The following is a 56136-nucleotide window of genomic DNA, read 5'->3' as shown; positions in this document are numbered from 1 at the left end:
GGTCACGAGCTGCATGATCTCGTCGGCGGATTGCGGCACGGCGCGGAAGTGCACCGCTAGCGACAGCGGCTTGTGCTCGACGAACACGCCGGGCCACGCCACCAACTCCCGGTCCAGCGCCTGCTCCAGCGGCTTGCGCCATTTCGGGGTGGGGATCGGGACGGAAGGCGCGTCCGGGGCGAGCCGGACCTCGGCGCCATGCTGGCCGGACGCCGCCAGCCGTGCCGGGGCGAAGCGATGGTCCATCCAGTCGATGGTGCGCCCGGAAATCAGCGCGACCGCCCCGCCGAGCGCGTGCTGAAGGTCGGTCAGGAGGCCGGGCAGGGTGTTGGGAATAGCCACCCCCTCGGGGTGGTCGGCATGTTCGATGAGCGTGCCGTCAATATCGAGAAACAGGGCCCAATCGCTCTGGGGAGTTGGCTGCATGCTGTGTCCCGATACCTTCCTCGCTGGCGCCTGTTGCGCCCTGTATGCCCTTATCGTACCGACAAAGGTATCAAAGTAGCCTTATGTCGCCCGATCTATCGTTCGCCGGTTAACGTGCCAGCCGCTGCGGCGTTCCCTTACCGCAGCGAAAAAAGTTGAAGGCGGCCCGGGCGCGCGCGCCGCACATCGCTCAGAATGGCCCAGCCTCGGCATCTCCGCCATGCAGCAGGACGCCGTCGCGCGTCGTCGCCTTGACCAGATAGAGCGCCTGATCCGCGCCGTCTATGAGTTGGGTGCGGATCTGCGCGATCTCGGCAGAGCGCGATATGTCGGCGACGCTGGCGATGCCGATGCTCGCGGTGACGATTCCAGTGGGGCTGCCGGCATGGGGAATGGCCACCGCGCGGATCGCGGCGCGCACATTGGTCGCGACCACAACCGCGCCGGCGGCATCGGTGTCGGGCAGCACGATGACGAATTCCTCGCCGCCATAGCGGGCGGCAAGGTCGCCGGGATGGCGCAGCGCCTCGCGCATGGCCTGCGCCACCGCGCGCAGCGCCTCGTCGCCCGCTAGATGCCCGTAATGGTCGTTGTATTGCTTGAAAAGGTCGATATCGACCATCAATACCGATAGGGGCACCCCCGCACGCCGGCTGCGCCCGATCTCCTGCGGCAGCAGTTCCTCCAGCGCATGCCGGTTCCACAACCCGGTCACCGCGTCAGTGCGCGCAGCTTCGGAGAGCCGACGATTGGCGTCGCGGAGCTGTTCGTTGGCGGTGGCCAGCCGGCATTCGAGCTGTTTGCGCTCGGTGATGTCGGTCAGCGCGACGCAAAGCGCGGCAATGTGGGCTCCGGCGGCGGAGCGCATCGCCCGTATCGCCACCAGATGGACCCTGTCGGCAAAGTGCAGCTCATGATTAGGAACCTGTCCGCCAGCGTCGAACACCGCGAAATCGTGCGCCATGCGCGCATCGATCTCCGGCCCGCACAGGTCCAAGGCACGTTTGCCGATCAGGTGATCGCCGGAGAAGCCGATCAGCTGGGCGAATTCGCGATTGGCGGCGAGGAACCGCCTTTCGCGGTCGACGAGACAGGCAGCGACCGGAAAATCCAGGCAGAGTTCGCGAAGTTTATCGAAGGTGATCTGCGACAGCATGTTGCCGGCCGTCCGGTAGGAGAAAGGAGCGTCTCGGTTATAGGTATTTTGCCCTACGCGATTTGACCTATGACAAGCGGCGACCGCAAGCCGGGCGCTGCGGCCTTGCCGCTGCGGGGCGCGGAGGTTACATAGCGCCCAACCCATTCTCCGCTTTGCGACCCGTCAAAGGACGCGCGGCCCGCGCAGGATTTCAAGCCATGGCTTCCTACCAATACGTCTACCACATGCACGGCATGTCCAAGGCCTATCCGGGCGGCAAGAAGGTGCTCGACAACGTGCACCTCTCCTTCTACCCGACGGCCAAGATCGGCATTCTCGGGCCCAACGGCTCGGGCAAGTCCACCCTGCTCAAGATCATGGCCGGCCTCGACAAGGACTTCTCCGGCGAGGCCTGGGTCGCGGAAGGCGCCCGCGTGGGTTATCTGCCGCAGGAGCCGCTGCTGGATCCCGCCCTGTCGGTGCGCGAGAACGTCATGCTCGGCGTCGCCAAGCAGAAGGCGATCCTCGACCGCTACAACGAACTGGCGATGAACTATTCGGACGAGACCGCGGACGAGATGACCTCGCTCCAGGACGAAATCGAAGGTCAGGGCCTGTGGGATCTCGACAGCAAGATCGACCAGGCGATGGACGCGCTCGGCTGCCCGGAGGAGGGCTCCGACGTCTCCAAGCTCTCGGGCGGTGAGCGGCGCCGCGTCGCACTGTGCCAGCTGCTGCTCTCGCAGCCCGAATTGCTGCTGCTCGACGAGCCGACCAACCATCTCGACGCCGAGACCACCAACTGGCTGGAAGGCCATCTGCGCAACTATCCGGGCGCGATCCTGATCGTCACCCATGATCGCTACTTCCTCGACAATGTGACCGGCTGGATCCTCGAACTCGATCGCGGCCGCGGCATTCCCTATGAAGGCAACTATTCGTCCTGGCTGACGCAGAAGACCAAGCGCATGCAGCAGGAGAATCGCGAGGACGAGGCCCGCCAGCGCGCGCTCGCCTCCGAGCAGGAGTGGATCGCGGCCTCGCCCAAGGCGCGCCAGGCCAAGAACAAGGCGCGTATCCAGCGCTATGACGAACTGGTCAAGAAGGCCTCCGAGAAGGCGCCGACGACCGCGCAGATCGTCATTCCGGTGTCCGAGCGCCTCGGCAACAACGTCATCGAGTTCAACGGCCTCACCAAGTCGTTCGGCGACAAGCTGCTGATCGAGGATCTGTCCTTCAAGCTGCCGCCCGGCGGCATCGTCGGCGTCATCGGCCCGAACGGCGCGGGCAAGACCACGCTGTTCCGCATGATCAACGGCCTGGAAACCCCGGATGCCGGCGAGATCAAGATCGGCGACAGCGTCCAGCTCGGCTATGTCGACCAGAACCGCGACGCGCTGGACGACAAGAAGACCGTGTGGGAGGAAATCTCCGGCGGCAACGAGATCCTCTATCTCGGCAAGCGCGAGATCAATTCGCGCGCCTATTGCGGCGCCTTCAACTTCAAGGGGGGCGACCAGCAGAAGAAGGTCGGCATGCTCTCCGGCGGTGAGCGCAACCGCGTGCACCTCGCCCGTATCCTGCAGCAGGGGGCGAATGTCCTGCTGCTCGACGAGCCGACCAACGATCTCGACGTCGAGACGCTGCGCGCGCTGGAAGAGGCGCTGGAAGACTTCGCCGGCTGCGCGGTCATCATCTCGCATGACCGCTTCTTCCTCGACCGTATCGCCACCCACATGCTCGCCTTCGAGGGCGACGGTCATGTCGAGTGGTTCGAGGGCAACTTCCACGACTACGAGGAAGACAAGAAGCGCCGCCTCGGCGTCGACGAAATCATCCCGCACCGGATGAAGCACAAGAAGCTGACGCGCTGAGGACAAGCCGGCCGGAGCGATCCGTGCCGGCTTTTCTGCTCGGGCTGGCGGGATCGGATGATCAAGGCGCTGTCGATCGTCCGCCCGGGCGGAAGCCTGATCGCGGCAGGTCGCAAGACCCTGGAAGTGCGCCGCTGGTCGCCCGATCTGCACCCGTCCGAGGATCTGCTGATCGTCGAGAACGGCCGCTTTCTGCATCGCGACGGCGAAGAGGATGAGGACGGCGTACTGGTCGCCCTCGTCAGGGTCATGGGGGTGCGCCCGTTCACCCTCGACGACATGGCGGCCGCCTGCGCCGGCTCTTTCGAGGAAGGATGGCTGGCGTGGCAGCTCGGCCATGTGCGCCCCCTGCGCACCGACAGGAGGGTGCGTGCCGCGCGGCGCCTCTATGAGGTGGATTTTTATTCTGTCCCGGACCCGGACAAAGGATAAATCCTCTCCTGGCTGGCGCGCGCGGCGGCTTGGCAGCTGCCCCGGCCTCCGTCATCTTCCGCGCGCAACAGGCGAGGCGGTGAGATCATGCGCAGTGCGAATGAAGACTGGAATCCCAACCTCTATCTGAAGTTCGAGGACGAGCGGACCCGCCCACCGCGCGATCTTCTTGCTCGCATTCCGCTCAGCCACCCTCGGCGGGTGGTGGATATCGGCTGCGGGCCCGGCAATTCCACCGAGCTTCTGGCCGAGCGCTGGCCCGATGCCGACCTCATCGGCATGGACAGTTCGCCCAACATGATCGCCAAGGCGCAGGCCCGCCTGCCGGCCGCCCGCTTCGAGCAGGGCGACATCGCCAGCTGGCAGGCGCCGGAGGGCACCGAAGTGCTGTTCGCCAATGCGGTGTTCCAGTGGCTGCCGGATCATCCGGCGATACTGGAGCGCCTGCTCACCGGACTTTCCGAAGGCGGCGCTCTCGCGGTGCAGATGCCCGACAATGTGCAGGAGCCCTCGCACCGGCTGATGAACGAGGCCGCCGCTGCCGGCCCCTGGGCCGCCAAGATCGGGCACATCAAGCGCGAGGAACTGCCGAGCGTGGGTGACTACTACAACCGGCTGAAGCCGCTCTGCCGCCACCTCGACATCTGGCACACGCATTATTACCACCCCCTCGACGGCGCGCCGGCCATCGTCGAGTGGTTCAAGTCGACCGGACTGCGCACCTTCCTCGATCCGCTCTCGGCCGAGGAGCGTGAGGGCTTTCTCGCCGATTACGGTGCGCGCATCGCGCAGGCCTATCCCGCGCGCGTCGACGGCAAGGTGCTGCTGCGCTTCCCGCGCCTGTTCATCGTCGCGGTGCGCTGAGGCCCGGTGCGGCGAAGGGCGGACGGCGGGGCGGACCGTCCGCGACGTGCCGGCCGGCCGCTCAGATGCCGGACTTCAGGGTGAAGGTCACGACCGCGTCCGGCGGACGCGACGGCGAGGTGAAGTCCTCCCAGAACCGGCCCTTGAGATTGCCCGAGGCGTCGCTGACCATCACGAAGTTGTTCTTGCCATTGGTGGTGAAGCTGAAGCCGCTGCCGGCGTCGCGGTGCACGTTCACTTCGACGCATAAGGTCTTGTAGCAATAGACGATGCGATCGGCGTCGGTGAATTGAAGCCGGCTTACGTTCTTCGGGTCGCGCTTGTCCTTCAACGCGCCCTGCCATACCCAGCGGCCCTGAAAGTGTTCCATGCCGGTTTCGACGGTGGGCTTGGATTGGGCGGCCGCGCTATGCAGGCCGGCAATCTGCACAGCGGCCATCATGCCCGCGCCGGCAAGCGCCGCGCACCACAAGCTCTTCTTTTTCATGGCCGTTCCCGCTGTGTCGCATGCCGTAGACCGGCACCATGGTAGGGTAAGAGAGTTCCCGCATTTTGGAAAGAGCGTGGCGAGTGCCCGATCAGACGGGGTCAATCGGGTCGGATCGCGCTCCAAGGTTCACAGCGGGGGCCGATACGGGTTATCTCAAGCCATGATGTTCCCCGCGCTTCGCCGCCCCCTTGTCGCCGCCGCCCTGCTGCTGGGCCTTCTCCTCGCCGCGCGCCCCGCGCTCGCCGATGCCGGCTTCGACCGCTGGCTCGCCGCGCAATGGCCGGCGGCGCAGGCAATGGGGATTTCCCGCGCCACCTTCGAGCGCGAGACGAAAGGGCTGGAGCCCGACTATTCGCTGCCCGACCTCGCCATTCCCGGCAAGCCGAGGAAGCCGGACGGGCAGGCCGAGTTCGTGCAGACCCCGGCGGCTTATGTTTCCGACAAGGCCATCGGCCAGCTCGCCGCGCGCGGGCGCAAACTCGCGAGCCAGTACCGTGCCGAGCTTTCCGCCATCGAGAAGCGCTTCGGCGTGCCGGGGTCGGTTCTGCTGGCGATCTGGGCGCGCGAGACTGCTTATGGCGGCGCCAAGCTGAGCCACGACGCGCTCACCGTATTGGCGACGCAGGCCTATGTCGGCCGCCGCAAGGACGAATTCCAGGGCGAGTTCCTCGCCGCCCTCAAGATCCTCGATGAGGGCCACGTCGCCCGCGCGCAGATGAAGAGCTCGTGGGCCGGGGCGATGGGCCACACCCAGTTTTTGCCGACCGGCTACCTGAAATACGGCGTCGACCTCGACGGCGACGGCACCGCGAACATCTGGTCGTCCGTGCCGGAAGCGCTGGCCGCGACGGCTAGCCTGCTCAAGGAGAAGGGCTGGCGGGCGGGCAAGCGCTGGGCCTATGAGATCACGGTACCGTCCGGCTTTGACTGCACGTTGGCCGAGCCCGGCTACACGTTGTCCATCGGCGACTGGCTCCAGCGCGGTGTGAAGGTGGCCGATGGCCGGCGCATTCCCGCGTCCGCCCTGAAGGACGAGGCGTCGATCATCATGCCCGCCGGTCCCTATGGGCCGGTATTCCTCACCCCGGCCAATTATTTCGCGCTGAAGAGCTACAATTTCGCGGACCTCTACGTGCTCTATGTCGGCCATCTCGCCGACCGCATCGAGGACGACAAGCCGTTCGCGCAGGGGTGGAAGGACATCTCGCTGGTGAAGACCCGCGACCTCGAATTCATGCAGAAGGAGCTGGCGCGCCGGGGTCTCTATGCCGACAAGATCGACGGCAAGGCGGGCATGCTTACCCGCTCCGCGCTCGGCGCCTACCAGAAGGCCAACGGCCTGACGCTGGATTGCTGGCCGGACGCGCAGGTGCTGGAGCACATGAAGCGCGGGGGGTGAAAGGTGGATCGTTGTTCGAGAAAATGAATGCAATCATGAATTGAATTAAATCTTTTCATGCAATCATTAGTTGTAATTTGGATTATATGTCCTCACTCTGTGGCCCGTTAGCTGGCAACAGGGGGGCCGGTTGGTTCCGGTCATTGGGGCATGGCCTATCTCTTCACAATTTACCGTAGCGGCAACGATTTCTCCTGCCGCGTCGATGGCGGGCCGCCCTTCTTTGTCGGGCGTCGCGTGCCCTATGAAGGGCGGATCGGCCTCTACAACATTTTCGCTGGTAGTCGGCTTCTGAAGATCGATTATGACCCCGCGGCCTTCGCCGGCCAGTTCGGGTTCTGGGCGGAGTTCATCCTGCCGACGGCGATGTGCGAGGGGCGCAATTTCCTTACCCTGAACACCTATGACCGCGCGGCCTTCACCTTCGGCTTCGGTCAGTTTGCCGCTCATGTGCCGAACGGCGATTTCGTCCAGTATTTCCGGACCATGCTGACCTTGCCGCAGGCGCCGCTCTATTTTCCGCATCTCGCCGTCATCGGGGGGCGCATCACCGGTACGGACGGCGCAGGGCCATTGGAAAGCGACGCCTCCACAGCCGCGCTAATGGCTTACCTGAACCCCAACCTGGCGGAAGTGCAGGATGCCGAGGTCGTCGCCGCCGCGAAGTTCATCCACTGGACGGCCACTACCCCGGCGGCGCAATCGGTGCAGGTGGATCAGATGATCGACACGTATCGCGGCTTCATGCGCCGCGCCGATCATCGTGTCGGCATTGACGGGCGGACGGCGGCGGAGTGCTGCGTCATCGCCGACATCCTCCATCAGGGGCGGGGCGGCAGCATGACCTGGCCGCTGATCCAGTCGGCGCTGAATAGCACCAATCCGCTCGAAGCATTGATCAAGATTGGCGCTCCGACATGGGAGGAGCGCCGGAGGGTTTTGCGCCGTGCCTTGCAGCGCAATCCGAATTTCGCCAACCGACGCTGGAGCCGCGCGGCAGGCGATTTCGTCTGACCGCTTCTCAACCCTAGCGCGGCATGCGGCTGATGACGCGCGGGTCCTTGCCGGCGCCGAGATCCCGGCCGGAGAGCCAGAACACCTCGCCCTCGCTGTCCTCGGTGTCGAGCCAGAGGAACGGCAAATGCGGGTATTCGGCTTCGAGGATTTCCTTGCCCGTGCCGATCTCGCAGATGATGCCGCCGCGCGCGGTCAGGTGCGCGGGAGCCTCCGTGAGGATGCGGCGCACGATGTCGAGCCCGTCCGGCCCACCGTCGAAGGCGAGCGTCGGCTCAAAGCGATATTCCTGCGGCAGCGCCGCCATCGCCTCTGCGTCGACATAAGGCGGGTTGGTGATGATCAGGTCGTAGAGCCGCCCCTGCAGCGGGGCGAACAGGTCGCCCTCGATCAGGCTCACCCGGTCCTCCATCGCGTGCTCGGCCACGTTCTCGCGGGCGAGCGAGAGCGCCTTGGGCGAGATGTCGACGGCATCGACCTGCGCATGGGGGAAGATCATCGCGGCGAGGATGGCAAGGCAGCCGGAGCCGGTGCACAGGTCGAGCGCGCGGCCGACCGAGTCCACGTCCTCCACCAGCGCGAAGCCTTCGCCGCCGAACAGTTCGCCGGCCAGCAATTCGCCGATGAAGGAGCGCGGCACGATGGCGCGCTCGTCGCTCTTGAACGGCACGCCGCGAATATAGGTACGGCCCAGCAGATAGGCGGCGGGCTTGCGCGTGGTGCAGCGCGCCTCGATCAGCGCGGCGATCTGCTCGCGCTCCTCGCGGGTCAGCCGCGCGTCGAGCCAGGGCGAGAGATCGTCGACCGGAAGGCGCAGCGCCTCCAGCACCATGAAGGCGGCTTCGTCGAGCGCGGTGGTGGTGCCGTGGCCGAAGGCGAGGTCCGCCGCGTTGAAACGGCTCACCGCGTGGCGCACATAGTCGCGCACCGTCACCAGATCGTCGGTCACCGCCATTGGCCTCTCCCTTGTCGATCGGGCAGCAGCAGCATGACGGCGCGCCGAATGCAAGCTCACGTGTTCAGGAAAGCGGGCGCGGGTGGGGCACGCCGCGCGCCGGAGCAATTCCCATCGTTCGGATGTTCCCTCCGAACGGGAAGGGCTCTAAGGAAGAGGAGCGAACGATTGCCGCTGGCGGCGGCGCCCCGCGCCCCGCCTCATGAGGAGCGAACCATGGCCGAACGCCCCCGCGCCGAAAAGCTGTCCGACGAAATCACGCTGGTCGTCGACCGGTCGGTGGCAGTGGTGCTGTTCGAGTTCCTCTCGCGCACCGTCGACGACGGCGACGGCGAGGCGCTGCTGGACTTCATCGACGACGAAGCGGAAATCCCCGCGCTCTGGGCGCTGCTCGCCGGGCTGGAAAGCGTGCTGACCGAGCCGATGGCCGAGGATTACGAGAAGCGCGTGATCGCCGCGCGCGAGGCGGTGATGAAGCGCTTCGGCGGCGCGTTCTCCGACCGCGGCGAGGAGTGAGCGCGGGGCGCTCTCAGGGGGTGACGGCGGAAGCGGGCGTCGGCACCGCCGCAGGGGCGAGCTTGGCGGCCGGTGTCACGTCCGCCGAGCGCTGCTGCGCCTCGATATTGGCGGTCAGCGCCTGGCCGAGATCGCGCGCGAAGCAGTTGTAGCCCCAGTCGTTCATATGGAAGCTGTCCTTCCACAGGAAGGTCTCGTAGGGCAGGCCGGCGGTCTCGTGCCAGTCGCGCATCAGTGCGTAGCGGTGGAACACGCCGACGCCTTCCTCCGCGCCCACCTTGTCCATCAGCCGCAGCATGGCGGCGGTGTCGGCATCGGCGTTGACGCGCGGGGCATATTGCGGATCGATGATCAGCATGTCGGCGCCGATCGCGCGGGTGCGCTGCACCGCCTCGCGCAGAAGCTGCTCGGCGGCGGTAATGCCGTTGGCGCGGAACAGGGCGTTCACACCCGCCTGCCACAGCACGAGGTTCGGCTGGTAGGCGGCGACGTCGCGCTCGAAGCGCGCCAGCATCTCCGGCGCGTCCTGGCCGTTGATGCCGCGATTGACCACGGTGATGTCCGCGTCCGGGAACCGTTCCTTCAGCACCGCCTGCAGCCGGCTGGGATAGCTGAACTCGCCCCGCGTCGAGCCCGCGCCGGCGGTCGAGGAGGAGCCGATGGCGACGATGGTCACCGGCTCGCCCGCCCGCAGCCGGGCGGCGAGGCGGGCGAGCGGGGCGGTGAGCTTGCTCGCCACCTTGGCGCTGGGACACGCGGCCGGCATCAGGCTGGCCGCGGTGGCGGGCACGGCCAGCGAGGCGAAGGCGGCAAGGGATGCGGCAAGAGAGGCGGCGAGGAGAAGCGTCTTGTGCATGTCAGCGTGAACCCAGGGTGCGGGCGTCGACGCCATCGGTGATCATGCCGACCAGAAGCCGGCCGATGCAGCGATGGACGTCCTCGAACAGCGAGGGAGGGGGCGGAGTGGTTTCGAAGTCGAAGATGCCTTCCTGTTCCCAGAAACGCATGATGTCGTAGCGGTCGAAGAACGGCACTTCGTTGTTGCGGGCAATCCAGCGCAGCGTGTTGTTGTAGGGCGCCACGTCGAAGGCGAAGGAGGTGCGCGGGCTGTATTGCGGGCCAACCAGGATAACGTCGGCCCCCGCGCCATGGGCGAGGTTGACGCCCTGCTCCACGGCATCGGCGAAGGCCCGGCTGTCGGCGCCGAGAATGGTGTCGTAGGTCCCGGTCTGCCAGATCACCAGCGACGGCTTGGCCTTTTCCAGCATCTCGGGCAGGCGCTCGACCACGGTCTCGGCGGTGGCGCGTGGCACGTTCATGGTGCTCAGCGCGACCTTGCCGTCCGGGTAGCGGCTGCGCAGGATTTCCTCGATGAAGCTGGTGAAGGTGCGCGGTAGCCCGTCCTTTTCCGCCGGCGGTGTGGCGGCCGGCGTGGACTTCTTCGAGAGCGTCGCGCTGTTGAGCACGATGATCCGGGTCGGCGTGTTGTCGGACAGCGAGCGCGCCAGCAGCGGCAGCGGGAAGCCGGCGCGGGTCAGCGGGGAGGGGGCGGCGCAGACGGGCTCACCCTCGGCCCAGACGGTATCCGCGCCCGCCAGACCGAAGCTTGCCGCAACCAAAAGTGCCAAAATCGTGCGCTTCACGATGAACCGCGCCGCTCAACCAAATTTACGCGCGGCAATCTCGCGCTCGACGCGACCATACCACGAGAGAAGGACGGAGAGACCTATCATTAGGACGATGCCGGCCACGCTGAGAAACAGTTGCATCGCCAGCGTGCCAACGATCTCGTTCAACACGAAATGTGCGGCAAAAGAAAGGAAGACTCCGAAGCAGAACACCTCAAGTGAATTCTGCCCGCACAAGATCATCGGTCGCAGCAGCTTCGAGCGCAGGGCCGGCAGGTCTACTGGTATCAATCTTACCACAACGATCGCCAGCGCGAAGAAGTGCAGCAGACGCAGCGGCGACAGGTCGGTTTTGCTGATCGGGTAGATGATGTCGGCGATCGGTTGTGGCACGATACCGTCGAGCGGCGGCCACCACCAGCTGACCACCACCAGAAGCGACACCGCGAGGTAGAGCGCCGCCAGTATCAGCACCACGCGCGACTGCACGATGAAGCCGAGCCGGTCGCTGCCGCCCAGCCCGCACCAGCCGCCGAACACGAACAGGAACTGCCAGGCGAACGGGTTGAAGAACCATTTCCGGTCGTCGGGATAGCCCGTCAGGTTGTAGCCGGTGGTGATGATGACGAGGTAGAACGCGAAGGAGACCGCCAGCGTCAGGTCCGGCCACTTCTTCAGTGCCCAGAGCACAGGCGGGAAGCTGGCGAGCAGCACGATATAGAGCGGCAGCACGTCCATATTGGCCGGGCGGAACTTGAGCAGCAGCGCTTGAACCAGCGCCACATCCGGCTCGGAGAGGAACTGCAGCGCGCCCATCTCCTCGGCATAGAGCGGGTTGGAGAACGACCCGATCACGTAGGAGATTTCCGCGAGATAGATCACGAACAGGAAGATGAAGGCGACATAGAGCTGCCACGCCCGGCGCAGGATGCGGGCGGAGGTCACCATCACGCCATTGCTGTCGATCTGCCGGCCATACACCATCGCGGCGGTGTAGCCGGAGATAAACACGAAGATTTCGGTGGCATCGGAAAAGCCGAAGTTCCGGTTGGTGATCCAGTTCACCACATTGTTGGGGATGTGGTTCAGGAAGATGAACCACAGCGCCAGCCCCCGGAACAGGTCGAGCCGAAGGTCACGTCCGCTCGGTACCGAGCCACCACCTGAAGGATGCGCCGGCCGGGGCGGGGAACTGGCCGCGCCGGCCGGAACGTCATGCACGATCGCTTTCGCGGCGGTGGCCTGCCTCACGCAACCTCGCTCATTTCTTCCTCAGCCCAAAGCCAAGCATCAACGTGGTTATGCCGTTGAAAATGAGGTTGATCCCGAGGAAAAGTCCCAGAATCCACATCGAATTGACCGGCCACTGCGCCGTGATGTCGAAGCCGAGGATGATGGCGATCACGGCGGAGAACAGGATCCAGCCCCAGCCCGGCGCGGGGCGCAGCTTGAAGGCGGCGATCAGGCGGAAGATGCCGCCGACGATCAGGGCGATGCCGAGCAGCAGCGTCAGCACGGTTGCGGCGAGGTCGGGCTGGGCGAAGGCGAAGGCCCCGGCGGCGAGATAGAGGATGCCGTCGAGCAGCCAGAACAGAAAGCCGCCCCAGCCCTGCACCGAGAAGGCATGGAAGATCTGCGCGATGCCGCCGACCACCATCATCGCGGCGATGTAGTAGACGGAGACCAGCGTGCCGACGACCAGCCCGTAAGCGCTGCCGAGCGCCACCGCCCCGGCGATGACCATGATGATACCGAGGGCGACGAACCACCCCCATTTGGCGCGCAGCTCATGAAGATGGCCCGCAAGCGGATTGGCCGGTGGGATGGAACTGGGAGTGGACATCGGCGTCGACCTCGATCTGACTGGTGCCACACCGGCGCAGCTTAACGCTCGGCCCTTTGGGAGGTTCCGGGATACGCCGGTGGCAATGAGGTATCTTAGAGCGTTTTCGAGCGAAATGGATTCCGGTTCGCGTTAAGAAAACGCGCTCAAGCAATGAACTTGCGCCGTGGCTGCGTGCGTGCAGCCGCCCCTATGGGGGCTCTTAATCGTTTGGAGGGTGGACATGGCGGGAATGGACGATCTTTTCGGCGTCGCGGCGGTCCCTGCCAGCCGTTTCAAGGCACGGCTGGCCCGTACGCTGCTCGCCGACGGTGACGGCTTCGTCACTCGCGATGTTCCCGCGCTCGCCGTGACGCTGGAGGGCGTGCGGGGAGATCGACATGCCGGACATGCCCGCCCGGCCGATTCGCGGGTGCCGTGGTATCCGCGCGGCGCGCCGATCCGCAATTGCCGGCAGGTCTCTCTCGTGGCGTCCGACGAACTCGCCCGCATCGCCGAACGGCTCGGCCTTGAGGAGGTCCGGCCGGAATGGCTTGGTGCCAATCTGGTGGTGGAGGGGATCGCGGATTTCACCCGCCTGCCGCCCGGCACCCGGCTGCATTTCCCCGGCGGTGCGGCTCTGGCGGTGGAGGGCGAGAACGCGCCGTGTCGCCATGCCGGGGCGGCGGTGGCCGACGGCGCTCCGGATGCCGGCGGGCGCGCGGGTCTGGACCTCGCCTTCGTGCAGGCGGCGAAGGGGTTGCGGGGGCTGGTGGCGTGGGTCGAGCGGGAGGGAACGTTGACCGCCGGCGACGAGATCTCCGTGCGCGTGCCCGAACAACGGCTCTGGCGCGGGGCGCGCTGACGCAGCGCCCGACAGAAACGACAACGCCGACCGGAGGCGATCCGGTCGGCGCTGGAAGTCTCGAAGATGACCGGCCCGCGGGCCGGACGTTCCGTGCGTCAGCGAACCGCGACACCGGCCGCGGCGGGGGCGCTGACCTGCTGCACCGGCGCCGCTTCGGCCGCGGAAGCCTCGGCGGTCTTGGCCGGCGCGTTGCCCGGCAGCACCACGACCTTGGTGCCGACCTTCACCTTGTCGTACAGCGCCTCGACATCCTCGTTCAGCATGCGGATGCAGCCCGACGACATGAACTGACCGATGGTGGAGGGCTGGTTGGTGCCGTGGATGCGATAGATGGTGCCGCCCAGATACATGGTGCGCGCGCCGAGCGGGTTGCCCGGGCCGCCGGCCATGAAGCGCGGCAGGTAGGGCTGGCGCTCGATCATCTCCGCCGGCGGGCGCCAGTCGGCCCATTCCGCCTTGCGGCTGATCTTCTCGGTGCCGGCCCAGGTGAAGCCTTCGCGGCCGACGCCGATGCCGTAGCGCTCGGCTTTGCCGCCGGGCAGCACGTAATAGAGATAGGTGTTGGGCGTATCGATGATGATGGTGCCGGGCGGCTGCGTGGTCACGTAGTCCACCACCTGACGCTGCAGGTTGGCAGGCAGCGCCTTGCGCGGGCCGGTTTCCGGCTGATCTTCCGGCGGCAGCATGGCGACGCTGGAGCCGTTCGTGCCGTAATTGTTGTCGAGGTTCTGCGGCTGCGTGCCGACTGCAGCGGGCGGGGCGCCGACAGCGGCCTGCGACTGGGCGGCCGAACCGTAAGACTGCGAGCCATAGGGCGACGCCATGCCCGCCGGCGGCTGGCCGGAATAAGCGCCCGGGGGATAGCCCGCGGGCTGGGTCGCCGGATTGGCGTAGGGAGCGTTGGCCACGGCGCCGGGCGGCTGCTGAGTGCCGGCAGCCGCGCCAGCCGGCGGAGCCATGATCATCGGCTGCGCGCCGGCGGGGGCACCGGGCTTGCTGGTCGAAGCATAAGGATCATAGGCAGCCGGCACCTGAGCCTCATCCGCCGGCGCGGCATAGGTCGGCTCGGCGGCCGTCTCGGCCGGGTAGTACTGCGCGTTGGCGGCACCGGCCGACGTCAGGACGACGAGTGCAGCAGCGGGAACGAAACCAAGGCGAAGAACCATCATATTGCCCGTATGCGAATGTGCGGAATTGATTGACGCAGGAGATGACGCAGGAACAAGGCGGGTTCAAGACAAGACTGCGCCATAATTGGCGCCCGGACCTCGGATATGCGCGTGACGCTATGTCGTTGCATTCCTGCAACATAAACGAGTATGCCTAAGAAAAGGTTCCCTTATTCCGTTTTCGAACGGTGCCAGCCGACCACGGCGGTGGGGTAGCAGTCCGTCGAGGCGAAATAGGGCTTGATGTCGAGCAGCGGCGTGCCGTCGAGGCAGTCCAGCCCGCGCACGCTTAGGGTTCCCTCGCCGATGCCGAGCACTTCCACCGCGCTCAGGGCGATCGCGTTCGGACGCGCGGGGCTGCGCAGCGCGAAGGTCCCGCGACCCCGGCCATATTGTCGGGGCACCTGCACCACCAGGTTTCGTGGCGCGTGGTCCATCCAGTAAAGCAGCCACAGATGGGTGGTGCCTTCCAGCCCTTCCAGCGCGGGGCGGAACGGCGGGTCGAGCTCCACCGTGCACACCGCGTCGGAGTCCCGGCCGTTCTTCGGGCACTGCGCGCGCGTCGTCCACGGCGTGCGCAGGCGGCCGATGAAATACAGGCCGGCGTCAGGCTGCGCGGGCAGTTCTACCGTCACCTCGCCGGCGCGCACGCCGAAATCGCCGCTATCACTGCCGCCGGAACTCACGTCGCTCGCCTCTTGCCTCTGCAGCCTCTTGCCCTCTCCACGCCTCTTGCACTTTGGTCGCTTAAGACATAAAGATATCTTTATATCTCGTGGAGGTTTTCCTTGCCCGCCTCGCCGCTTCATTTTGCGCTGCTGCTCGACGGCCTGAAGGCGGCCGGCGAGGACACGCGCCTGCGCCTTCTGGCGCTGATGGGCGAAGGCGAGCTCACCGTCTCCGAGCTTACCGAAATCATGGGCCAGTCGCAGCCGCGAATCTCCCGCCATCTCAAGCTGCTGGCGGAGGCCGGGCTTGTCGAGCGGTTTCGCGAGGCGAGCTGGGTGTTCTACCGCCGCGCCACGGATACGGCCGGTGCCGCGCTGACCGCCGCCTTGCTCGACCTGATGGACCCGGACGACGAGGTGCTGCTGCGCGACCGCGAGCGGCTGGAGGCCGTGCGCGCCACCCGCGCCGCGCAGGCCCAAGCCTATTTCCGCGCCCATGCCCATGAATGGGACGCCATCCGCCGGCTTCACGCGCCGGACGACGAGGTGGAGGCGGCCATTGCGAGTGCGCTCTCCACCGCGCCAATCGGCAGCCTGCTCGACCTCGGCACCGGCACCGGGCGGATTCTCGAACTGTTCGCCGGCCAGATCGAGCGCGGCGTCGGCATCGACCTGTCCTCCGACATGCTGAGCGTCGCACGCGCCAATCTGGAACGCGCCGGGGTGCGTAACTGCTCGGTGCGGCAGGGCGACATCTATAACCTCGCCTTGCCGCGCGACGCTTTCGACGTGGTGGTGATCCATCAGGTGCTGCATTTCCTGGAGGACGCGCCCCGCGCGCTGAAGGAGGCGGCCCGCGTGCTCAAGCCCGGCGGGCGGGTGCTGGTGGTCGATTTCGACCCGCACGACCTCGAATTCCTGCGCGAGCAGCACGCCCATCGCCGCCTCGGCTTCGCGCCGGAGATCATGGAGAGCTGGCTGTCGCAGGCCGGGCTCACCCTCACATCCCATCGCCTGCTCGCCCCTTCCGGGGAAGGTCGGCTCACCGTTTCGCTCTGGCTCGCCCGCGACATGCGCGCGGAAGCCGTGGCCGATAATAATCGCAAGGAGGTCGCCTGATGTCGTCCGATGACCAGCGCCGCAGCCGCCGTTCCGGCGGGCGGCCGATTTCGGTGTCGTTCGAATTCTTTCCGCCCAAGACGCCGGAAATGGAAGCGACACTCTGGAACTCGATCCAGCGCCTTGCGCCGCTGGCGCCGAAATTCGTGTCGGTGACCTATGGCGCGGGTGGTTCGACGCGCGAGCGCACCCACGCCACGGTCGAGCGCATCGTGAAGGAGACGCGTCTGGCGCCCGCCGCCCATCTCACCTGCGTCTCCGCCTCGCAGGCGGAGGTGGACGAGGTGGTGCGTGGCTATTGGGATGCCGGCGTGCGCCATATCGTGGCGCTGCGCGGCGATCCGCCGGGCGGCGTCGGGCAGGCCTATGAGCCGCATCCCGAGGGCTACAAGACCTCGGCGGACCTCGTGGCGGGTATCCGCCGCAGCGCCAATTTCGAGGTCTCGGTCTCGGCCTATCCCGAGAAGCACCCGGAGAGCCCGTCCTTCGAACGCGATCTCGACATCCTGCAAGCCAAGGTCGAGGCCGGGGCGACGCGTGCCATCACCCAGTGCTTCTTCGACAACGACCTCTATTTCGCCTATCTCGACAAGGTGCGGGCGCGCGGCATCGACGTGCCGGTGGTGCCGGGCATCCTTCCCGTCTCGAATTTCAAGCAGGCGAAGAACTTCGCCGAGAAGACCGGCTGCTACATGCCTTCCTGGCTCGCCGGGCGCTTCGAAGGGCTCGACAACGATCCCGAGACCCGCAAGCTGATCTCGGCGGCGGTGGCGGCCGAGCAGGTGATCGATCTTCTGGACCGCGGCGTGAACGAGTTCCACTTCTACACGCTGAACCGCGCCGATCTGGTCTACGCCATCTGCCACCTCCTCGGCATCCGCGCTCCCCTGGAAGGTGGCGCCGGGCAAGGGAATGGCAGCGGCAGCGGTCAGGCGGCGGCGTGAGGTGGATGGTCGCCGGCCCCTCACCCCGTCGGGGAGAGGGGCAGATTCATCGGGTGGAAGGCGGTATGACGACCATGTGCGGCACCTTAACCTCTCCCCGAGGGGGAGAGGTCGCCGCGAAGCGGCGGGTGAGGGGGGGATAAACGGTCGGATCGAGCGTGCGCGTCGCCTGCGCCGGGATCAGACAGACGTCGAACGACTCCTCTGGTCACGTCTTCGCAACCGACAGCTTGAGGGTTGGAAGTTCCGAAGGCAGGTGCCGGTCGAGCGTTTTGTCGTCGACTTCCTCTGCGCCGATGCAAGACTGGTGATTGAACTGGACGGTGGCCAGCACACGGCCGACGTTGACGCCGAAAGAATGCGGATGATTGAAAGCTGCGGCTATTTCGTCATCCGTTTCTGGAATAACGACGTGCTTGTGAACCTTGACGGGGTGGTGCTGCGGATCATCGAAGCGGTGCGCGCCAATGCCCCTCACCCCAACCCTCTCCCCCACGGGGAGAGGGAGTAGGAACTGCCCCCATGACCGTCACGCCGACCGAGACCTTCGCCGCCCTCAAGGCCGCCGCCTCCCAGCGCATCCTGGTGCTGGACGGGGCCATGGGCACCATGATCCAGCAGCTCAAGCTGGACGAGGCCGGCTATCGCGGTGCGCGCTTCGCGGACTGGCCGCAGGATGTGAAGGGCAATAACGACCTCCTGAACCTCACGGCGCAGGACGCGGTGCGCGACATCCATCTCGCCTATTTCCTCGCGGGTGCGGATATCGTCGAGACCAATACCTTCTCGGGCACCACCATCGCCATGGCCGATTACGGCATGGAGAGCCTGGTCTACGAGATCAATTTCGAGGGCGCGAAGCTCGCCAAGGAGGCGGCCCGCCTCGCGGAGGCGAAGGACGGCCGCCGCCGCTTCGTCGCCGGCGCCATCGGCCCGACCAACCGCACCGCCTCCATCTCGCCGGACGTCAACGATCCCGGCTTCCGCGCCACCTCCTTCGATGAGCTCGCCACGGCCTATGGCGAGCAGGCGGCGGCGCTGCTGGATGGCGGCGCCGATCTCCTGCTGGTCGAGACCATCTTCGACACGCTGAACGCCAAGGCGGCGATTTTCGCTGTCGAGCGGCTGTTCGAGGAGCGCGGCATCCGCGTGCCGGTGATGATCTCCGGCACCATCACCGACCTGTCCGGCCGCACCCTGTCGGGCCAGACCCCGGCCGCGTTCTGGAATTCGCTCAGCCATGCCCGGCCGTTCTCCATCGGCCTGAACTGTGCGCTGGGCGCCAAGGAAATGCGCGCCCATATCGACGAGCTGTCGCGCCTCGCCGACACCTATGTCTGCGCCTATCCCAATGCCGGCCTGCCCAACGAGTTCGGCCTCTATGACGAGAGCCCGGAGGCGATGGCGAAGCTCGTGGGCGAATTCGCCGCCTCCGGCCTCGTCAATGTCGTCGGCGGCTGCTGCGGCACCACGCCGGACCATATTCGCGCCATTGCGCAGGCGGTCGCCCCGCATGCGCCGCGCGTGATCCCGGACATCGAGCCGCGCCTGCGCCTCTCCGGGCTGGAGCCGTTCGAGCTGACCCCGATCATCCCGTTCGTGAATGTCGGCGAGCGTACCAACGTCACCGGCTCCGCGCGCTTCCGCAAGCTGATCACCAATGGCGACTACACCGCCGCGCTGGCGGTCGCCCGCGACCAGGTGGAGAACGGCGCGCAGATCATCGACGTCAACATGGATGAGGGCCTGCTCGATTCCGAGAAGGCGATGGTCACCTTCCTCAACCTGCTCGCCGCCGAGCCGGACATCGCCCGCGTGCCGGTCATGGTCGACAGCTCCAAGTGGAGCGTGATCGAGGCCGGGCTGAAGTGCATTCAGGGCAAGGGCATCGTCAATTCCATCTCGATGAAGGAAGGCGTGGAGGCGTTCAAGCACCATGCCCGCCTCGTGCGCGCCTATGGCGCCGCCGTGGTTGTTATGGCGTTCGACGAGCAGGGCCAGGCCGACACCTATGAGCGCAAGGTCGAGATCTGCTCGCGCGCCTACCGCATCCTCGTCGACGAGGTGGGCTTTCCGCCCGAGGACATCATCTTCGATCCCAACGTGTTCGCGGTGGCGACCGGCATCGAGGAACATGCCGGCTATGGCGTCGCCTTCATCGAGGCGACCCGTTCGATCCGCCAGCAACTGCCGCACGCCCATATCTCGGGCGGCGTCTCGAACCTGTCCTTCTCGTTCCGCGGCAATGAGCCGGTGCGCGAGGCGATGCACGCCGTGTTCCTGTACCACGCTATCCACGCGGGCATGGACATGGGCATCGTCAATGCCGGCCAGCTCGCGCCCTATAGTGAGATCGAGCCAGAGCTGCGCGAGGCTTGCGAGGACGTGGTGCTCAACCGCCGCGAAGACGCCACCGAGCGGCTGCTGGCGCTGGCTGAGCGCTTCCGCGGCGGCGCGGGCAAGGAAAAGCGCGAGGCGGATCTGACCTGGCGCACTTGGGCCGTGGAGAAGCGGCTGGAGCATGCCCTCGTCAACGGCATCACCGAGTATGTCGACGCCGACACCGAGGAGGCGCGCCTTTCGGTCGCCCGCCCCCTGCATGTGATCGAAGGCCCGCTGATGGCCGGCATGAACGTGGTCGGCGACCTGTTCGGCGCCGGCAAGATGTTCCTGCCGCAGGTGGTGAAGTCGGCCCGCGTGATGAAGCAGGCCGTGGCCTATCTCATGCCCTTCATGGAGCAGGAGAAGCTGGACAACGGCACCACCGAGGATTCCTCGGCCGGCAAGGTGCTGATGGCCACGGTGAAGGGCGATGTCCACGACATCGGCAAGAACATCGTCGGCGTCGTGCTCCAGTGCAACAATTACGAGGTGATCGACCTCGGGGTGATGGTTCCCACCGCGAAGATCCTGGAGGTCGCCAAGGCCGAGAAGGTCGATGTGATCGGGCTGTCCGGCCTCATCACCCCCTCGCTCGATGAGATGGTGCATGTCGCTTCCGAGATGGAGCGCGAAGGCTTTTCCGTGCCGCTGCTGATCGGCGGGGCGACCACCTCCCGCGTCCACACGGCGGTGAAGATCGCCCCGCAATATGTGCGCGGGCAGGCGGTCTATGTCACCGACGCCTCGCGCGCGGTGGGCGTGGTCTCTTCGCTGCTCAACGACAACACCCGGCCGGATTACGTCGCCAATATCCGCGCCGAATATGAGAAGCTCGCCGACGCACACGCGAAATCCGACCGCAACAAGGTGCGGGTGAAGCTGGCGGATGCGCGCGCCAATGGTGTCGGCATCGATTTCTCCTCCTATGCCGCGCCGGTGCCAGGCTTCCTCGGCACCAAGGTGTTCGAGAGCTACGATCTCGCCGAGCTGGTTCCGTATATCGACTGGACGCCATTCTTCCAGTCCTGGGAGCTGGCCGGCCACTACCCGGCGATCCTCGACGATCCGAAGGTCGGCGTGGCGGCTCGCGCGCTCTACGACGACGCGCAGAAGATGCTGGCGCGCATCGTGGACGAGAAATGGCTGACGGCCCGCGCCGTAGTCGGCTTCTGGCCGGCGAATGCGGCCGGCGACGATATCGCGCTCTACACCGACGAGACGCGCGCCGAGAAGCTCGCCACGCTGCACACGCTGCGCCAGCAGATGGCCAAGCGCGAGGGCCGGGCGAACGTCGCGCTCAGCGATTTCATCGCCCCGGCGGAAAGCGGGGTGAAGGACTATATTGGCGGCTTCTGTGTCTCCACCGGCTTTGGCGAGCATGAGCGCTCGGAAGCCTTCAAGGCGGCGCATGACGACTATTCGTCGATCCTGCTGAAGGCGCTGGCCGACCGCCTCGCCGAGGCCTTTGCCGAGCGCATGCACGAGCGGGTGCGCCGTGAGTTCTGGGGCTATGCCTCGGATGAGGCGCTCGACAATGAGGCGCTGATCAAGGAGCAGTATCGCGGCATCCGCCCCGCGCCGGGCTATCCGGCCCAGCCCGACCATACCGAGAAGGCGACGCTGTTCAGGCTTCTGGACGCGACCGACACGATCGGCGTCGAGCTGACGGAGAGCTTCGCCATGTGGCCCGGCGCCGCCGTCTCGGGCCTCTATTTCGCGCATCCCGACGCCGCCTATTTCGGGGTGGGTCGCATCGAGCGCGATCAGGTCGAGGACTATGCGGCGCGCAAGGGAATGAGCGTGGAAGAGGCCGAGCGCTGGCTGGCGCCGGTGCTCAACTACGATCCGCTGAGCTACAAGTCGGTTGCGGCAGAGTAGGCGCGGATAGCTCGATGAGCGTGATCGCCCAGGACGCCAGACTCGCGGCCAAGCTCGTCGTGCTGGTCCTGCTGGTCTGGGCCGCGCTGGCCTATATCGTGCTGCCGCGCCTGTGGACGCATCACGAGCGCCAGCCCGGCGTCGCGCATCTGCCGATGGTGACGCAGACCAAACAGGGCATCCCGGGCGATCCGATCGATGTAGGCCTCGTCGGTACCCGCGAGGACGTGGTGCGGGCGATGTACGAAGCCGGCTGGCGCGCGGCCGATCCGGTGACGCTGAAATCCAGCGTCGAGATCGTCGGCTCGGTGGTGCTCGGTCGCCCGGACCCGGAAGCCCCGGTCAGTCCGCTGTTCTATGACGGCCGTGTCGAGGACCTCGCCTTCGAGAAGGAACTCGGGCGCAGCGCCGACCGTCGCGACCATGTGCGGTTCTGGAAGGTGCTGGACCGGGGCGCCGAAGGCGCGCCGGTCTGGCTGGGATCGGCGACCTATGACCGGGGCGTGGGGCTGAGCCACTATACCGGCGCGGTGACGCACCATATCGGCCCGAATGTCGACGCGGTGCGCGACCTCCTGATCGGTGATCTGAAGGCGGCCGGCATGGTGCGCACGGTCTATCAGGTGACCGGGCTCGGCCCGACTCTTTTCGGGCGCAATGGCGGGGGCGATCCCTATTACACCGACGGCGAACTCTGGTTCGCGGTGCTGATGCCGGACGGTCGGAAGAACCCCGATCCGGCCACCGTCATCGCACCGCCGCCGGCCGTCGGCGCCAAAGATGCGATCTGGAGCGGCGCCGCCAGCCTCGTCGGCGTCAACTGAGGCGGGCTCAGAACTTGTAGTTCACGCCCAGCTTCAGGGTCTGGACCTTCACGTCGACACGGGTGCCGGCATCGGAATCCCAGTTGATGTCACCGAGGTCGGCGTAGAGATATTCCGCCTTCAGCGTCCAATTGTCGGTCACGGCATATTCGCCGCCGCCGCCTACGGTCCAGCCCCACAGCGTTTCGCTGGTCGAAGCCGAGCCCGATGCGGCGGGCTGGTAGACGCCGTTGTAATAGGTGGACCAGTTCTCCGACATCTTCACATTGCCCCAGGCGAGGCCGCCGGTGGCATAGGGCAGGAAGCGGTCGAAGGCGTAGCCGATGCGTCCGCGCACTGTGCCGAAGGCCTCGATCTTGGAATCCAGCGTGCCGAAATCGGTATCGGTGAAGCCGCCCGCGGTGGTGCTGGCGGTGTAGTTGAGCCGGTCATCGAGCGCGCCGAACTGGAAATCGGCCTCGATGCCGAGCACCACATTGTTCACGAGCTGGTAGTTGTAGCCGATCTGGAAGCCGCCGAACCAGCCTTCGGGGTCGGAGCCGCCGGTCGAGCCGTACTGGTCCCAGCCGCCATAGTAATAGTCGAGATAGCTGCCCCAGTTGGCCGAACCCTCGCCCCAGCCATAGCCGGCATTGCCGCCGAGATAGAAGCCGGTCCAGGAGAAGGGCGGGATGACCGCCACTGCCGGCGCCTTCACGGGATAGGAAAGGTCGGCCGCGAAGGCCGGGATAGCGAGGGCGGCGCCCGCGGCGGCGCCGAGGAAAAGTGCCCTGATACGCATGGCTGCGTCCCTTCCGACGGTTGTGACGTCGATGACGAAGCGTAGGACGACAGGCTTAATGAAGCGTAACCCGCCGCCTCACCGCGTCGCGATGGCACGTTCGAGGAAATGGGCGGCGTTGAGCGTCGCCTTGTCGCGCGCGAAGCGGCCGACTACCTGCACGCCGATCGGCAGGCCGCTGGCGCCGGTGAGGCCGGTCACGTTCACGCAGGGCGTGCCCGCCAGCGTCCATAGCCGGTTGAACACCGGCGAGCCGGTGGTGGCGTGGCCCTCCGGCGCCTCGCCTGGGGCGGAGAAGGTTAGCACGGCGTCGAAGCCGTGCAGCGTGTCGGCGAGCGCGTTGCGGGCGCGGCGGGAGGTGCGCCGGGCGGCGTCGTATTGCTCGGGCGCGGTGCGTTGCGCTTCCTCAAGATAGGCGGCGAGGGTCGGGGAGAGCTGGTCGCGGTGGCGGTCCCACTCGTCGGCGAAGGTGAGCGCGGCCTCGTAGGCCTGCACGACGGCGGAGGCGGCGTCGCCGGCCTCGACCTCGGCGGGTAGCTCCAGCTCGACCACCTGCGCCCCGGCGTCAGCGGCGGCACGCGCGGCGGCCTCCAGCGCGGCGTGGGCGTCGTCGGAGGCGTGCGCGGCCCGGGCGGTCTTCACCACGGCGAAGCGCGGCGTGGCCGGATCGGCATCCAGCGCGAGGTCGCGGCCGGTGAGGGCGCTCATGGCGAACGCGATGTCCGCCACCCGCGCGGCGAACAGGCCGAGCGTATCCAGCGACCAGGCGAAGGGTTTCAGCCCGAGCACGGGCAGCAGCTTGAACGAGGGCTTGAAGCCGGTCACGCCGCAGAACGAGGCGGGCCGGATCACCGAGCCGCCGGTCTGGGTGCCGATGGCGAGCGGCAGCATGCCCGCCGCCACCGCCGCCGCCGAGCCCGCCGAGGAGCCGCCTGGCGTGTGCGAGGGCCGGCGCGGGTTGCGCGTCGGGGAGGGCTGCATGAAGGCGAATTCGGTGGTCACGGTCTTGCCGGCGAGCAGCCCACCCGCGCGCGCCATCATGCGCACGATGCTGGCATCGCCGAACGGCCGGTAGCCGGCAAACAGCGGCGAGCCGCGCTCAGTCGGGAGGTCCGCGGTGTCGAGGATGTCCTTGACGCCGACCGGTAGCCCGGCGAGCGGGGTGGCGTCGAGCCCCGGCCGGCTCGCCGCCGTGCGGAGGGCGGGGAGGTCGAGCGTGGCGAAGGCGCGGATTTCGGCCTCCTGCGCCTCGATCGCCGCGATGCAGCGCTCCACGACTTCGGAGGGGTTGAGGCGTCCGGCGCGGACGGCTTCGGCAAGGCTGGCGGCTTCGAGCATAGTGTTCATGTCGGAGGCTCTCGCATGGCGCCTGCGATCAGGCAAGCGGGAGGTTGGACCGGGGGGTGGCGTGCGGCGCGCCGCACGCTCTTGCGTGGCGCTGCGGCGCGTGGTCGATAAAGGTGCGTGATCGGAGCGGGCAGTTCGCCCAAGGGCGGGAAAGCGATGCGGGATGCGACCTTCCTTCTGATCATCAATGGCTCCATCGGTGTGTTCTTCGCCCTGGCGTTTTTCAGCCTGTCGTGGCGGTCGGGCATCCGCCTCGGCCAGTGGTGCGCCGGAGCCTTTCTCGCTGCTGCGGCGACGGTGACCACCGAGGCGCTGGCGCCTTCCGCGATGCCGCCACGGCTCGCCTCCATTATCTCGTTTTCCCTGCTGATGCTGGCGCTGACGCTGCTCGCGGCGGGTCTAGCCCGCCATTACCGGCCGCAGTCGGACGTCTGGCCGCTGTTTCTGTTCGGCGGCCTCGGCATCGCCTTCCATGCCGGTTTCACCTCCGATATGCCGCGCGCCGAAACGTTCTTCGGTCTCGCCTATCAGGGTCCATTCGTGATCATGCTGGCGATCGGCGCGGGAACCGTAATGGGGTCGGAGCGGCGGGGCGTCGCGGACCGGCTGCTGGCGGCCGTGCTCGTGCTGTGCGCCGTGCAGTTCCTTGCGAAGGGCGGCGCGGGCTTTATCGTCAACGATCATGCGCCGGACGTACGCAGCTATCTGCTGAGCACCTATGCGCGCTATTCCCAGACCTTCGCCGCCATCTTGTCACTGATGCTGGGGCTCGCCCTCGTCGGCGTGCTGATTGCCGAGGTCGTGGCCAACGCGACGCTGAGCCTGCAGCGCGACGCATTGTCCGGCCTCCTGAACCGCGCCGCCTTCATGCAGCGTGCAACGGCCTGCCTGCGGACGCTGCCGCCGGGAGCCACGGCGAGCCTGATGATGATCGACCTCGATCACTTCAAATCGATCAACGACCGCTTCGGCCATGCCGGGGGCGACGAGGCGATCCGCGCCTTCGGGTCCATCCTCATGGAAGCGGCGACCGGCGCCGAACTGGCGGGTCGGATCGGCGGCGAGGAGTTCTGCCTGTTGATGCCGGACACCGATGTCGGCGGGTTGCGCGAACGCATCCAGCACATCCAGTCCACCTTCCGCGCCCGCCGCTACCGCTTCATTCCGCACGAGACGCGGGTCACCGCGAGCTTCGGCGCGGCGTTTATCCGCCCGGGCGAGGGCCTCGATGAGGCGCTGCAGCGCGCCGACAAGGCGCTCTACGCCGCCAAGGCCATGGGACGCGACCGCTACGTGCTGGCCGACATGCCGGCGAAGCTTCCGGCATCGCGGGCATGAAGCGGCTGTGCAACCGGGCAACACATCGCGCAACATGATGGATCGCCTCAACTAATTTCGTTGGAGCCCTTGCGTCGCGCGCGATATGCGCGGATCGTCACAGTTAAGCGTGGGGCGCGGTGCATGAATATCCTGTCGATACAGTCCTGGGTCGCCTATGGCCATGTGGGCAACGCCTCGGCCATGTTCCCGATGCAGCGCCTCGGCCATGAGGTGTGGGGCATCCACACCGTCCAGTTCTCCAACCATACCGGCTATGGCGCCTGGCGCGGCAAGGTGTTCGAGGCCGAGCTGATCCGCGAGCTGGTGGGTGGGTTGGAGGACCGCAACGTGCTGCCGCGCTGTGACGGCGTGCTCTCCGGCTATATGGGCGCCGCGGAGATCGGCGACGCCATTCTTGATACGGTCGGCCGGGTGAAGGCGGCGAACCGCGAGGCGCATTATTGCTGTGATCCGGTGATCGGCGATGTCGGGCGCGGCGTCTTCGTGCGTCCCGGCATCCCCGAATTCATGCGCGACCGCGCGGTGCCGGCCGCCGACCTGATCACGCCCAACCAGTTCGAGCTGGACTATCTCTCCGGCCGACCCACCTCCACCATGGCCGAGGCGGTCGCGGCCTGCGATGCCGTGCACGCCACCGGCCCGCGCGTCATCCTCGTGACCAGCCTGCACACCGAGGACACGCCGGCCGATTCCATCGACCTGATGGCCTCGGGACCGGACGGGCGGTTCCGCGTGCGCACGCCCAAGCTCGACATCTCGGTGAACGGAGCCGGCGACGCCATCGCGGCCCTGTTTTTCGTGCACTGGAAGGCGACGCATTCCACGGCCGAGGCGCTCTCCAAGGCGGCGTCCTCGGCCTATGGCCTGCTGGCCCGCACCGCCGCCGCCGGCTCGCGGGAAATCCTCACCGTGGCCGCGCAGGACGAATTCGTCACGCCGTCCCGCCTCTTCACCCCCGAGAAGCTCTGAGCGCCATGGCCCGTCGCTACGTTGTCCTCGACGTCTTCACCGATCGCGCCCTCTCGGGCAATCCGCTGGCCGTCGTGCTGGACGCGGAGGGCCTCGACGGCAACCAGATGCAGGCTATCGCCCGCGAGTTCAATCTCTCCGAGACGGTGTTCGTGCTGAAGCCGGCGGACGAGGTGAACCGCGCGCGGCTGCGCATCTTCACCGTCAACCACGAGCTGCCCTTCGCCGGCCATCCCACGGTCGGCACGGCGGTGCTGCTGGCGATCCGCGACGGGGTGGAGACCTCGACGGATTTCGTGCTGGAGGAAAATGTCGGCGAGGTGCCCTGCCACATCAATGTGCGCGGGCCCCGCACCGGCAGCGCCACCTTCACCGTGCCGCGCCTGCCGGAAATTCAGGCGGGCGAACTTTCCATCGACGCCTGCGCGCAGGCGCTCGGTCTCGACCGCAGCGATATCGGTTTCGACGGGTACACGCCGGTGGTGGCCTCGGCCGGTGTGCCCTTCGTGTGCATCCCGCTCGCCTCGCGCTCGGCGCTGGCGCGTATCAGCCCGAGCGCGGGCCGGCTAATCGGCGCCTTCGGGGGCGAGGCGGAATCGGTCTATGTGTTCTGCCGTGACGAGGACGGCGAGGGCGACCTGCGCGCCCGCATGTTCGCCGCGAATATGGGCATCGACGAAGACCCGGCGACCGGCTCGGCCGCCGCCTCGCTCGCCGCCGTGCTGTTTGCGGGCGAGCGGCCGGGCGAGGGGTTCCACGTCTTCGATATCCTGCAGGGCGTCGAGATGGGGCGGCCGAGCCTGGTGCGGCTGGGCCTCGAAGTGTCGGGCGGCGCGCTGACGGCCGTCACTATCGGCGGCGGCGCGGTGATCGTCTCGGAAGGCACCATCTATGCCTGAGCGCGGTAGCCCGGCGTGAGCGCCTCCATGACCGGCGATGACATCCGGGTACTGGCGCTCAAGGGCATGGAGTTCCGCGTCGATCCTGAGCCGTGGTCGCTGGCCGATGCGCGGCGCGAGGAGATCGAGGTGCATTTCGAGCGGCTGAAGCAGGCGAATCCCGCCTTGTGGAGCGGCCCGATCCTGATGCTGAGCGAGCGTCGTCTCGACGGTGGCGTGCTCACTGGCCGCTATAAGCGCACCGATTTCGCCTCGCTGCTGTGGTGGCGTGATCACGGCTACCCTGAGATGTGCAATGCCTTCGGCATGGGCGCGCTGCGCGCCTGCGACGGGGCCTTCGTGCTCGGCCGCATGGCGCCATGGACCGCCAATGCCGGCCGCATCTACTTCGCCGCCGGCACGCCGGACCTCGGCGACATCGTCGAGGGCGGGCGCGTCGACATCGACGGCAGCGTGCTGCGCGAGATCGAGGAGGAAATCGGGCTGACGGCGGCCGATTTCCTGCCGCCACCCACCGGCGGGCGGGCGCTCCACGCGGTGTTCGCCGGCCCGCGCATCGCGCTGATGCGCGAAATCGTGGCGCGCCTGCCGGGCGAGGAACTGGTGGCGCGATTGCGCGAAAATCTCGCCGGGCAGCAGCGTGCCGAACTCGACGCCATCTTCCTTGCCCGCTCTCCCGCCGATCTCGATCCCGCCATGCCCGATTTCATCCGCGCCTATCTGCACGCGCGCTGGCAGGATGGCGCCGGCTTCGCAGATGTGGACAATGCCGCCAGCCCGGCGTGACTTTTCGGACCAAACAGTTCGGAAATGGCATGCTGCTCGCATGAGTGGTCGGATTCATTGACTTCGCGCGCCGTCGGGCCGCGGTCCTTTGCTCGGGAGAAGTGAAATGGTGGTCAAGTCGTCTGGTTCCGTGCCGCTTTTTTCGTCAGGGACGATCGATCGGCGGCAATTGCTGGCGCTTGGCGCCGGTGCTCTGGTGCTGTCGGCGGTCGGCGCTGGTGAGGCCGTTGCCGCCAAGGCGAAGCCGATCAAGGTCGCGGCGATCTACACCGTTCCCGTGGAACAGCAGTGGGTCTCTCGCATCCACAAGGCGCTCAAGACCGCCGAGGCGCGCGGCGACATCACTTACAAATTCTCCGAGAACGTCGCGAACACCGATTATGAGCGCGTGATGCGCCAGTACTCGCAGGAGGGCGCGGACCTGGTGGTCGGCGAAATCTTCGCGGTGGAGCGTCCCGCCCGCGCGGTGGCGAAGGACTACCCGAACGTCGCCTATCTCATGGGTTCGTCCTTCGGCCCGACCAAGCCAAACCTGTCGGTGTTCGATAACTTCATCCACGAGCCGTCCTTCCTGACCGGCATGGTCGCCGGCAAGATGACCAAGTCGAACGTCATCGGCCTGGTCGGTGGCTACGCCATCCCCGAGGTGAACCGCCTGATGCAGGCCTTCATGGAAGGCGCGCAGTCGGTGAACCCGCAGGTGAAGTTCATCGTGACCTTCATCAACTCCTGGTACGACCCGCCCAAGGCCAAGGAAGCCGCCTTCGCGCAGATCGACAAGGGCGCGGACGTGCTCTACGCCGAGCGTTTCGGCGTCTCCGATGCCGCCAAGGAGCGCGGCGTGAAGGCGATCGGCAACGTGATCGACACCTCCGCCCAATATCCCGGCACGGTGATCGCCTCGGCGCTGTGGCACATGGAGCCGACCATCGACCGCGCCATCAAGGCGGTGATGGATGGCAGCTTCACCGCCGAGGATTACGGCCCGTTCAGCTTCATGGCCCATGGCGGCGCGAGCCTTGCCCCGCTCGACCCGAAGGTGGTGCCGCCCGAGGTGATCGAGATGGTTCTCGTCAAGGAGAAGGAAATCAAGGACGGCATGTTCCGCGTGAACGTGAACGACGGCGAGCCCAAGTCGACGCTGTAAAGCAGGGCGCCATACGGCCTTCCGCCTCTGGCCCGTTATCCCGGCTGAAACCCGAAGGTCCTTGCCGGGATCGCTGGCGGAAATGAGAGCGGCCTTGTCTCGCGATCCCGGATCGCCGCGACGCGGCGTCCGGGATGACGTCTTCATGGACCGGCAAGAATGCACCCTGAAACGCGCCCGCTTGTTCTCTCGCTGTCCGGCATCACCAAGCGGTTCGGCCCGCTGACGGCGAACGACCATATCGATCTCGATGTCCATGCCGGCGAGATCGTCGCGCTGCTCGGCGAGAACGGCGCGGGCAAGACCACGCTGATGAGCATCCTGTTCGGCCATTACGTGGCCGATGAAGGCACGGTGCATATCGCCGATGCCAGCGGCCAGCTCGTGCCGTTGCCCGGCGGTTCGGCGGAAGCCGCGCTCACGGCCGGCATCGGCATGGTGCACCAGCATTTCGCGCTGGCCGAGAACCTCACCGGCTTCGAGAACATCCTGCTCGGCACGCTTCCGCTGTGGAGCCTTGCGCCCCGGCGCGGCGCGGCGCGGGCCAAGGTGGAGAAGCTGATGGCCGAATCCGGGCTCAAGGCCGACCTCGACGTGCCGGTGGCCCAGCTTTCGGTCGGCGAGCAGCAGCGCATCGAAATCCTCAAGGCGCTGTATCGCGATGTGCGGGTGCTGATCCTCGACGAGCCGACCGCCGTGCTCACGCCGCAGGAGGCCGATGGTCTGGCCGCGACCGTGCGCACGCTGGCGGCGAAGGGGCTGGCGGTGATCTTCATCAGCCACAAGCTGCACGAAGTGCTGGCCTTGTGCGAGCGCGTGGTGGTGCTGCGCGGCGGGGCGAAGGTGGCGGACCGGCCGACCGCCGGCTCCAGCCGGGCTTCGCTCGCCGAACTGATGGTCGGGCGCGCCATTCCTCCCCGCGAGCGCCCGCCCGCGACGCCGGGCGCCCCGATCCTGAGCCTGCGCGCCGTCGATGTCGGCGCACCCACTCAGCGCGACCGGCTGGAGCGGGCGAATCTCGACGTGCGCGCCGGCGAGATCGTCGGCATTGCCGGCGTTTCGGGCAACGGGCAGGGCGCGCTGGCGGCGCTGGTCGCCGGGCTCGCAGGCGCGCGCTCCGGCGAGGTGACCATCAACGGCGCGCCGGTGACGCGCGCCGATCCCGCCGCCCGGATCGCCGCCCGCGTCGGGCGCATTCCCGAGGACAGGCACCGGGATGGCACCATCGGGGCGCTGAGCGTCGCGGAGAACTACGTGCTGGAAACCATCGCCGCGCCGGAGAACCAGAGCGCCGGCATTCTGAAGCGCGCCGGCATCCGCGCCCGCGCGGCGCAGGCGATCACGGCCTATGACGTGCGCTGCCCCGGGCCGGACGCCGCGATCCGTGCGCTGTCCGGCGGCAACATGCAGAAAGTGGTGCTGGCCCGCGTGCTGGAGCGCGAGCCGCTCTTGGTTCTCGCCCACCAGCCGACGCGCGGCCTCGACATCGGCGCGACGACGGACGTTCACCGCAGGCTTCTGGCGGCGCGGGCGCGGGGCGCGGGGGTGCTGCTGATCTCGGAGGATCTCGACGAGCTGTTCGCGCTCTCCGACCGCATCGCCGTGGTTCATGCCGGGCATCTCTCGCCGGCCATGGAGGCGGAGGGGCTCGATGTGCGGACGGTCGGGCTGATGATGGCCGGCCATTCTGCGGAGGAGGCGGCGTGATGGGATTTCGCGGGCAGGGCGAGGGGATGGGCGCCCGCCGGCTCACGGAGAGGCGCCCATGATCCGCTTCATTCCGCGCGAGCGTACACCTGTGTGGCTTTCCGTGGCGGTGCCGGTTGGCGCCGGCCTCGTCGCGCTGCTGCTCACGTCCATCCCGCTCATGCTTGCCGGCGCCCCGGTCCTGGAGGCGCTGGCGCTGATGGCGAAGGGGGCCGCCGGCGACGGATTCGCGCTCGCGGAGACGCTCACCCGCGCCACACCGCTGATCTTCACCGGCCTCGCCGCCGCGGTGGCGTTCCGGGCCAAGCTGTGGAACATCGGCGCGGAGGGCCAGCTCTATGCCGGCGCTCTGGCCACCGTGGCGGTGGGCGCCGGGCTGATCGAGGCGCCGTCCTATGTGCTGGTGCCGCTGGTGCTGATCGCCGCCGCTCTGGCGGGGGCCGCGCTGCTGCTGGTTCCGGTGCTGTTCAAGACCCGGTTCGGCGCCGACGAGGTGGTGGTGACGCTGCTGATGAACTTCATCGTGCTGCTTTTCGTGCAGATGATGCTCGAAGGCCCAATGAAGGACGAGATGGCGATGGGCTGGCCGCAATCCGCCCCGGTGCTCGACGAGGCGACGCTGCCCAAGCTGGTGACCGGGCTACGGCTGCACTGGGGGCTGGTGCTGGCGGTGCTGGCCGCCATCGGCCTGCATGTCTTCATCAACCGCACGGTCTGGGGCTTCCGCATCCGCGCGGTGGGCGAGAACGCCCGTGCCGCGCGCTATGCCGGCCTGCCGGTCGGCAAGGCGATGGCGCTGGTCGGCCTCCTGTCCGGCGGGCTGGCCGGTCTCGCCGGGGCCAGCGAGGTCGCGGGGCTCAAGGGGTACCTCACCTCCGACCTCTCGCCCGGCTTCGGCTATGCCGGCATCGTGGTGGCGACGCTGGCAAACCTGTCGCCGCTCGGCGTGATCCCGTCCGCGATCTTCATTGCCGGCGTGTTCGTCGGCGCCGACAGCATGAGCCGGGCCATCGGCGTCTCGAACTATCTCGCCGATCTGGTCGTCGCCTTCTCGCTGCTCAGCGTGCTGGTCGGCGGCTTGCTGACGCGCTTCCGCATCCAGTTCCTGCGCCGGGAGACCGCCTGATGTGGGACGCGTTCGACATTCTGCTGCAGGCGAATTTCTGGGCTGCGACGATCCGCATCGCCACCCCGCTGATCTTCGGCGTGCTCGGCGCGCTTTTGTGCGAGCGCGCGGGCGTGCTTAATCTCGGCATCGAGGGCATTTTCGTCGCCGGCGCCATGTCAGGCTGGCTCGCCGTCTATCTCGGCCTGCCGCTATGGGGCGGGGTGCTGGTGGCGGCGCTGGTCGGGGCGTTGTTCGGGCTGATCCACGGCGTGCTCACCGTGCCGCTCGGCCTGTCCCAGCATGTGACCGGAATCGGGGTGACGCTGCTCGCGACCTCGGTCGCCTATTTCGGCTATCGCGTGGCGTTCCCCAATGTCGGCACCCCGCCGCGCATCGAGCCGTTTCCCCCGCTCGACGTTCCGGTGCTGGGCGACCTGCCGTTTATCGGCACGATCCTGAGCCAGCAGAGCGCCTTCACGGTGCTGGCCTTTGTCTGCGTCGGGCTGGTCGCCTTCGTGCTGGCGCGCACGCCGCTCGGCCTTGCCATCCGCGCGGTGGGCGACAACCCGGAGGCGGTGGAGGCGCAGGGGCTCTCGGTGGTGGGGCTGCGGATCGGCGCGGTGATGGCGGGTTCTGCATTGATGGCGCTGGGCGGGGCGTTCCTCACGCTCTCGGCGTTCAACGCGTTCTATTTCGGCATGATCAACGGGCGCGGCTGGGTGTGCATCGCGCTCACCGTCTTCGCCTCGTGGCGGCCGGGCAAGGCGCTCATCGGCGCGCTGCTGTTCGGGGCGCTGGATGCCTACCAGCTCCGGCTCCAGACCATCACCGGCGGGGCGGTGCCGAGCCAGATCTTCCTGATGCTGCCCTATATTTTCTCCATTGCCGCGCTTGTCTTGGTGGCCCGGCGCGCGGACTATCCGCGCGCGCTGATGAAGCCCTATTTCAAGGGTCAGAGGTGAGTAGGAAGCGGTTATGAGTCTCGACCTTCTCGTGAAGAATGCGCGCCTGCCGGACGGGCGCGAGGGCCTCGACATCGCCTGCGAGGGTGGGCGGATCGTGGCGGTGGAGCGCGGGATCGAGGCCGAGGCCGGCCGTACGCTGGATGCCGGCGGGCGGCTGGTGGCGCCGCCCTTCGTCGACGTGCATTTCCACATGGACGCCACGCTCTCGCTCGGCCTGCCGCGGCTCAACCAGTCAGGAACCCTGCTGGAGGGCATCGCGCTGTGGGGCGAGCTGAAGCCGCTGCTGACCCACGAGGCCGTGATCGAGCGTGCTTTGCGCTATTGCGACCTTGCGGTGAGCCAGGGGCTGCTCGCCATCCGCTCCCATGTCGACATCTGCGACGACCGGCTGCTGGCGGTCGAGGCGCTGCTCGACGTGCGGGAAAGGGTGAAGGACTATATCGACCTTCAGCTCGTCGCCTTCCCGCAGGACGGCTATTACCGCTCGCCCACCGCAGCCGACAAACTGCGCCGCGCGCTGGACATGGGCGTAGACGTCGTCGGCGGCATTCCCCATTTCGAGCGCACCATGGCCGACGGCGCCGCTTCGCTCAAGGCGCTGTGCGAGATCGCGGCCGAGCGGGGCCTGCGTGTCGACATCCATTGCGACGAGACCGATGACCCGCTCTCGCGACATATCGAGGCGCTGGCCTATGAAACACAGCGGCTGGGCCTTGGCGGCCGGGTGGCTGGCTCGCACCTCACCTCCATGCATTCCATGGATAATTACTACGTCTCGAAGCTGATTCCGCTGATCGCGGAGGCCGGCGTCCACGCCATCGCCAATCCGCTGATCAACATCATGCTGCAAGGCCGCCACGATACCTATCCCAAGCGCCGCGGCATGACGCGGGTGCCGGAGCTGCGGGCAGCCGGCGTCAATGTCGCCTTCGGGCATGACTGCGTGATGGACCCCTGGTACTCGCTCGGCTCCGGCGACATGCTGGAAGTCGCTCATATGGCGCTGCATGTCGGCCAGCTTTCCTCGCGCGAGGCCATGACCTGGTGCTTCGAGGCCGTGACGACCAATCCCGCGCGCATCATGGGGCTGGATGGCTACGGCGTCGCGCCGGGCTGTAATGCCGATTTCATCGTGCTTCAGGCGGACGATCCGATTGAGGCGATCCGCCTGAAGGCCGCGCGGCTATTCGTGGTGCGTCGCGGGCGTGTCATCGCCGAGGGCGCGCCCCGGGTGAGCGCGCTTGACCTTCCCGGCCGGCCGGCGCTGGTCGACCCCAGTGCCTATGCGCCGGGCGCGTCCTGAGCCTTGTCGAATTCGCGGCGAGAGACATATGGTGAGTCGATAGGATCGGTCTTGCATGAGCCGAAACTGTTGAATTCGCCGCCCTATTTCCATCTCGTAATGTTTTCAGCCGATGGCGACCGCCGCGTTCCCGCCCGAGAATCCTGACCTGCCGCCGGTCTGCACGGAAGGCTTTGATCTTTTGCGGCGGCCGGTGTGGATTCTCGACACCGGAAGGATGCGGAAATTCTACGCCAACGCCGCCGCGCTGAAGCTGTGGTGTGTGCCGGCGGACGGGCTGGACGAGTTCTTCTCACGCGATTTCAGCCCGCATTCTCCTGCGATCCGCGAGCGGCTCGCCGGTACGATTGGCCGGGTGGCGGGCGGCGAGGTGGTGGTCGAGCGCTGGAGCTTCTATCCCAAGGGCGGCGCCTTCACCGTCGACTGCACCATGAGCGGGGTGCGGCTGCCGAACGGTCATGTCGGTATGCTGGTCGAGGCGGCGGTTCCGGACGTCGCCCCGGAGGAGCTGCGTGGGATCGAGGCGCTGCGCCACACCGCGATGATGGTCACGCTCTATAGCGCCGACGGCACGGTGCTGTTCCGCAACCCGGCGGCTGCGCGCGCCTATCCCAACGCGGCCCACACCTTCCTCGCCAGCTGCGTCGATCCCGGTGAGGGCGAGCGATTTTGGCGCGCGGCGCTCCGCCACGACCCGGTGAAGACCGACGCCTTCATGGGACAGGCCACGACGGGCGAATTCCGGGCCGTCACCAGCGCGGGCGTGCGCTGGCACGGGCTCTACATGCGCACCACCACCGACCCGGTGACCGGCCGGCTCTGCCTGCTGGTCAATGAGCGCGACGTCACCGACCGCGTGCAGGCCAGCGCCCATGCCGAATACCTCGCCAGCCATGACGTCGTGACCGGGCTCGCCAATCGTATCGGCTTCAACCGGAGGCTCGACGAACTGATGGAGGAGCCGCTGTCGTCCGGCGGGCTGCTGATGATCGATCTCGATGGCTTCAAGCAAGTCAACGACACCCATGGCCATGGCGCCGGCGACGTTGTGCTGCACGCGGTGGGGGCGCGGCTCGCCGCGAATGCCCGCGCCGGCGATGTCTGCGCCCGGCTCGGTGGCGACGAGTTCGCCATGATCCTGCCGGGCCTCACCGATCCCGACGTGCTGCGCCGGCGCGCGGAGCAGATCTATCACCAGCTCGTACAGCCGATCGAGGTCCGCGCCACCGGCGCCTCGTTGCATGTCGCCGCGAGCTTCGGCGCGGCGGCGTGGCCCGACAATGGGGCGACGCCGGACGAACTGCAACGCAATGCCGACCTTGCGCTCTATGCCGCCAAGGCCGAGAGCGGCATGCGCATCCATCAGTTCGACGTCGACATGCGCCGGCTCGCCGACGAGCGGCACAAGTGCATCGAGGACCTGCGTGCCGGGCTTGAGCGCGACGAGTTCGAGGTCTATTTCCAGCCGCTTGTCGGCTTTTCCGAGCGGCGTCCGCTCGGCTTTGAGGCGCTGGTGCGCTGGCGCCATCCGGAGCGCGGACTGGTGCTGCCCGGCGAGTTCGTCGGCGCTGCCGAGAGCGTCGGGCTGATGGCGCCGATCGGGCGTTTCGTGTTGCAGGCGGCGGCGGGGCAGTTGCGGCGCTGGCTGGACATGGGGTTCGACGTCCGGCGCATGGCGATCAACCTGTCCAGCAACCAGCTCCGCATCGCCAATCTCGCCGAATCGGCGCGCGACGCGGTGGCGCAGGCCGGCGTGCCGGCGGCACTGGTGGAGTTCGAGGTGCCGGAGACCGTCACGCTCGGGCGCGGCGGCGAGGGGGCTGTCGGCGCGCTGTGGGACCTGCGGCGCCTCGGCTTCGCCATCGCGCTCGACGATTTCGGCACCGGCTATGCCTCGCTCACCCATCTGCGCCGGCTGCCGGTCGACACGATCAAGCTCGACCGCTCCTTCATCGTCGATATGAACGCCTCCGTGGCCGACCGCGCGATCGTTCGGGCGCTGATCGGGCTTGGCCACGATCTCGGCCTTCAGGTGCTGGCGGAGGGCATAGAGACCCACGAGCAGTTCGTGGCGGTGGCGGAGCTGGGCTGCGATGCCGGCCAGGGGTTCCTGTTCGGCCATCCCATGCCCGCCGAGGCGGCGACGAAGTGGCTGCGGGAGAACGCGCAGATCGACGGACGCAGCAAGATCGTCAATTTCCCGGGATAACCAGCACGGTGGGCTTGGTCGGCAGGGTTTCGCGCGAGAGCACCAGCGTCGTGCCGGACTGACGCTTCACCTCGTATTTGCTGTCGCCGAGGCGGCGCAGGAAATTGTTCAGCGTGTACTCGTTGAAATAGTGCATCGGGATCACGAGCGGCGATTCCAGCGCTTTCAGCACCTCGATCATGCCGTCGACATCGATGGTGTAGCTGCCGTCGACCGGCGCCAGCACCACGTCGATGCGCCCCAGCGCGGCGAGGTCGTCCTCGGTCAGCGTGTGGTGCAGGTGGCCGAGATGGGCGATGCACAGGTCAGCGGCGCGGAAGATGAAGATGGAATTGCCGTTGCGGATCGTGCCGCCTTCCCAGTCGCGGATATTGGTCGGCAGGTTGCCGATCCACAGATCGTCGACATCGAGATTGTAGCGCACCGGCTCGCCTGCCGTGTCGCTCCAGCCCTTGAGCACATGCTCGATGCCCGGATCGGGGGCGAGCGAGTAATGGGTGGAGTGTGCGCGGTTCATGGTGGCGACGCGGGGGACAAGGTTCGGGCGCACATAGTCGTTGTAGTCGGTGGCGAGCGTGACGCCGCCGGCGCTCTCGATCAGAAAGGTCGAGTGGCCGATATAGGTCAGGCTGACATGGTTCGGCGCGACAGAGGCGAGCTGGAGCGAGGCCGGAACGGCCAGCCTCTCCGGCGAGGGAAAGCCGGGAAAACCCGCGACCAGCTTCGGGCAGCGATCCGCCTGCGCAAGGGCTGGCAGCGGCGCGAGCAAAGGCGCCAGCAGCAACGCGGCGAGGGTCAACAGGAGACGCGGGGACGCTGGACGCATGCGGGTGCTCCGGGCCGGTGTCGCTCGAAGCATGATCGACGTTGCGGCACCGCCGCGCGAGTAACGATTGCGTTGGCGAACAGGCGCGCTAATCGCTGTGCGCGGCTCGCCTCGTCCGCCCGTCCCGGCCCGCGGGCGACCGTCACCGAATATACGGGTTGGTCCGCTTCTCGGTGCCGATGGTCGAGGCGCTGCCATGGCCGGGCAGGATCGTCACGTTATCGCCGAGGGGGAGCAGCTTGGACTTGATGCCGGCGATCAGCGTGTCGTGGTCGCCATAGGGAAAATCCGTGCGCCCGACAGAGCGCTGGAACAGCGTGTCGCCAACCACGGCGAAGCTGCCGGGCTTGTAGACCAGCACGATATGGCCGGGCGTGTGGCCGGGCACATGCAGCACCTCGAAGGGGAAGCCGCCAATATCCACGGTGTCGCCCTCGTTCAGCCAGCGGTTCGGGGTGACCGGGCGGCCGGGGATGCCGGTGCGCTCGCCATCGGCGACCAGATTGTCCAGCAGGAACTTGTCGGCCTCGTGCGGTCCCTCGACCGGAACCTTCAGCGTTTCGGCCAGTTCGGCGGCGCCGGCGGCGTGGTCGATGTGGCCATGGGTGAGCACGATCTTTTCCGCGTTCACCTCCAGCTCCTCAAGCGCGGCGAGAATGCGCGGCAGGTCGCCGCCGGGATCGATCACCGCGCCCTTCTTGGTGGTTTCGTCCCAGATGATCGAGCAGTTCTGCTGGAACGGAGTGACGGGCACGACGGCGATCTTGAGTTCGGACATTCACATTTCCTCGGCAACGGTGCCGGCGGAATGTGGTCGAACATATGCCGTCCCGCAAGGCGCCCCGCTTGTGGCGCCCCTGCGCCAATGCTATCCCGCGCCTCATGAGCACCAAGCCCATCGAAAACATCCGCAACTTCTCCATCGTCGCCCATATCGACCATGGGAAGTCGACCCTTGCCGACCGGCTGATCCAGATCACGGGCGGGCTGTCCGAACGCGAGATGTCCGAGCAGGTGCTCGACAACATGGATATCGAGCGCGAGCGCGGCATCACCATCAAGGCGCAGACGGTGCGCCTCGCCTACAAGGCGCATGATGGCAAGACCTACGTGCTCAATCTCATCGACACGCCCGGCCATGTCGACTTCGCCTATGAGGTGAACCGCTCGCTGGCCGCCGTGGAGGGCTCGCTGCTCGTGGTCGATGCCTCGCAGGGCGTCGAGGCGCAGACGCTGGCCAATGTGTATCAGGCGATCGACAATAATCACGAGATCGTCCCGGTCCTCAATAAGGTCGACCTGCCGGCCGCCGAGCCGGACAAGGTGAAGGCGCAGATCGAGGATGTGATCGGCCTCGACGCCTCCAATGCCGTGCTGATTTCGGCCAAGACCGGCCTCGGCATTCCCGATGTGCTGGAAGCCATCGTCACCCGGCTGCCGCCGCCCCAGGGCGACCGCGAGGCCCCGCTCAAGGCGCTGCTGGTCGACAGCTGGTACGACGTCTATCTGGGCGTCGTGGTGCTGGTGCGCATCGTCGACGGCGTGCTGAAGAAGGGCCAGCGCATCAAGATGATGCGGGCGGACGCGGTGTACGAGATCGACCGCGTCGGCGTGTTCACGCCCAAGCTCACCGTCATGGCGGAACTCGGGCCGGGCGAGATCGGCTTCCTGACCGGCTCGATCAAGGAAGTGGCCGATACGCGCGTTGGCGATACTATCACCGAGGAGAAGCGCCCCACCGCCGAACCGCTGCCGGGCTTCAAGCCGGCGCAGCCGGTGGTGTTCTGCGGCCTATTCCCGGTCGACGCCGCCGACTTCGAGGATCTGCGCTCCGCGATGGGCAAGCTGCGGCTCAACGATGCGAGCTTCTCCTTCGAGATGGAGACGTCGGCGGCGCTCGGCTTCGGCTTCCGCTGCGGCTTCCTCGGCCTTCTGCATCTGGAAATCATCCAGGAGCGGCTGGAGCGCGAGTTCAACCTCGACCTGATCGCCACCGCCCCCTCGGTGATCTACGAAATCGAGATGAATGACGGCACGGTGCTCGACCTTCACAACCCGGCCGACATGCCGGACGTGGTGAAGATCAAGGAAATCCGCGAACCGTGGATCCGGGCCACCATCCTCACCCCGGACGAATATCTCGGCGCGGTGCTCAAGCTCTGCCAGGACCGGCGCGGCAACCAGATCGAGCTCACCTATGTCGGTGCGCGCGCCATGGTCACCTATGACCTGCCGCTCAACGAGGTGGTGTTCGATTTCTACGATCGCCTGAAGTCGATCTCCAAGGGCTATGCCTCGTTCGACTACCAGATCACCGACTATCGGGCGGGTGACCTGGTGAAGATGTCGATCCTGGTCAATGCCGAGCCGGTCGACGCGCTCTCCATGCTGGTGCACCGTACCCGCGCGGAATATCGCGGCCGCGCCATGTGCGAAAAGCTGAAGGACCTGATCCCGCAGCACCTGTTCCAGATTCCGATCCAGGCGGCGATCGGGGCCAAGATCATTGCCCGCGAGACCATCCGAGCGCTGCGCAAGGACGTGACCGCCAAGTGCTATGGCGGCGACATCACCCGCAAGCGCAAGCTTCTGGAGAAGCAGAAGGAAGGCAAGAAGAAGATGCGGCAGTTCGGCCGGGTGGAGATTCCGCAGGAAGCCTTCATCGCCGCGCTCAAGGTGGACGACTGACGCTACCTCCGACCCGGCTTCCGAATCGCGGCCAACTGTGTTCCCATCAAGCGGGCGGTAAAACGCGCGACGGGAGGCAATCAAAATGGCCTACAAATTTGAAGTCTACCAGGACAAGGCGGGCGGCTATCGCTTCCGCTTCAAAGCGTCCAATGGCGAGACGATGTTCGCCTCGGAAAGCTACAAGGCGAAGGCATCAGCCCTGAGCGCCATCGACTCCATCAAGAAGAACACGCCGGGCGCCGACGTGGTCGAACTGCCCAAGGACGAGACCAAGGCCTGAGCGGCTCGGCACATTTCCTCGCCACGCAAAAAGGCCGGGCTCGCGCCCGGCCTTTCCGTTCGCTCCGCCGAGCGTCAGATGACGTAGGGCGGAACGTGGTAGTAATCATTCACCTTGCGATCCCAGTCCGCGTCCTTCCAGTTGCGGTCATCCGCGCTGGTGTGGTGCGGGGCGCCGGAAAGCTGCTCCTCGGTGATGTCGACCACATAGCCGTCCATCCGCTCGTCGTACTTCAGCAGCGACCAGGGCAGGGGATAGTAATCCTCGCCGAAACCCAGAAAGCCGCCGAAGCTCATGACCGCATAGGCGGTCTGGCCGGTGAGCTTGTCGATCATGACGCGGGCGATCGAACCAATGCGATCGCCATTGGGGCGATAGACCGCCGTGCCCTCGACCTTGTCGCTCCCAATCAGCGTCATGGTTTCACGGGTTTCGAGATTTTGCTGCGTGCTCTGCATGTCAACCCTCCATAGTTGGTTGAATGTGATTGTAATGTCAGGAAAACGTCTTCCCCGGCCGTCAGTTCCGTTAAAAATTGGAAAGAGATAATCTGTCGATCGGCCCGTTGATTGATAGAATATTGCTTGTTCTTAACGTCCATCATTCGACTACCTTCCGGCAAGTGGTTGCGGTGCTGTTGGCGCGCGGAGAGCATTGCCGGTATCTTGTTCGGCAGTATCAGGAGAATCAGCCGATGACCGATGAGCGGGATGCCGTATCGACCGGGCGCCGCCGCGCGCTGAAGCTGCTCGGCCTCGCCGGCGCGCTTGCCGTGGCCGGCGGCGTCGTGGTGCACGCGCAGGAGACGGACATCGCCGACATGAAGCCCGGCAGCTTCGTCTGGTATCCCGACCGCGCGCCCGAGGGCTTCGTCTCGATCATTGTCTCGCTGCCCGACCAGCGCTGCTATGTGTACCGCAACGGCGTTCGGATCGGCGTCTCGACCTGCTCGACCGGCAAGGCGGGGCATGAGACCCCGGTCGGCATCTTCACCATCCTGCAGAAGGATGCCGACCATCACTCGTCGATCTACGACGACGCTTCCATGCCGTTCACCGAGCGGCTCACCTGGTCGGGCGTCGCGCTGCATGCGGGCGGGTTGCCTGGCTATCCGTCCTCGCATGGCTGCGTGCACCTGCCGCTGGAATTCGCCAAGCTGCTGTTCGCGGTCACGCATAACGGGACGCCGGTGATCATCGCCGATTCCCATTCCCAGCCGGTCGACGTGCTGCATCCCGGGCTGGTGCTGCCCAAGGACGCGACCACCGCGATCAGCACCGACCCGACGGCCGAGGCCGCGGAGACGAAGGCGGCGGCGCAGGACGCGGTGTCGATGGTGATCAGCGGCGCCGACAAGAGCCTCACCGTGCTGAAGGACGGCGCGGTGGTGCTCACCGCCCCGGTGACCATCCGCGATCCCGAGACGCCGCTGGGCAATGTGGTCTATGTGCTGAAGTCGGTGGGCGGCGAAGTCTCGTGGACCTCGATCGCCTATGAGGCCAACAAGGCGGCCGCCGGCAAGGCGACGCAGGTGATCGACCGCATCACGGTCGCGCCGGATGTGAACAAGGAACTCGCCAGCCTGCTGGTGCCGGGTTCCACCATGTTGATCACCGAGCTTTCCGCGCATGCCGGAACGCGCTCGGACCCGAATTTCGTGATCATGGCCCCGGCCACGAGCTGAAGGAGCGGGTGATGACCTCGGGCCTGTCGCGCGCGGTTTTGCTGTTTGGCCTTCTGGCCCTCGCCGGCCCCGCCGCGGGGCAGGGCATGCCGATGCCGCTCGCGCCCCCGCAGGCTGCCCCGGCTCCCGCTCCCTCGGCCGCCGCGGTATCCGCCGCCGACAAGGTGCCGGCCAAGCAGCTCTTCGGGGCGGCGCGCGAACCGGCGGAGCTGTCGAGCCGCGCCATTGGGTTCTATTCCAAAGGGTGCCTCGCCGGCGCGGCGATGCTGCCGGTGAACGGCAAGACCTGGCAGGCGATGCGGCTGTCGCGCAACCGCAACTGGGGGCATCCGCGCCTCGTCGACTTCATCGAGCGCTTCGCCGCCAAGGTGCCCAAAGTCTCGCAATGGCCGGGCATACTGGTCGGCGACATGGCGCAGCCGCGGGGAGGGCCGATGGCCTCGGGCCATGCCTCGCACCAGATCGGGCTCGATGCCGACATCTGGCTGACGCCGATGCCGGGCCGGGAATTTTCCGCGCAGGAGCGCGAGAAAGTCTCCGCCACCATGATCGTGCGGCCGGACCGGCTCGACGTCGACCCAAAAGTGTGGACCGGCTCGCATATCGCGGTGATCCGCGCGGCAGCGCAGGACCCGGAGGTCGAGCGCGTGCTGGTCAATGCCGCGATCAAGAAGGCGCTGTGCCGCGACGCGACCGGCGACCGCTCCTGGCTGCAGAAGGTGCGGCCCTATTGGGGGCACGACTACCACATGCATGTGCGGCTTTCCTGCCCGAAGGACAGCCCGCAATGCCGCCCGCAGGACCCGGTGGTGCCGGGTGAGGGCTGCACCGGCGAGGCGCTGGACTGGTGGTTCTCGGACGCGAACCTGCACCCCAGGCCGCCCAAGGAGCCGGTGAAGCCGCCGCCGCCGATGATGCTCGCCGACATGCCCCCCGCCTGCCGCGAGGTGGTGCTGGCGCCCTGAGGCGCCGCTTTCTTCAGGCTCGCGCGTCTTCCAGGATCATGCCGGCGGCCTTCTCGGCGATCATGATGGTCGGGGAATTGGTATTGCCAGAGACGATGGTCGGCATGATCGAGGCGTCCGCGACGCGCAGTCCCGCCATCCCGATCACCCGCAGCCGCTCGTCCACCACCGCCATCGGATCGGAGGGCAGGCCCATCTTCGCGGTGCCCACGGGGTGGAAGATGGTCGTGCCGATATCGCCCGCCGCCCGCGCCAGAGCTTCCTCGCTGTCGCCGACCTGAGGGCCGGGCAGGAATTCCTCGGGCCGGTAGGGGGCGAGGGCGGGGCGGGAGACGATGCGCCGGGCGACGCGCAGGCTGTCGGCGGCGACGCGGCGGTCATCCTGCGTGGCGAGATAGTTCGGCCTGATACGCGGGGCCGTACGGGGATCGGCGCTCGCCAGCTCGATCGCGCCCCGGCTGGTCGGGCGCAGATTGCACACGCTCATGGTGAAGGCCGGGAAGCGGTGCAGCTTCTCGCCGAATTTCGGCAGCGAGAGCGGCTGAACGTGGAATTCGAGGTCGGCCCGCTCGATGTCGGGGCGCGAGCGGGTGAAGATGCCGAGCTGCGAGGGCGCCATGGTCAGCGGGCCGCGCTGGAACAGGGCGAAGTCCAGACCCATTTTCGCCCGGCCGAACAGCGAGTGATATTGCTCGTTCAGCGTCGGCACGCCCTGAACCTTGTAGATCATCCGCAGTTGCAAATGGTCCTGCAGGTTGGAGCCGACGCCCGGCCGGTCGAGCGCCACCGGAATGCCATGCGCCGCCAGCTCCGCGCCGGGGCCGATGCCGGAAAGCTTCATCAGATGCGGCGAACCGACCGCGCCCGAGGCAAGAATGACCTCTCCTCCTGCGCGAGCGACACGCGCGATACCGCCCTGCGTATAGGCGACGCCGACGGCGCGGCCGTTCTCGATCAGGATACGGTCGGCCTGGCAGCCGGTCTCCAGCCTGAGGTTGGCGCGGCCGAGCACGGGCTTGAGGAAGCCGCGCGCGGCGCTCCAGCGAAAGCCGCGCTTCTGGTTCACCTGGAAATAGGACGAGCCCTCATTATCGCCGGTGTTGAAGTCCGGGATCGCGGCGATGCCGTCCTGCCTGGCGGCCTCGCGCACCGTGTCGAGCAGTTCCCAGGTCAGGCGCGGGAATTCCACGCGCCATTCCCCGCCCGCACCGTGCATCTCGCTGGCGCCGAGATAGTGGTCCTCGTGCTTCCTGAACACCGGCAGCACATCGTCCCAGCCCCAGCCGGAAAGGCCGAGCTGGCGCCAATGGTCGTAATCGGCGGCCTGACCGCGCATGTAGATCATGGCGTTGATGGCCGAGGAGCCGCCAATGGTCTTGCCGCGCGGGTAATTCAGCACGCGGCCATTGAGGCCGGCTTCGGCCTCGGTCTTGAAGCACCAGTCGGCGCGCGGATTGCCGATGGCGAACAGATAGCCGACCGGTATGTGGAACCAGATCCAGTTGTCGCGCCCGCCGGCCTCCAGCACCAGAACCTTGGTTGCGGGATCGGCCGAGAGCCGGTTGGCGAGCACGCAACCGGCCGAGCCGGCGCCGACGATGATGTAATCGAAGCTCTCGGCGTCGGCGGTCGGCATGCGGGCACCCCTTATCGTCTCGTGCGCAAACTGCCGGGAGGGTGTCGCCCCGGCAACGCGAAATCGTGCTCAAGCGTTGTTCGCGGGCTCACATCGGCCGGCTGGCCATGTGCGCTATTGCGAGAGCTTGTCGGCGAACAGGCCGATGGCGCGGGCGTTGTTCACCGCCTTGTTCCAACCCAGCAGCGCCTGGAAATTGGCGCCGCCCTGATGGTAGTCGCCGCCGCGCTGCCAGCCATAGGCCTTGAGGTAGTTGGCGGTGGAGGCCAGCACGTCGACCGGGTTGCTGATCAGGTCGGCATGGCCGTCGCCGCTGAAATCGACCGCGTATTTGACATAGGAGCTTGGCATGAACTGGGTCTGGCCAAGCTCGCCCGCCCAGGCGCCGCGCATCTGGCCGATGGAAAGGTCCCCGCGCTGGACGATGCGCAATGCGTCGAGCAACTGGCCGGTGAAGAACTCGGTGCGCCGACAGTCATAAGCCAGCGTCGCCAGCGAGCGGAACACCGGCATCTTGCCGGAATTGGCGCCGAAATCGGTTTCCATGCCCCAGATCGCGACGAGGATCGGCCCCGGCACGCCAAAGCGCTGCTCGATGCCGGCGAGCGGGCCCGCATATTGCTTGAGCATCTGCTTGCCCTTGGCGATGCGGCCCTTGGTGACGCGGTTGGCGACGAACTGCTCGAACGGGACGCTGAAGTGCTTCTGGTTGCGGTCGAGGCCGATGACCTGCGTGCTGTAGGTCACGCCGTCCAGCGCGCGCAGGGCGCTCGCCGAGATGCCGGCGCCGGCGGCCTCGCGCCGGAACTCGCCGAGCCAGCGCTCGAAGCCCGAGGCGTCGTTGCCGCAGGTGGCGGCCATGGCCGGCGCCGCGGGGAGAAGGGTGAGGGCGATGCCGGCGGCCCGGCCGAGGTTCCCGAGGGTGTTCATCTTTATGGCGATCATCTTGGATCCGAGCTCCCGCTCCCGGTACAGGCGCTTGGTCCCGCGCGCCGCTGCCCGATATCCTGCACGCAGTGTTATGAACGCGGCGTTTCCGCCCTCACACGCCGATGCGTCCGAAGCCGGGCAGCTTGATGCCGGGCCGGCGCAGGTCGAGACCGGCGACGGCGCCGAGTATATTGATTTCCAGCCCCTCTACCCAGGCGAGCGTCAGCCCGCCATAGCCGCCGAGCGAGAGCCGCACCCCGGTCCGCGACGGCGCGAGGGCGATCCAGCGCCCATCGGTCGGGAAATCCTTGCCGATCGCGGTCGGCGGCAATGTGGCGCCGGTCTCCGGCACGGCGGCCAGCACGCTGGCGACGAAGCTGTTGGAGTTCGGCCCCGGCCAGACGCGGTAATCGCCGGAGCCGGCGTAGGGATAGGCGTCGATGGCGGCGCGCAGTTTGGGGATCAGCGCCTGCGCTTCTTCCCCGCGCGGTTCGAACACCACTTCGGGCTCGTTGCCGTACCAGCGCCCGTCGGGCGGATAGCCGTTGCGGCGGATCGGCGAGCCCCAGCCGACCTTGTCGAAGCGCTCATAGGAGCGGCCGCCGGCCTCCTTCAGGACGATCCAGCTATGCACGGCGAAGATGCCGCGCCAGCGCCCGACGCGGGCGGCGTAGATGCGCACCATGGCTTCGGGATTGCGCGCGGCCGGCGGCAGGGTTCCGGTGCTCGACCAGTCGGCCGAACCCCAGGAGCGGGTGAAGTCGGTGGTCTGCCATTTCACCAGCGCATGGGCGCCGAGCGGCAGGGCGAACAACAGCATGAAGCCGAAAAGGGTGAACTGGGCGGTGCGGAGCATGTGCTCCAATCTCAGCACGAAATCGGTTCGACACAAGGTGTTGCCGCCCTGCGCGCGAAAATGTGTCCGAAGATGCAAATCATTCGCAATTGCATTGACAGGTCGGGAGTGATCGGCAATTGATAACGCAATTCATTCGCAATAGCGGGTAAGGGCATGCTGGATCGTTTGCAGGCGGAAGGCGGATCGGGCTGGCGGCGCGAGCGCGGAGACCCGGCGCTGTCGGAGGTGCACGGCACCGTTTCCGTTTCCAAGCGGACCGGGATCTGGCGCTTCTTCGCCTTCATGGGGCCGGGCTATCTGGTCGCCACCGGATATATGGACCCCGGCAACTGGGCGACCTCGCTCGCCGGCGGCTCGCGCTTCGGCTTCACGCTGCTGACCGTCGCGCTGCTCTCCAACATGATCGCCATCCTGTTGCAGGCGCTGTGCTCGCGCCTCGGCGTTGCCTCGGGGCGCGATCTTGCTCAGGCCTGCCGCGACGCCTTTCCGCGTCCGGTCGGCTTCGTGCTGTGGATATTGGCGGAGGCGGCAATCTGCGCCACCGATCTCGCCGAGGTGATCGGCACGGCGATCGGGCTCAACCTGCTGTTCGGCATTCCGCTCGAAATCGGTGTGGTCATCACCGCGCTCGACGTGTTCCTGATCCTATGGCTGCAGACTCTCGGCTTCCGCTGGGTGGAGGCGCTGGTGGTGACGCTGCTCGCGGTGATCGCTGTGTGCTTCGGCATCCAGATCGCGCTCGCCGATCCGGACTGGGGCGAGGTGATCCGCGGCTTCGCGCCGACGACGGAGATCGTGACCAATCCCGATATGCTCTATCTGGCGCTCGGCATCCTCGGCGCGACCGTGATGCCGCATAACCTCTATCTCCACTCGGCCATCGTGCAGACCCGCCGACACGACGGCACACTCGACGGCAAGCGCGAGGCGATCCGGCTGGCGACCTGGGATTCGACCATTGCCCTGATGTTCGCGCTGACCATCAACGCCTCGATCCTGATCCTTGCCGCCTCGACCTTCCATGCCGGCGGCACGGGCGAGGTCGCGGACCTCGGCAAGGCGCATGAACTGCTGAATCCGCTGCTCGGCAGCGCAATGGCTCCGACGCTGTTCGCGATCGCCCTTCTGTGCTGCGGCCTGAACTCCACGGTGACGGCCACCATCGCGGGGCAGGCTGTGATGGAGGGCTTTCTCAGCATCCGCCTTGCACCCTGGCTGCGCCGGTTGATCACGCGCTCCATCGCCATCGTGCCGGCGGCGGCTGTGACGGTCGCTTATGGCGAGAGCGGCGCGGGATCGCTGCTGATCCTCAGTCAGGTCGTATTGAGCCTGCAACTGCCCTTCGCTGTGGTGCCGCTGATCATGTTCACGGCCGACCGGCGCAAGCTGGGGACATTGGTCGCCCCGCTCTGGCAGATCGTGCTCGCCTCGCTGGCAGCGGCGCTGATCATCGCGCTGAACATGAAGCTCCTCTACGACTTCTTCACCGGCGTGTGACGCGCGGCGACGAAGGTCCTCCTTGCACCGGCCCCTTAGTCGCGCTCTGATCGGCGCGACGATCCCGGGGAGAGTGCGGCGATGGACGGTGGACCCAGTTTCTTCGGCGACCTGCTCGGCTCGATCGCGGAGCGCGGGCGGCAGCTTCTCGACCTCGGGCGTGAGCGCCGGCCGCAGGGCGCCATCCGCGCCGCCGGCCTTGTCGAGCTGTGCGAGCAATTGCTGAGCGGGCGCGGGGAGGCGTCCGGCACCGCGCTGGCACGCGAAATCCTCATTCTGTACCGCTCATTGAAGACCGCCGAGAAGATCGCCTTCTTCGAGGCGCTGGCGGGCGTGTTCGGGCCGGACAAGGCGCGGCTCGACAAGGCGGTCGCGCGCTATGTCGCCGACCCCACTCCGGCGGCGCTGGCGGAGCTGCACGGGGTGAGCGAGCCGCGCCGGCAGGAACTCATCCGCCGGGTGAACCTCGCGCCGGGCGCAACCGCGCAGTTGGTTGCCATGCGCGCCGAATTGCTGGACACCCTGAAGCGCCGCCCCGATCTCGCCGAGGTGGACCGCGACTTCACCCATCTCTTCGCTTCCTGGTTCAATCGAGGGTTTCTCGTGCTGCGCCGGATCGACTGGTCGACCCCCGCCAATGTTCTGGAGAAGATCATCCGCTACGAGGCGGTGCACGAGATTCGCGACTGGAACGATCTGCGCGCCCGGGTCGACAGCCCGGACCGGCGCTGCTACGCTTTCTTCCACCCCGCCATGGTCGACGAACCGCTGATCTTCGTCGAGGTGGCGCTGACCCGCGATATCCCCGAGGCGATCGGCCCGATCCTGGCGCAGGAGCGCACGCCGCTCGACCCGGCCAAGGCCAAGGTCGCGGTGTTCTATTCGATTTCGAACTGCCAGACCGGCCTCGGCGGGGTGAGCTTCGGCAATTTCCTGATCAAGCAGGTGGTGGAGGAAATCTCCCGCGACATGCCGGGGCTCACCACCTATGTCACGCTCTCGCCGGTGCCGGGGTTCCGCGCCTGGCTGGAGGGCGAGCGGCGGCGCGAGGCGTCGATGGTGCTGACGGAGGAAGACCGCGCGGCGCTGGAACAGCTCGACGCCGCGCCGGGTGACGCGGCGGTGCGCGCAACGCTCTCACCGGTAATCGCGGCGCTTGCGGCGCAGTATTTCCTGCGCGAGCGCTCGGCCAAGGGCAAGCCGCTCGATCCGGTCGCGCGCTTTCACCTCGGCAACGGCGCGCGGCTGGAGCGCATCAACCCGTTCGGCGACCTGTCGCCGCGCGGCATGAAGCAGGCCGCCGGGTTGATGGTGAACTACCGCTATGTGCCCGACGACATCGAGAAGAATCACGAGGCGTTCTTCGACAAGGGTGAGATCGTCGCCAGCGCCCCGGTGCGCAAGCTGCTGCGTCCTGACAATGGCGCGCGCCTGCCGGCCGTGAAGGAAAAGGCGAACTGAGCCTTCGAAGAAGGGCCCATCAGGTCATTCCGCTTTCCCGTCACGGCAGAAATTCTCGAACAGCACGGCCATGACCTCCCGTGCGGCCTTGTTGTCGAGGAAATAATACAGCGTGCGATGCTCGCGGCGGTAGGAGACGATGTTCTCCTCCTTCAGCTTGGCCAGATGCTGCGACATCGAGCTCTGCGGCAGACCGGTCGCCTCGATCAGCGCCGTGACGCTGCGCTCGCCCTGAGCAAGCTCGCACAGAATCAGCAGCCGGTGCGGACTGGCCAGCCCTTTCAGGAATCCGGCGACCCGATCGGCCTTCGCCGCCATGGACTCGATCCCGCTCGCGGCGTCCATGCGTAAACTCCCGCTTTTCATATCGTAAAAATATGATATCATAAAAATATGAATTGATAAATGCCGGAGAACAGCATCATGAGCAAGGACTATCGGGAACTGACCCGCGACATCACCGCCTATACCAGTGAAATGCGCAAGCTGGTGCCCGACGCGATGCAAGGCTTTCACGCGCTCTCGCGCGGGGCGAGCGCCAATGGCGCGGTGGATGCCAAGACAAAGGAGCTGATCGCGCTCGCCATCGGCATCACCCAGCGCTGCGACGGCTGCATCGGCTTCCACGCCAAGGCGCTGCATGGCATGGGCGCGACGCGGCAGGAGATCGGCGAGGTGGCGGCGATGTGCGTCTATATGGGCGGCGGGCCGGCGCTGATGTACGCCGCCGATGCCCTGCGCGCCTTCGACCAGTTCGCCGCGCCGCAGGCCGCGTGAGGAAGGGCGTGGCGGTAGCCCGCCCTTGACAGGCCGTTCCCGCTTATGCCCGATGCCCCGACACTCAGGGTTTCGGGATATTGGTTCGGCGATGCGATTTCTTCCTCACCTTTTGAAGCGCTTCGTCCACAAGGGCAGCCTCACCGTCATCGGCCCCGACGGGACTCGCACCGTGTTCGGTTCCGGCGAGGACGGGCCGAAGGTGGTCATGCGCTTGCACGACGACAAGCTCGACCGCGAGCTGTTCTTCAATCCCGAGTTGGTGGCGGCCGAAGCCTATATGGACGGCCGCCTCACCTTCGAGGAAGGCTCGGGCGTTTACGACTTCCTGTACCTGTTCTCGGTGAACCGGAAGGGGCTGGGCTCGCATCCGGTGCAGCAGGCGCTGCGCCGGTCCTGGCGCGCGCTCAAGCGCTGGCACCAGTCCAACCCGCTCGGCAAGGCCGCGAGCAACGCGCAGAGCCATTACGACCACCCGCCGGAATTCTACCGGCTGTGGCTCGATTCGCAGATGATCTATTCCTGCGCCTATTTCCCGACGCCCGACGCGTCGCTGGAGGAGGCGCAATGGGCGAAGCTGCGCCACATCGCGGCCAAGCTGAAACTTGAGCCCGGCATGCGGGTCGCCGAGATCGGCTCGGGCTGGGGCGCGCTGGCGATCTATCTCGCCAAGCTTGGCGTGCATGTTACCGCGATCAACGTCGCCACCGAACAGCTCGCCGAATCGAAGAAGCGGGCCGAGGCGGCCGGGGTGCTCGACCGCATCACCTTCTTCGAGCGCGACTATCGCGAGTTGACTGGCCAGTTCGACCGCGTGGTCTCGGTCGGCATGATGGAGCATGTCGGCGTCAATCATTTCGACGAGTATTTCGAGACCATCAAGCGGTTGCTGGTGCCCGGCGGCTTCGCGATGATCCACGCGATTGGCCGCATGTCGCCGCCCGGCTCCACCGGGCCGTTCATCCGCAAGTACATCTTCCCCGGCGGCTATGTGCCGGCAATGTCCGAGGTGTTTTCCTCGCTGGAGCGGGTCGGCCTGTGGACGGCCGACTGCGAAATCCTGCGCCTGCACTATTACTGGACCATCAAGCACTGGCGCATGAACTTCGAGAAGGTGCGCCCGGAAGTGGTGGAGATGATGGGCGAGCGCTTCGCGCGCATGTGGGAGTTCTACCTTGTGGCGGTGGAGCTCGGATTCCTGCACGGGTCCAACATGGTCTACCAGCTCCTGCTCGCCAATGAGCGCGACGCGGTGCCGGTGATCCGCGACTTCATCACCGATGGCGAGCGCGCTCTCACCGCCGCCGAGGCCGCCGGCTAATTTCGGTCCGGGCGAGGGGAACCGCGAGTAGGTTCGCTCGTTAAAGCTGACTATTCGTGTCGCTCGCTGGCTTCGAAAGGTCGCCGGCCAAGGTTCCCAGGCCCAATGACCGTTGCCACTCGGCGCCATCTGATGCGCGCCCGTACTCCACACGCCCGGCCGCCGGTGTATGAAGCCGTCGGCGTCATCGCCGCCCGCACCGTAATGCGGCGCGAACGACCTCTGCCTGCGCGGGACGCGCGTTCGAAAGGTCCCGCCATGCTGCCGTCTGATCCCGTCGATCTGACCAATTGCGACCGCGAGCCGATCCATGTGCCCGGCTATATCCAGCCGCATGGATGCCTGCTCGCCTGCGACGCGGCGGTGTCCATTGTCGAGCGTCATTCCGAAAATGCGTGCGAACGCCTGGGCTGCGTGGGTCCGATTCTGGGCCGTCCGCTCGCCCAAGCCATCGGGGCGGAGGCGGCGGGTCGCATCGCCGCGACGCTCGGCGCCATGGCGCCTGACGCGCCGCCGGCCTTGATGTTCGACCTCGCGGTGCCGTCCGGCGCCCGGTTCGACGTGACGCTGCACCGCTCCGGCGGGCAGGTCGTGGTCGAGCTGGAGCCGGCCAGCGCGCAGGACGGGCCGGCGCTCGACCGCGTGCGCGGCATCCTCGCCCGCATCCGGGACGAGGAGAACATCGACAACCTGCTCCACCTGACCAGCCGGGTGCTGCGGGACGCGCTGCGCTATGACCGGGTGATGGTCTACCGCTTCGCCGCTGACGGTGCCGGGCAGGTGGTGAGCGAAGACAAGCGCGAGGATCTGGAGAGTTTCCTTGGCCAGTGGTTCCCGGCGAGCGACATTCCCCAGCAGGCCCGCGAGCTGTATCGCCGCAACATCATCCGGGTGATCGGCGATGCCGGCGGCGCGCGCTCGGCGATCCTGCCGGAGGTTGAGCCCGGCATCGAGCCGCTGGACCTCTCGCATGCGCATCTGCGTGCGGTGTCGCCGATCCATCTCGAATATCTGCGCAACATGGGCGTGGCGGCGTCGATGTCGATCTCGGTGATGATCGACGGCACGCTTTGGGGGCTGATCGCCTGCCACCATTACGCGCCGCGCGTGCTGCCGATGGCGGACCGGGTGGCGGCGGAAATGTTTGGCAGCTTCTTCGCGCTGCGCCTGCACGCGCTCAAGCAGAAGCGCACGCTGGTCAGCGCCACCGAGGCGCGGCGTGCGCTCGACCGCTTCCTCAGCCTCGCCTCCAAGAACGACGATGTGGGCGGTTTGCTGCGCGCCAATCTCAAGGAGTTCGGCAGCCTCATCCCGTGCAACGGCATCGGCCTGTGGCTGGGCGGCGAATGGACCGGGGAGGGTACCGTGCCGCCCGAGGCGATGGTGCCGGGCCTCGCGCGCTTTGTCGGCACGCAGGCGGAAGGCCGCATCTGGGTCAGCGATGCGCTGTCGGAAGCCTGGCCCCCCGGCGAGAGCTTCGCCGACGAGGTGTCCGGCGTGCTCGCATTGCCGCTGTCGCAGCTGCCGCGGGACTACCTGTTCTTCTTCCGCAGTGAGATGGTGCACACACTGGATTGGGCCGGCCGGCCGGAAAAGACCTATGAGACCGGCCCGCTCGGTGATCGCCTGACGCCGCGCAAGAGTTTCGCGATCTGGAAGGAAACCGTGCGCGGGCGCGCCAATCCATTCTCGGACTCCGACCGCGAAATCGCCGAGGCGACACGTTCCGCCCTCGTCGACATCCTGTTGCGCCACAACGAGATGATGGCGGACGAGCGCGCCATGGCCGACACCCGCCAGCGCATGCTCAACGAGGAGCTGAACCACCGGGTCAAGAACATCCTCGCCATCATCCAGTCGCTGGTGGAGCGTTCCAAGCAGGATGGCCGCTCGCTCGAAGCCTATGCCGAATCGCTGCGCGGGCGCATCCAGGCGCTGGCGCTCGCCCATGACCAGGTCGTGCGCGGGGCCGGCGGCGGCGCGTTCCTCGATCTGCTGCGCGCCGAGCTGTCGCCCTATGGCGGCACCGCCTCGCGCATCCTGCTGCACGGGCCGGCTTTGGCGCTGGACGCCCGCGCCTTCTCGGTGATGGCGCTGGTGCTGCACGAACTTGCCACCAACGCCGCAAAATATGGCGCGCTGTCGCGTCCGGGCGGTGAACTCGATGTGCGCTGGCACATGGAAGAGGGTGACTGCGTGGTGGTCTGGCGCGAGAGCGGCGGGCCGAAGATCGCCGAGGCGCCCCGGCGCAGCGGCTTCGGCACTGCGCTGATCGAGCGCTCGATTCCCTACGATCTCAGTGGTGAGAGCCGGATCGTGTTCAACGAGGATGGGCTTGAGGCGCATTTCCGCATCTCCGGCCAGCATGTCGCCGCCGAGGGCGACAGCGACGGTCCGGTCGACGCCGTTGCCGAGGTCGATGTGACGATCAGTTCCAACACGCTGGCGGATGCCCGGCTCCTGCTGGTGGAAGACCAGATGCTGATCGCCATGGATGTGGAGCTGATGCTCAATGATGGCGGTATCACCGATATCGTGACCTCCGCCTCGGTCGCCGACGCGCTGCGGAAGCTCAAGGACTTCACGCCCGACCTCGCGGTGCTCGACGTCAATCTGGGCTCGGGAACCACCTCCGCCCCTGTGGCGCAGGAGTTGAAGAAGCGCGGCGTGCCCTTCATCTTCGCCACCGGCTATGGCGACCGCTCGATGATCCCGCCCGATTGCGCCGACGTGCCGGTGCTCTCCAAGCCGTACGACCGCGACGCGATCATGGTCGCCCTGCTTGAACTGCGCCGCAACCGGCCGCCCGTCGGGGAGGGCTGAGCGGGGTGCCTGAGCGGCGATCGCGAGGGAGGGGTTGCCACCCCGGTACGCTTTCCGTTATGAGGAACGCAGTAGAGCAATCTCGCGAGAGCCGAGCCGTGACGCATTCGTCCGCCCGCTGCATTTCCGCGACCCCGGCCGCCAAGCGGTTTGCGGGGAACGCTCTCCTTCTGTCCGGCCTGCTTCTTCTTAGCCGCCCCTGAGGGCCGGCCGGGCTGCGTGCCTGGGCGCTCAGGGGATGACGCCCGAACCGCCTGCCACACCGACAGCCGAGCCGATGACCAGATCCCCGTGCGGGATGCCGGCGACGCGACAGAAGGAAAAGTCCGATGTCCTCTTCTTCCAGCGCCCATGATCGCGTGGTGATCTTCGACACCACCCTGCGTGACGGCGAGCAGTGCCCCGGCGCCTCCATGACCTTCGAGGAAAAGCTCGAAGTCGCCGAACTGCTCGACGCCATGGGCGTCGACATCATCGAGGCCGGCTTCCCGATCGCCTCCAATGGCGACTTCGAATCGGTCTCCGAGATCGCGCGCCGCACCGAGCGCGCCGTGATCGCCGGCCTCGCCCGCGCCATTCCCGCCGATATCGCCCGCGCCGGCGAGGCGGTGAAGCATGCTCGCCGCCCGCGTATCCACACCTTCGTGTCGACCTCGCCGATCCATCTCGAACACCAGATGCGCAAGACGCAGGATCAGGTGATCGACATCATCACCGCGACCGTTACCCAGGCGCGCAACCTGATCGACGATATTGAATGGTCGGCGATGGACGCCACGCGCACCCCAATCGACTATCTCGCGCGCTGCGTCGAGACGGCGGTGAAGGCGGGTGCCACCACGATCAACCTGCCCGACACGGTCGGCTACGCCACGCCCTCCGAATATGAGGCGATGTTCCGACAGGTGCGTGCCCATATCCTCGATCGGGTGCCGAACGGCGACAGGATCGTCTTCTCGGCTCATTGCCATGACGATCTCGGCCTCGCGGTCGCCAATTCGCTGGCGGCGCTGGCCGGTGGTGCGCGGCAGATCGAATGCACGATCAACGGTCTCGGCGAGCGCGCCGGCAATGCCGCGCTGGAAGAGGTGGTGATGGCGATCCGCACGCGCGGAGACGTGCTGCCCTATGAGACCGGCATCGATGCCAGCATGGTCACGCGCGCCTCCAAGCTGGTCTCGGCGGTGACGAGCTTCCCGGTGCAGTACAACAAGGCCATCGTCGGGCGGAACGCCTTCGCCCATGAGAGCGGCATCCATCAGGATGGCATGCTCAAGAACAACACCACCTACGAGATCATGACGCCCGAAAGCGTCGGGGTGTCCAAGACCTCGCTGGTGATGGGCAAGCATTCCGGCCGCGCCGCCTTCCGCGACAAGCTGAAGGCGCTGGGCTACGAGCTCGGCGAGAATGC

The 56136-nt window shown here is 66.9% G+C and carries 51 protein-coding genes (2 of these 51 running past the window's edge); 32 read left to right on the top strand and 19 right to left on the bottom strand.

Going from position 1 to position 56136, the window contains the following annotated elements:
- Both otsB and VRZ77_RS06740 read right to left on the bottom strand, forming a co-directional pair.
- Positions 1-426, bottom strand: partial view of a trehalose-phosphatase gene (gene otsB, locus VRZ77_RS06745; protein WP_414591900.1) — the 5' portion only. 321 nt of this gene lie to the left of the window's left edge; 426 of the gene's 747 nt are visible here — the first part of the coding sequence; its start codon is at positions 424-426; its stop codon lies beyond the left edge, outside the window.
- Between the two features lie 190 nt (positions 427-616).
- A complete protein-coding gene (locus VRZ77_RS06740; RefSeq protein WP_414591899.1) occupies positions 617-1582 on the bottom strand; it encodes a GGDEF domain-containing protein in 966 nt (321 codons plus the stop codon).
- Between the two features lie 200 nt (positions 1583-1782).
- Here VRZ77_RS06740 and ettA point away from each other — a divergent pair, with 200 nt between their 5' ends.
- The 3 genes from ettA to tam all read left to right on the top strand — a co-directional run bounded on the left by ettA (position 1783) and on the right by tam (position 4734).
- Entirely contained in the window at positions 1783-3438 is a 1656-nt protein-coding gene (gene ettA, locus VRZ77_RS06735) for an energy-dependent translational throttle protein EttA (RefSeq protein ID WP_414591898.1), read from the top strand.
- A gap of 57 nt (positions 3439-3495) precedes the next feature.
- On the top strand, positions 3496-3870 hold the full coding sequence (locus VRZ77_RS06730; RefSeq protein ID WP_414591897.1) for an ASCH domain-containing protein: 375 nt from the start codon (positions 3496-3498) through the stop codon (positions 3868-3870).
- A gap of 87 nt (positions 3871-3957) precedes the next feature.
- The gene (tam, locus tag VRZ77_RS06725) at positions 3958-4734 is read left to right on the top strand and encodes a trans-aconitate 2-methyltransferase (protein ID WP_414591896.1); all 777 of its coding nucleotides are present in this window, start codon (positions 3958-3960) and stop codon (positions 4732-4734) included.
- 61 nt (positions 4735-4795) lie between these two features.
- Here the strand turns inward: tam and VRZ77_RS06720 are convergent, their stop codons facing one another.
- A complete protein-coding gene (locus tag VRZ77_RS06720) occupies positions 4796-5221 on the bottom strand; it encodes a hypothetical protein (protein WP_414591895.1) in 426 nt (141 codons plus the stop codon).
- Positions 5222-5384: 163 nt separating this feature from the next.
- Here VRZ77_RS06720 and VRZ77_RS06715 point away from each other — a divergent pair, with 163 nt between their 5' ends.
- Both VRZ77_RS06715 and VRZ77_RS06710 read left to right on the top strand, forming a co-directional pair.
- Positions 5385-6623: a lytic murein transglycosylase gene (locus VRZ77_RS06715; protein WP_414591894.1), complete on the top strand. Its 1239-nt coding sequence runs from the start codon at positions 5385-5387 to the stop codon at positions 6621-6623.
- 150 nt (positions 6624-6773) lie between these two features.
- On the top strand, positions 6774-7637 hold the full coding sequence (locus tag VRZ77_RS06710) for a hypothetical protein (protein WP_414591893.1): 864 nt from the start codon (positions 6774-6776) through the stop codon (positions 7635-7637).
- Positions 7638-7650: 13 nt separating this feature from the next.
- On the opposite strand, the gene prmB is transcribed toward VRZ77_RS06710, so the two are convergent.
- A complete protein-coding gene (prmB, locus tag VRZ77_RS06705; protein WP_414591892.1) occupies positions 7651-8592 on the bottom strand; it encodes a 50S ribosomal protein L3 N(5)-glutamine methyltransferase in 942 nt (313 codons plus the stop codon).
- Between the two features lie 216 nt (positions 8593-8808).
- Here prmB and VRZ77_RS06700 point away from each other — a divergent pair, with 216 nt between their 5' ends.
- Positions 8809-9108: a hypothetical protein gene (locus VRZ77_RS06700; protein WP_414591891.1), complete on the top strand. Its 300-nt coding sequence runs from the start codon at positions 8809-8811 to the stop codon at positions 9106-9108.
- Positions 9109-9121: 13 nt separating this feature from the next.
- Here the strand turns inward: VRZ77_RS06700 and VRZ77_RS06695 are convergent, their stop codons facing one another.
- Genes VRZ77_RS06695 through VRZ77_RS06680 form a run of 4 tightly spaced genes read right to left on the bottom strand, consistent with a single transcriptional unit; the run spans position 9122 to position 12579 of the window.
- Complete coding sequence (locus VRZ77_RS06695; RefSeq protein WP_414591890.1) at positions 9122-9964, bottom strand: SGNH/GDSL hydrolase family protein; 843 nt, start codon at positions 9962-9964, stop codon at positions 9122-9124.
- Between the two features lies 1 nt (position 9965).
- Positions 9966-10751 carry an SGNH/GDSL hydrolase family protein gene (locus tag VRZ77_RS06690; protein ID WP_414591889.1) on the bottom strand — a complete coding sequence of 262 codons (786 nt, stop codon included), beginning with the start codon at positions 10749-10751 and terminating at the stop codon, positions 9966-9968.
- Between the two features lie 15 nt (positions 10752-10766).
- The gene (locus VRZ77_RS06685) at positions 10767-11987 is read right to left on the bottom strand and encodes an OpgC family protein (RefSeq protein WP_414591888.1); all 1221 of its coding nucleotides are present in this window, start codon (positions 11985-11987) and stop codon (positions 10767-10769) included.
- Positions 11988-11997: 10 nt separating this feature from the next.
- Positions 11998-12579, bottom strand: a complete 582-nt coding sequence (locus VRZ77_RS06680) for an HdeD family acid-resistance protein (RefSeq protein WP_414591887.1) — start codon at positions 12577-12579, stop codon at positions 11998-12000.
- A 232-nt stretch (positions 12580-12811) separates the two neighbouring features.
- On the opposite strand from VRZ77_RS06680, the gene VRZ77_RS06675 reads away from it, so the two are divergent.
- Positions 12812-13423, top strand: a complete 612-nt coding sequence (locus VRZ77_RS06675) for an MOSC domain-containing protein (RefSeq protein ID WP_414591886.1) — start codon at positions 12812-12814, stop codon at positions 13421-13423.
- 98 nt (positions 13424-13521) lie between these two features.
- On the opposite strand, the gene VRZ77_RS06670 is transcribed toward VRZ77_RS06675, so the two are convergent.
- The gene (locus VRZ77_RS06670; RefSeq protein ID WP_414591885.1) at positions 13522-14595 is read right to left on the bottom strand and encodes a L,D-transpeptidase family protein; all 1074 of its coding nucleotides are present in this window, start codon (positions 14593-14595) and stop codon (positions 13522-13524) included.
- A gap of 170 nt (positions 14596-14765) precedes the next feature.
- Entirely contained in the window at positions 14766-15281 is a 516-nt protein-coding gene (tsaA, locus tag VRZ77_RS06665) for a tRNA (N6-threonylcarbamoyladenosine(37)-N6)-methyltransferase TrmO (RefSeq protein WP_414591884.1), read from the bottom strand.
- Between the two features lie 102 nt (positions 15282-15383).
- Between tsaA and VRZ77_RS06660 the strand changes: the two genes are divergently transcribed.
- Genes VRZ77_RS06660 through VRZ77_RS06640 form a run of 5 tightly spaced genes read left to right on the top strand, consistent with a single transcriptional unit; the run spans position 15384 to position 22410 of the window.
- Entirely contained in the window at positions 15384-16382 is a 999-nt protein-coding gene (locus VRZ77_RS06660; RefSeq protein ID WP_414591883.1) for an ArsR/SmtB family transcription factor, read from the top strand.
- Positions 16382-17326 (top strand): methylenetetrahydrofolate reductase [NAD(P)H], encoded by a 945-nt coding sequence (gene metF, locus VRZ77_RS06655; protein ID WP_414591882.1) that lies wholly within the window; start codon positions 16382-16384, stop codon positions 17324-17326. The genes VRZ77_RS06660 and metF overlap by 1 nt, the downstream gene beginning before the upstream one ends.
- The gene (locus VRZ77_RS06650) at positions 17295-17837 is read left to right on the top strand and encodes an endonuclease domain-containing protein (protein ID WP_414591881.1); all 543 of its coding nucleotides are present in this window, start codon (positions 17295-17297) and stop codon (positions 17835-17837) included. The genes metF and VRZ77_RS06650 overlap by 32 nt, the downstream gene beginning before the upstream one ends.
- Before the next feature lie 11 nt (positions 17838-17848).
- A complete protein-coding gene (metH, locus tag VRZ77_RS06645; protein WP_414591880.1) occupies positions 17849-21586 on the top strand; it encodes a methionine synthase in 3738 nt (1245 codons plus the stop codon).
- Between the two features lie 14 nt (positions 21587-21600).
- Positions 21601-22410 carry an LssY C-terminal domain-containing protein gene (locus VRZ77_RS06640; protein ID WP_414591879.1) on the top strand — a complete coding sequence of 270 codons (810 nt, stop codon included), beginning with the start codon at positions 21601-21603 and terminating at the stop codon, positions 22408-22410.
- Positions 22411-22417: 7 nt separating this feature from the next.
- Here the strand turns inward: VRZ77_RS06640 and VRZ77_RS06635 are convergent, their stop codons facing one another.
- Together VRZ77_RS06635 and VRZ77_RS06630 are read right to left on the bottom strand one after the other, a co-directional pair.
- Entirely contained in the window at positions 22418-23191 is a 774-nt protein-coding gene (locus tag VRZ77_RS06635; protein WP_414591878.1) for an outer membrane protein, read from the bottom strand.
- A gap of 78 nt (positions 23192-23269) precedes the next feature.
- Positions 23270-24538, bottom strand: coding sequence for an amidase (locus tag VRZ77_RS06630; protein ID WP_414591877.1), 1269 nt, complete (start codon positions 24536-24538; stop codon positions 23270-23272).
- A 156-nt stretch (positions 24539-24694) separates the two neighbouring features.
- On the opposite strand from VRZ77_RS06630, the gene VRZ77_RS06625 reads away from it, so the two are divergent.
- From VRZ77_RS06625 to VRZ77_RS06580, 10 genes are all read left to right on the top strand, one after another.
- Positions 24695-25876 carry a GGDEF domain-containing protein gene (locus tag VRZ77_RS06625; protein WP_414591876.1) on the top strand — a complete coding sequence of 394 codons (1182 nt, stop codon included), beginning with the start codon at positions 24695-24697 and terminating at the stop codon, positions 25874-25876.
- A gap of 123 nt (positions 25877-25999) precedes the next feature.
- Entirely contained in the window at positions 26000-26848 is an 849-nt protein-coding gene (pdxY, locus tag VRZ77_RS06620; RefSeq protein ID WP_414591875.1) for a pyridoxal kinase PdxY, read from the top strand.
- A gap of 5 nt (positions 26849-26853) precedes the next feature.
- Positions 26854-27747 carry a PhzF family phenazine biosynthesis protein gene (locus VRZ77_RS06615; RefSeq protein WP_414591874.1) on the top strand — a complete coding sequence of 298 codons (894 nt, stop codon included), beginning with the start codon at positions 26854-26856 and terminating at the stop codon, positions 27745-27747.
- 27 nt (positions 27748-27774) lie between these two features.
- Positions 27775-28533, top strand: coding sequence for an NUDIX hydrolase (locus VRZ77_RS06610; RefSeq protein WP_414591873.1), 759 nt, complete (start codon positions 27775-27777; stop codon positions 28531-28533).
- A gap of 106 nt (positions 28534-28639) precedes the next feature.
- Positions 28640-29680, top strand: coding sequence for a BMP family protein (locus tag VRZ77_RS06605; RefSeq protein WP_414591872.1), 1041 nt, complete (start codon positions 28640-28642; stop codon positions 29678-29680).
- A 159-nt stretch (positions 29681-29839) separates the two neighbouring features.
- Positions 29840-31387, top strand: coding sequence for an ABC transporter ATP-binding protein (locus VRZ77_RS06600; RefSeq protein ID WP_414591871.1), 1548 nt, complete (start codon positions 29840-29842; stop codon positions 31385-31387).
- 58 nt (positions 31388-31445) lie between these two features.
- On the top strand, positions 31446-32513 hold the full coding sequence (locus VRZ77_RS06595; RefSeq protein ID WP_414591870.1) for an ABC transporter permease: 1068 nt from the start codon (positions 31446-31448) through the stop codon (positions 32511-32513).
- Entirely contained in the window at positions 32513-33457 is a 945-nt protein-coding gene (locus VRZ77_RS06590) for an ABC transporter permease (RefSeq protein ID WP_414591869.1), read from the top strand. The genes VRZ77_RS06595 and VRZ77_RS06590 overlap by 1 nt, the downstream gene beginning before the upstream one ends.
- Before the next feature lie 13 nt (positions 33458-33470).
- Positions 33471-34763, top strand: a complete 1293-nt coding sequence (locus tag VRZ77_RS06585; RefSeq protein ID WP_414591868.1) for an amidohydrolase family protein — start codon at positions 33471-33473, stop codon at positions 34761-34763.
- A gap of 112 nt (positions 34764-34875) precedes the next feature.
- The gene (locus tag VRZ77_RS06580) at positions 34876-36972 is read left to right on the top strand and encodes a putative bifunctional diguanylate cyclase/phosphodiesterase (protein ID WP_414591867.1); all 2097 of its coding nucleotides are present in this window, start codon (positions 34876-34878) and stop codon (positions 36970-36972) included.
- Here VRZ77_RS06580 and VRZ77_RS06575 read toward each other — a convergent pair.
- Positions 36956-37798: an MBL fold metallo-hydrolase gene (locus tag VRZ77_RS06575; RefSeq protein ID WP_414591866.1), complete on the bottom strand. Its 843-nt coding sequence runs from the start codon at positions 37796-37798 to the stop codon at positions 36956-36958. The two genes, VRZ77_RS06580 and VRZ77_RS06575, sit on opposite strands and share 17 nt — an antisense overlap.
- Before the next feature lie 142 nt (positions 37799-37940).
- A complete protein-coding gene (locus tag VRZ77_RS06570; protein WP_414591865.1) occupies positions 37941-38576 on the bottom strand; it encodes an MBL fold metallo-hydrolase in 636 nt (211 codons plus the stop codon).
- A gap of 104 nt (positions 38577-38680) precedes the next feature.
- On the opposite strand from VRZ77_RS06570, the gene lepA reads away from it, so the two are divergent.
- Together lepA and VRZ77_RS06560 are read left to right on the top strand one after the other, a co-directional pair.
- A complete protein-coding gene (lepA, locus tag VRZ77_RS06565) occupies positions 38681-40486 on the top strand; it encodes a translation elongation factor 4 (RefSeq protein WP_414591864.1) in 1806 nt (601 codons plus the stop codon).
- Positions 40487-40571: 85 nt separating this feature from the next.
- Positions 40572-40769, top strand: coding sequence for a YegP family protein (locus VRZ77_RS06560; protein ID WP_414591863.1), 198 nt, complete (start codon positions 40572-40574; stop codon positions 40767-40769).
- Positions 40770-40843: 74 nt separating this feature from the next.
- Here VRZ77_RS06560 and VRZ77_RS06555 read toward each other — a convergent pair whose 3' ends face one another.
- Positions 40844-41227: a PRC-barrel domain-containing protein gene (locus VRZ77_RS06555; RefSeq protein WP_414591862.1), complete on the bottom strand. Its 384-nt coding sequence runs from the start codon at positions 41225-41227 to the stop codon at positions 40844-40846.
- Positions 41228-41463: 236 nt separating this feature from the next.
- On the opposite strand from VRZ77_RS06555, the gene VRZ77_RS06550 reads away from it, so the two are divergent.
- Positions 41464-42453 carry a L,D-transpeptidase gene (locus VRZ77_RS06550; protein WP_414591861.1) on the top strand — a complete coding sequence of 330 codons (990 nt, stop codon included), beginning with the start codon at positions 41464-41466 and terminating at the stop codon, positions 42451-42453.
- A gap of 11 nt (positions 42454-42464) precedes the next feature.
- Positions 42465-43418 carry a penicillin-insensitive murein endopeptidase gene (gene mepA, locus VRZ77_RS06545; RefSeq protein ID WP_414591860.1) on the top strand — a complete coding sequence of 318 codons (954 nt, stop codon included), beginning with the start codon at positions 42465-42467 and terminating at the stop codon, positions 43416-43418.
- 13 nt (positions 43419-43431) lie between these two features.
- On the opposite strand, the gene VRZ77_RS06540 is transcribed toward mepA, so the two are convergent.
- The 3 genes from VRZ77_RS06540 to VRZ77_RS06530 form a co-directional block, all read right to left on the bottom strand.
- Positions 43432-45054, bottom strand: a complete 1623-nt coding sequence (locus VRZ77_RS06540; protein ID WP_414591859.1) for a GMC family oxidoreductase — start codon at positions 45052-45054, stop codon at positions 43432-43434.
- 114 nt (positions 45055-45168) lie between these two features.
- Positions 45169-45984 carry a lytic murein transglycosylase gene (locus tag VRZ77_RS06535; protein ID WP_414591858.1) on the bottom strand — a complete coding sequence of 272 codons (816 nt, stop codon included), beginning with the start codon at positions 45982-45984 and terminating at the stop codon, positions 45169-45171.
- A 112-nt stretch (positions 45985-46096) separates the two neighbouring features.
- Complete coding sequence (locus VRZ77_RS06530; protein ID WP_414591857.1) at positions 46097-46840, bottom strand: DUF3750 domain-containing protein; 744 nt, start codon at positions 46838-46840, stop codon at positions 46097-46099.
- A gap of 156 nt (positions 46841-46996) precedes the next feature.
- Between VRZ77_RS06530 and VRZ77_RS06525 the strand changes: the two genes are divergently transcribed.
- Both VRZ77_RS06525 and VRZ77_RS06520 read left to right on the top strand, forming a co-directional pair.
- The gene (locus tag VRZ77_RS06525) at positions 46997-48340 is read left to right on the top strand and encodes an Nramp family divalent metal transporter (protein ID WP_414591856.1); all 1344 of its coding nucleotides are present in this window, start codon (positions 46997-46999) and stop codon (positions 48338-48340) included.
- An 81-nt stretch (positions 48341-48421) separates the two neighbouring features.
- Positions 48422-49801, top strand: a complete 1380-nt coding sequence (locus VRZ77_RS06520) for a malonyl-CoA decarboxylase (protein ID WP_414591855.1) — start codon at positions 48422-48424, stop codon at positions 49799-49801.
- 24 nt (positions 49802-49825) lie between these two features.
- Here VRZ77_RS06520 and VRZ77_RS06515 read toward each other — a convergent pair whose 3' ends face one another.
- A complete protein-coding gene (locus tag VRZ77_RS06515; RefSeq protein ID WP_414591854.1) occupies positions 49826-50119 on the bottom strand; it encodes an ArsR/SmtB family transcription factor in 294 nt (97 codons plus the stop codon).
- Positions 50120-50224: 105 nt separating this feature from the next.
- Here VRZ77_RS06515 and VRZ77_RS06510 point away from each other — a divergent pair, with 105 nt between their 5' ends.
- The 4 genes from VRZ77_RS06510 to VRZ77_RS06495 form a co-directional block, all read left to right on the top strand.
- Entirely contained in the window at positions 50225-50578 is a 354-nt protein-coding gene (locus VRZ77_RS06510) for a carboxymuconolactone decarboxylase family protein (RefSeq protein WP_414591853.1), read from the top strand.
- Between the two features lie 91 nt (positions 50579-50669).
- Positions 50670-51899 (top strand): class I SAM-dependent methyltransferase, encoded by a 1230-nt coding sequence (locus tag VRZ77_RS06505; RefSeq protein ID WP_414591852.1) that lies wholly within the window; start codon positions 50670-50672, stop codon positions 51897-51899.
- Positions 51900-52157: 258 nt separating this feature from the next.
- A complete protein-coding gene (locus VRZ77_RS06500; RefSeq protein WP_414591851.1) occupies positions 52158-54722 on the top strand; it encodes an HWE histidine kinase domain-containing protein in 2565 nt (854 codons plus the stop codon).
- A 329-nt stretch (positions 54723-55051) separates the two neighbouring features.
- A protein-coding gene (locus VRZ77_RS06495) for a 2-isopropylmalate synthase (RefSeq protein WP_414591850.1) crosses the window boundary here: on the top strand, positions 55052-56136 show its 5' portion. Its footprint extends 490 nt past the window's final position; 1085 of the gene's 1575 nt are visible here — the first part of the coding sequence; it begins with the start codon at positions 55052-55054; the stop codon falls past the right edge of the window.

The sequence above is a fragment of the Ancylobacter sp. G4_0304 genome, from assembly GCF_047501495.1.
GTDB lineage: Bacteria > Pseudomonadota > Alphaproteobacteria > Rhizobiales > Xanthobacteraceae > Ancylobacter.
This window is presented reverse-complemented; position numbering and strand designations above follow the sequence as displayed.

What these genes read in the sequence shown, in the direction of transcription:
- VRZ77_RS06535 (WP_414591858.1), bottom strand. Translation starts at nt 45,984, where the DNA reads ATGAACACCCTCGGGAACCTCGGCCGGGCCGCCGGCATCGCCCTCACC.
- VRZ77_RS06710 (WP_414591893.1), top strand. Translation starts at nt 6,774, where the DNA reads ATGGCCTATCTCTTCACAATTTACCGTAGCGGCAACGATTTCTCCTGC.
- VRZ77_RS06635 (WP_414591878.1), bottom strand. Translation starts at nt 23,191, where the DNA reads ATGCGTATCAGGGCACTTTTCCTCGGCGCCGCCGCGGGCGCCGCCCTC.
- VRZ77_RS06540 (WP_414591859.1), bottom strand. Translation starts at nt 45,054, where the DNA reads ATGCCGACCGCCGACGCCGAGAGCTTCGATTACATCATCGTCGGCGCC.
- VRZ77_RS06615 (WP_414591874.1), top strand. Translation starts at nt 26,854, where the DNA reads ATGGCCCGTCGCTACGTTGTCCTCGACGTCTTCACCGATCGCGCCCTC.
- prmB (WP_414591892.1), bottom strand. Translation starts at nt 8,592, where the DNA reads ATGGCGGTGACCGACGATCTGGTGACGGTGCGCGACTATGTGCGCCAC.
- ettA (WP_414591898.1), top strand. Translation starts at nt 1,783, where the DNA reads ATGGCTTCCTACCAATACGTCTACCACATGCACGGCATGTCCAAGGCC.
- VRZ77_RS06605 (WP_414591872.1), top strand. Translation starts at nt 28,640, where the DNA reads ATGGTGGTCAAGTCGTCTGGTTCCGTGCCGCTTTTTTCGTCAGGGACG.
- VRZ77_RS06510 (WP_414591853.1), top strand. Translation starts at nt 50,225, where the DNA reads ATGAGCAAGGACTATCGGGAACTGACCCGCGACATCACCGCCTATACC.
- metH (WP_414591880.1), top strand. Translation starts at nt 17,849, where the DNA reads ATGACCGTCACGCCGACCGAGACCTTCGCCGCCCTCAAGGCCGCCGCC.
- VRZ77_RS06555 (WP_414591862.1), bottom strand. Translation starts at nt 41,227, where the DNA reads ATGCAGAGCACGCAGCAAAATCTCGAAACCCGTGAAACCATGACGCTG.
- VRZ77_RS06500 (WP_414591851.1), top strand. Translation starts at nt 52,158, where the DNA reads ATGCTGCCGTCTGATCCCGTCGATCTGACCAATTGCGACCGCGAGCCG.
- VRZ77_RS06575 (WP_414591866.1), bottom strand. Translation starts at nt 37,798, where the DNA reads ATGCGTCCAGCGTCCCCGCGTCTCCTGTTGACCCTCGCCGCGTTGCTG.
- VRZ77_RS06595 (WP_414591870.1), top strand. Translation starts at nt 31,446, where the DNA reads ATGATCCGCTTCATTCCGCGCGAGCGTACACCTGTGTGGCTTTCCGTG.
- metF (WP_414591882.1), top strand. Translation starts at nt 16,382, where the DNA reads ATGTCGTCCGATGACCAGCGCCGCAGCCGCCGTTCCGGCGGGCGGCCG.
- VRZ77_RS06550 (WP_414591861.1), top strand. Translation starts at nt 41,464, where the DNA reads ATGACCGATGAGCGGGATGCCGTATCGACCGGGCGCCGCCGCGCGCTG.
- VRZ77_RS06675 (WP_414591886.1), top strand. Translation starts at nt 12,812, where the DNA reads ATGGACGATCTTTTCGGCGTCGCGGCGGTCCCTGCCAGCCGTTTCAAG.
- VRZ77_RS06680 (WP_414591887.1), bottom strand. Translation starts at nt 12,579, where the DNA reads ATGTCCACTCCCAGTTCCATCCCACCGGCCAATCCGCTTGCGGGCCAT.
- VRZ77_RS06650 (WP_414591881.1), top strand. Translation starts at nt 17,295, where the DNA reads ATGGCAGCGGCAGCGGTCAGGCGGCGGCGTGAGGTGGATGGTCGCCGG.
- VRZ77_RS06585 (WP_414591868.1), top strand. Translation starts at nt 33,471, where the DNA reads ATGAGTCTCGACCTTCTCGTGAAGAATGCGCGCCTGCCGGACGGGCGC.
- VRZ77_RS06560 (WP_414591863.1), top strand. Translation starts at nt 40,572, where the DNA reads ATGGCCTACAAATTTGAAGTCTACCAGGACAAGGCGGGCGGCTATCGC.
- VRZ77_RS06715 (WP_414591894.1), top strand. Translation starts at nt 5,385, where the DNA reads ATGATGTTCCCCGCGCTTCGCCGCCCCCTTGTCGCCGCCGCCCTGCTG.
- VRZ77_RS06505 (WP_414591852.1), top strand. Translation starts at nt 50,670, where the DNA reads ATGCGATTTCTTCCTCACCTTTTGAAGCGCTTCGTCCACAAGGGCAGC.
- VRZ77_RS06610 (WP_414591873.1), top strand. Translation starts at nt 27,775, where the DNA reads ATGACCGGCGATGACATCCGGGTACTGGCGCTCAAGGGCATGGAGTTC.
- VRZ77_RS06670 (WP_414591885.1), bottom strand. Translation starts at nt 14,595, where the DNA reads ATGATGGTTCTTCGCCTTGGTTTCGTTCCCGCTGCTGCACTCGTCGTC.
- VRZ77_RS06720 (WP_414591895.1), bottom strand. Translation starts at nt 5,221, where the DNA reads ATGAAAAAGAAGAGCTTGTGGTGCGCGGCGCTTGCCGGCGCGGGCATG.
- VRZ77_RS06695 (WP_414591890.1), bottom strand. Translation starts at nt 9,964, where the DNA reads ATGCACAAGACGCTTCTCCTCGCCGCCTCTCTTGCCGCATCCCTTGCC.
- VRZ77_RS06525 (WP_414591856.1), top strand. Translation starts at nt 46,997, where the DNA reads ATGCTGGATCGTTTGCAGGCGGAAGGCGGATCGGGCTGGCGGCGCGAG.
- VRZ77_RS06580 (WP_414591867.1), top strand. Translation starts at nt 34,876, where the DNA reads ATGGCGACCGCCGCGTTCCCGCCCGAGAATCCTGACCTGCCGCCGGTC.
- VRZ77_RS06590 (WP_414591869.1), top strand. Translation starts at nt 32,513, where the DNA reads ATGTGGGACGCGTTCGACATTCTGCTGCAGGCGAATTTCTGGGCTGCG.
- VRZ77_RS06530 (WP_414591857.1), bottom strand. Translation starts at nt 46,840, where the DNA reads ATGCTCCGCACCGCCCAGTTCACCCTTTTCGGCTTCATGCTGTTGTTC.
- VRZ77_RS06630 (WP_414591877.1), bottom strand. Translation starts at nt 24,538, where the DNA reads ATGAACACTATGCTCGAAGCCGCCAGCCTTGCCGAAGCCGTCCGCGCC.
- VRZ77_RS06515 (WP_414591854.1), bottom strand. Translation starts at nt 50,119, where the DNA reads ATGGCGGCGAAGGCCGATCGGGTCGCCGGATTCCTGAAAGGGCTGGCC.
- VRZ77_RS06600 (WP_414591871.1), top strand. Translation starts at nt 29,840, where the DNA reads ATGCACCCTGAAACGCGCCCGCTTGTTCTCTCGCTGTCCGGCATCACC.
- VRZ77_RS06625 (WP_414591876.1), top strand. Translation starts at nt 24,695, where the DNA reads ATGCGGGATGCGACCTTCCTTCTGATCATCAATGGCTCCATCGGTGTG.
- VRZ77_RS06640 (WP_414591879.1), top strand. Translation starts at nt 21,601, where the DNA reads ATGAGCGTGATCGCCCAGGACGCCAGACTCGCGGCCAAGCTCGTCGTG.
- VRZ77_RS06740 (WP_414591899.1), bottom strand. Translation starts at nt 1,582, where the DNA reads ATGCTGTCGCAGATCACCTTCGATAAACTTCGCGAACTCTGCCTGGAT.
- pdxY (WP_414591875.1), top strand. Translation starts at nt 26,000, where the DNA reads ATGAATATCCTGTCGATACAGTCCTGGGTCGCCTATGGCCATGTGGGC.
- VRZ77_RS06730 (WP_414591897.1), top strand. Translation starts at nt 3,496, where the DNA reads ATGATCAAGGCGCTGTCGATCGTCCGCCCGGGCGGAAGCCTGATCGCG.
- lepA (WP_414591864.1), top strand. Translation starts at nt 38,681, where the DNA reads ATGAGCACCAAGCCCATCGAAAACATCCGCAACTTCTCCATCGTCGCC.
- tam (WP_414591896.1), top strand. Translation starts at nt 3,958, where the DNA reads ATGCGCAGTGCGAATGAAGACTGGAATCCCAACCTCTATCTGAAGTTC.
- VRZ77_RS06570 (WP_414591865.1), bottom strand. Translation starts at nt 38,576, where the DNA reads ATGTCCGAACTCAAGATCGCCGTCGTGCCCGTCACTCCGTTCCAGCAG.
- mepA (WP_414591860.1), top strand. Translation starts at nt 42,465, where the DNA reads ATGACCTCGGGCCTGTCGCGCGCGGTTTTGCTGTTTGGCCTTCTGGCC.
- VRZ77_RS06520 (WP_414591855.1), top strand. Translation starts at nt 48,422, where the DNA reads ATGGACGGTGGACCCAGTTTCTTCGGCGACCTGCTCGGCTCGATCGCG.
- VRZ77_RS06700 (WP_414591891.1), top strand. Translation starts at nt 8,809, where the DNA reads ATGGCCGAACGCCCCCGCGCCGAAAAGCTGTCCGACGAAATCACGCTG.